At 64.3% G+C, this 57,671-nt stretch carries 48 protein-coding genes (2 of these 48 cut by a window edge); 11 read left to right on the top strand and 37 right to left on the bottom strand.

Annotation, left to right across the window (positions count from 1 at the left end):
* Positions 1–488, top strand: the end of a protein-coding gene (locus FJW07_RS16095) for an efflux RND transporter periplasmic adaptor subunit (protein WP_181182647.1). Its footprint begins 646 nt before the window's first position; 488 of the gene's 1,134 nt are visible here — the last part of the coding sequence; its start codon lies off the left edge, out of view; its stop codon occupies positions 486–488.
* A gap of 314 nt (positions 489–802) precedes the next feature.
* Positions 803–3,955, top strand: coding sequence for an efflux RND transporter permease subunit (locus FJW07_RS16090; RefSeq protein ID WP_140857488.1), 3,153 nt, complete (start codon positions 803–805; stop codon positions 3,953–3,955).
* A 161-nt stretch (positions 3,956–4,116) separates the two neighbouring features.
* Here FJW07_RS16090 and FJW07_RS16085 read toward each other — a convergent pair whose 3' ends face one another.
* The 16 genes from FJW07_RS16085 to FJW07_RS16010 form a co-directional block, all read right to left on the bottom strand.
* Positions 4,117–5,826, bottom strand: a complete 1,710-nt coding sequence (locus tag FJW07_RS16085; protein WP_140857487.1) for an APC family permease — start codon at positions 5,824–5,826, stop codon at positions 4,117–4,119.
* 266 nt (positions 5,827–6,092) lie between these two features.
* The gene (locus FJW07_RS16080; RefSeq protein WP_140857485.1) at positions 6,093–8,462 is read right to left on the bottom strand and encodes an aminomethyltransferase family protein; all 2,370 of its coding nucleotides are present in this window, start codon (positions 8,460–8,462) and stop codon (positions 6,093–6,095) included.
* A gap of 111 nt (positions 8,463–8,573) precedes the next feature.
* Positions 8,574–9,200, bottom strand: a complete 627-nt coding sequence (locus FJW07_RS16075; RefSeq protein WP_140857483.1) for a sarcosine oxidase subunit gamma family protein — start codon at positions 9,198–9,200, stop codon at positions 8,574–8,576.
* Positions 9,193–12,174, bottom strand: coding sequence for a sarcosine oxidase subunit alpha (locus tag FJW07_RS16070; RefSeq protein ID WP_140857481.1), 2,982 nt, complete (start codon positions 12,172–12,174; stop codon positions 9,193–9,195). The genes FJW07_RS16075 and FJW07_RS16070 overlap by 8 nt, the downstream gene beginning before the upstream one ends.
* A complete protein-coding gene (locus FJW07_RS16065; RefSeq protein WP_140705099.1) occupies positions 12,174–12,449 on the bottom strand; it encodes a sarcosine oxidase subunit delta in 276 nt (91 codons plus the stop codon). Before FJW07_RS16065 ends, FJW07_RS16070 begins: the two co-directional genes overlap by 1 nt.
* A gap of 72 nt (positions 12,450–12,521) precedes the next feature.
* Positions 12,522–13,775 carry a sarcosine oxidase subunit beta family protein gene (locus FJW07_RS16060; protein ID WP_140857479.1) on the bottom strand — a complete coding sequence of 418 codons (1,254 nt, stop codon included), beginning with the start codon at positions 13,773–13,775 and terminating at the stop codon, positions 12,522–12,524.
* 35 nt (positions 13,776–13,810) lie between these two features.
* Positions 13,811–15,118, bottom strand: coding sequence for a type III glutamate--ammonia ligase (gene glnT / locus FJW07_RS16055; protein ID WP_140857477.1), 1,308 nt, complete (start codon positions 15,116–15,118; stop codon positions 13,811–13,813).
* 37 nt (positions 15,119–15,155) lie between these two features.
* On the bottom strand, positions 15,156–16,484 hold the full coding sequence (locus FJW07_RS16050; protein ID WP_140857475.1) for an FMN-binding glutamate synthase family protein: 1,329 nt from the start codon (positions 16,482–16,484) through the stop codon (positions 15,156–15,158).
* A 6-nt stretch (positions 16,485–16,490) separates the two neighbouring features.
* Positions 16,491–17,222, bottom strand: coding sequence for a GXGXG domain-containing protein (locus FJW07_RS16045; RefSeq protein ID WP_140857473.1), 732 nt, complete (start codon positions 17,220–17,222; stop codon positions 16,491–16,493).
* A gap of 4 nt (positions 17,223–17,226) precedes the next feature.
* A complete protein-coding gene (locus FJW07_RS16040) occupies positions 17,227–18,123 on the bottom strand; it encodes a glutamine amidotransferase family protein (RefSeq protein ID WP_140645125.1) in 897 nt (298 codons plus the stop codon).
* Positions 18,124–18,209: 86 nt separating this feature from the next.
* The gene (locus FJW07_RS16035) at positions 18,210–18,539 is read right to left on the bottom strand and encodes a hypothetical protein (RefSeq protein ID WP_140857471.1); all 330 of its coding nucleotides are present in this window, start codon (positions 18,537–18,539) and stop codon (positions 18,210–18,212) included.
* Positions 18,536–19,225: a hypothetical protein gene (locus FJW07_RS16030; RefSeq protein ID WP_181182642.1), complete on the bottom strand. Its 690-nt coding sequence runs from the start codon at positions 19,223–19,225 to the stop codon at positions 18,536–18,538. Before FJW07_RS16030 ends, FJW07_RS16035 begins: the two co-directional genes overlap by 4 nt.
* A 46-nt stretch (positions 19,226–19,271) precedes the next feature.
* A complete protein-coding gene (locus FJW07_RS16025) occupies positions 19,272–20,678 on the bottom strand; it encodes an APC family permease (RefSeq protein ID WP_140657749.1) in 1,407 nt (468 codons plus the stop codon).
* A 12-nt stretch (positions 20,679–20,690) separates the two neighbouring features.
* Positions 20,691–20,852, bottom strand: coding sequence for a hypothetical protein (locus FJW07_RS16020; RefSeq protein WP_140657747.1), 162 nt, complete (start codon positions 20,850–20,852; stop codon positions 20,691–20,693).
* A gap of 67 nt (positions 20,853–20,919) precedes the next feature.
* Positions 20,920–21,297, bottom strand: a complete 378-nt coding sequence (locus FJW07_RS16015) for a hypothetical protein (protein ID WP_140645121.1) — start codon at positions 21,295–21,297, stop codon at positions 20,920–20,922.
* Between the two features lie 11 nt (positions 21,298–21,308).
* Positions 21,309–21,596, bottom strand: coding sequence for a hypothetical protein (locus FJW07_RS16010; protein WP_095768768.1), 288 nt, complete (start codon positions 21,594–21,596; stop codon positions 21,309–21,311).
* A 283-nt stretch (positions 21,597–21,879) separates the two neighbouring features.
* Between FJW07_RS16010 and FJW07_RS16005 the strand changes: the two genes are divergently transcribed.
* From FJW07_RS16005 to FJW07_RS15990, 4 genes are read left to right on the top strand one after another with little or no spacing between them, the layout of a single operon-like run.
* A complete protein-coding gene (locus FJW07_RS16005; RefSeq protein WP_140857469.1) occupies positions 21,880–23,013 on the top strand; it encodes an aminomethyltransferase family protein in 1,134 nt (377 codons plus the stop codon).
* Positions 23,014–23,055: 42 nt separating this feature from the next.
* Complete coding sequence (locus FJW07_RS16000; RefSeq protein ID WP_140645119.1) at positions 23,056–23,652, top strand: dimethylamine monooxygenase subunit DmmA family protein; 597 nt, start codon at positions 23,056–23,058, stop codon at positions 23,650–23,652.
* The gene (locus tag FJW07_RS15995; RefSeq protein ID WP_140785346.1) at positions 23,649–24,614 is read left to right on the top strand and encodes a PDR/VanB family oxidoreductase; all 966 of its coding nucleotides are present in this window, start codon (positions 23,649–23,651) and stop codon (positions 24,612–24,614) included. The genes FJW07_RS16000 and FJW07_RS15995 overlap by 4 nt, the downstream gene beginning before the upstream one ends.
* 9 nt (positions 24,615–24,623) lie before the next feature.
* Positions 24,624–25,664 carry a DUF3445 domain-containing protein gene (locus FJW07_RS15990; RefSeq protein ID WP_140857467.1) on the top strand — a complete coding sequence of 347 codons (1,041 nt, stop codon included), beginning with the start codon at positions 24,624–24,626 and terminating at the stop codon, positions 25,662–25,664.
* Between the two features lie 249 nt (positions 25,665–25,913).
* Here FJW07_RS15990 and FJW07_RS15985 read toward each other — a convergent pair whose 3' ends face one another.
* Positions 25,914–26,636 (bottom strand): XRE family transcriptional regulator, encoded by a 723-nt coding sequence (locus FJW07_RS15985; RefSeq protein ID WP_140657734.1) that lies wholly within the window; start codon positions 26,634–26,636, stop codon positions 25,914–25,916.
* 261 nt (positions 26,637–26,897) lie between these two features.
* Here FJW07_RS15985 and FJW07_RS15980 point away from each other — a divergent pair, with 261 nt between their 5' ends.
* A complete protein-coding gene (locus tag FJW07_RS15980; RefSeq protein WP_140857465.1) occupies positions 26,898–28,256 on the top strand; it encodes an NAD(P)/FAD-dependent oxidoreductase in 1,359 nt (452 codons plus the stop codon).
* A 75-nt stretch (positions 28,257–28,331) separates the two neighbouring features.
* On the opposite strand, the gene FJW07_RS15975 is transcribed toward FJW07_RS15980, so the two are convergent.
* The 3 genes from FJW07_RS15975 to FJW07_RS15965 all read right to left on the bottom strand — a co-directional run bounded on the left by FJW07_RS15975 (position 28,332) and on the right by FJW07_RS15965 (position 31,738).
* Positions 28,332–29,096 (bottom strand): SDR family oxidoreductase, encoded by a 765-nt coding sequence (locus FJW07_RS15975; protein WP_140857464.1) that lies wholly within the window; start codon positions 29,094–29,096, stop codon positions 28,332–28,334.
* A gap of 90 nt (positions 29,097–29,186) precedes the next feature.
* Positions 29,187–30,077 carry a DUF427 domain-containing protein gene (locus FJW07_RS15970; RefSeq protein WP_140857462.1) on the bottom strand — a complete coding sequence of 297 codons (891 nt, stop codon included), beginning with the start codon at positions 30,075–30,077 and terminating at the stop codon, positions 29,187–29,189.
* A gap of 2 nt (positions 30,078–30,079) precedes the next feature.
* Positions 30,080–31,738: an ABC transporter substrate-binding protein gene (locus tag FJW07_RS15965; protein WP_140857460.1), complete on the bottom strand. Its 1,659-nt coding sequence runs from the start codon at positions 31,736–31,738 to the stop codon at positions 30,080–30,082.
* Between the two features lie 128 nt (positions 31,739–31,866).
* Between FJW07_RS15965 and FJW07_RS15960 the strand changes: the two genes are divergently transcribed.
* A complete protein-coding gene (locus tag FJW07_RS15960) occupies positions 31,867–32,775 on the top strand; it encodes a LysR family transcriptional regulator (protein ID WP_140857458.1) in 909 nt (302 codons plus the stop codon).
* A gap of 6 nt (positions 32,776–32,781) precedes the next feature.
* Here the strand turns inward: FJW07_RS15960 and FJW07_RS15955 are convergent, their stop codons facing one another.
* The 9 genes from FJW07_RS15955 to FJW07_RS15915 form a co-directional block, all read right to left on the bottom strand.
* Positions 32,782–34,815 (bottom strand): ABC transporter ATP-binding protein, encoded by a 2,034-nt coding sequence (locus FJW07_RS15955; RefSeq protein WP_140857456.1) that lies wholly within the window; start codon positions 34,813–34,815, stop codon positions 32,782–32,784.
* Positions 34,808–35,689 carry an ABC transporter permease gene (locus FJW07_RS15950; protein ID WP_140785339.1) on the bottom strand — a complete coding sequence of 294 codons (882 nt, stop codon included), beginning with the start codon at positions 35,687–35,689 and terminating at the stop codon, positions 34,808–34,810. The genes FJW07_RS15955 and FJW07_RS15950 overlap by 8 nt, the downstream gene beginning before the upstream one ends.
* A complete protein-coding gene (locus FJW07_RS15945) occupies positions 35,686–36,639 on the bottom strand; it encodes an ABC transporter permease (RefSeq protein ID WP_140657718.1) in 954 nt (317 codons plus the stop codon). Before FJW07_RS15945 ends, FJW07_RS15950 begins: the two co-directional genes overlap by 4 nt.
* Before the next feature lie 12 nt (positions 36,640–36,651).
* Positions 36,652–39,006, bottom strand: coding sequence for a molybdopterin guanine dinucleotide-containing S/N-oxide reductase (locus FJW07_RS15940; protein ID WP_140857454.1), 2,355 nt, complete (start codon positions 39,004–39,006; stop codon positions 36,652–36,654).
* Between the two features lie 119 nt (positions 39,007–39,125).
* Positions 39,126–40,787 carry an ABC transporter substrate-binding protein gene (locus FJW07_RS15935; protein WP_140645107.1) on the bottom strand — a complete coding sequence of 554 codons (1,662 nt, stop codon included), beginning with the start codon at positions 40,785–40,787 and terminating at the stop codon, positions 39,126–39,128.
* Positions 40,788–41,024: 237 nt separating this feature from the next.
* Positions 41,025–42,209 (bottom strand): mandelate racemase/muconate lactonizing enzyme family protein, encoded by a 1,185-nt coding sequence (locus FJW07_RS15930; protein WP_140857452.1) that lies wholly within the window; start codon positions 42,207–42,209, stop codon positions 41,025–41,027.
* Between the two features lies 1 nt (position 42,210).
* Positions 42,211–43,314 carry a mandelate racemase/muconate lactonizing enzyme family protein gene (locus tag FJW07_RS15925; protein ID WP_140705143.1) on the bottom strand — a complete coding sequence of 368 codons (1,104 nt, stop codon included), beginning with the start codon at positions 43,312–43,314 and terminating at the stop codon, positions 42,211–42,213.
* A gap of 26 nt (positions 43,315–43,340) precedes the next feature.
* Positions 43,341–44,030, bottom strand: a complete 690-nt coding sequence (locus FJW07_RS15920) for a GntR family transcriptional regulator (protein WP_140857450.1) — start codon at positions 44,028–44,030, stop codon at positions 43,341–43,343.
* Positions 44,031–44,127: 97 nt separating this feature from the next.
* Positions 44,128–44,919, bottom strand: coding sequence for a 2OG-Fe(II) oxygenase (locus tag FJW07_RS15915; protein ID WP_246680771.1), 792 nt, complete (start codon positions 44,917–44,919; stop codon positions 44,128–44,130).
* Positions 44,920–45,044: 125 nt separating this feature from the next.
* Between FJW07_RS15915 and FJW07_RS15910 the strand changes: the two genes are divergently transcribed.
* Positions 45,045–45,911, top strand: coding sequence for a LysR substrate-binding domain-containing protein (locus tag FJW07_RS15910; protein ID WP_246680775.1), 867 nt, complete (start codon positions 45,045–45,047; stop codon positions 45,909–45,911).
* Between the two features lie 116 nt (positions 45,912–46,027).
* On the opposite strand, the gene FJW07_RS15905 is transcribed toward FJW07_RS15910, so the two are convergent.
* From FJW07_RS15905 to FJW07_RS15895, 3 genes are read right to left on the bottom strand one after another with little or no spacing between them, the layout of a single operon-like run.
* The gene (locus FJW07_RS15905; RefSeq protein WP_140857446.1) at positions 46,028–47,176 is read right to left on the bottom strand and encodes an efflux RND transporter periplasmic adaptor subunit; all 1,149 of its coding nucleotides are present in this window, start codon (positions 47,174–47,176) and stop codon (positions 46,028–46,030) included.
* A gap of 35 nt (positions 47,177–47,211) precedes the next feature.
* Entirely contained in the window at positions 47,212–50,409 is a 3,198-nt protein-coding gene (locus FJW07_RS15900; protein WP_140857444.1) for a multidrug efflux RND transporter permease subunit, read from the bottom strand.
* Entirely contained in the window at positions 50,403–50,642 is a 240-nt protein-coding gene (locus tag FJW07_RS15895) for a hypothetical protein (protein WP_140705518.1), read from the bottom strand. The genes FJW07_RS15900 and FJW07_RS15895 overlap by 7 nt, the downstream gene beginning before the upstream one ends.
* A 251-nt stretch (positions 50,643–50,893) precedes the next feature.
* Here FJW07_RS15895 and FJW07_RS15890 point away from each other — a divergent pair, with 251 nt between their 5' ends.
* Positions 50,894–51,475: a TetR/AcrR family transcriptional regulator gene (locus FJW07_RS15890; RefSeq protein ID WP_140544202.1), complete on the top strand. Its 582-nt coding sequence runs from the start codon at positions 50,894–50,896 to the stop codon at positions 51,473–51,475.
* Between the two features lie 59 nt (positions 51,476–51,534).
* Entirely contained in the window at positions 51,535–52,323 is a 789-nt protein-coding gene (locus FJW07_RS15885) for a methyltransferase domain-containing protein (protein ID WP_181182641.1), read from the top strand.
* A gap of 456 nt (positions 52,324–52,779) precedes the next feature.
* Here the strand turns inward: FJW07_RS15885 and FJW07_RS15880 are convergent, their stop codons facing one another.
* From FJW07_RS15880 to FJW07_RS15860, 5 genes are all read right to left on the bottom strand, one after another.
* Entirely contained in the window at positions 52,780–53,802 is a 1,023-nt protein-coding gene (locus tag FJW07_RS15880) for a LacI family DNA-binding transcriptional regulator (protein WP_140657697.1), read from the bottom strand.
* Positions 53,803–53,891: 89 nt separating this feature from the next.
* Positions 53,892–54,686 carry an ATP-binding cassette domain-containing protein gene (locus FJW07_RS15875; RefSeq protein ID WP_140645098.1) on the bottom strand — a complete coding sequence of 265 codons (795 nt, stop codon included), beginning with the start codon at positions 54,684–54,686 and terminating at the stop codon, positions 53,892–53,894.
* A gap of 3 nt (positions 54,687–54,689) precedes the next feature.
* The gene (locus FJW07_RS15870) at positions 54,690–55,676 is read right to left on the bottom strand and encodes an ABC transporter permease (RefSeq protein WP_140705151.1); all 987 of its coding nucleotides are present in this window, start codon (positions 55,674–55,676) and stop codon (positions 54,690–54,692) included.
* Between the two features lie 95 nt (positions 55,677–55,771).
* Positions 55,772–56,704 (bottom strand): substrate-binding domain-containing protein, encoded by a 933-nt coding sequence (locus FJW07_RS15865; RefSeq protein WP_140657693.1) that lies wholly within the window; start codon positions 56,702–56,704, stop codon positions 55,772–55,774.
* Positions 56,705–56,976: 272 nt separating this feature from the next.
* A protein-coding gene (locus tag FJW07_RS15860) for a fumarylacetoacetate hydrolase family protein (protein WP_140857442.1) crosses the window boundary here: on the bottom strand, positions 56,977–57,671 show its 3' portion. 463 nt of this gene lie beyond the right edge of the window; the window shows 695 of its 1,158 coding nt (coding positions 464–1,158); the start codon falls outside the window, past its right edge; it ends in the stop codon at positions 56,977–56,979.

The following is a 57,671-nucleotide window of genomic DNA, read 5'->3' as shown; positions in this document are numbered from 1 at the left end:
TGGATATCGCAGGCTTCAAGCCCGGCAAGGAGGTCAAGGCGAACTTCTGGTCGGACGAAGGGCTCACCCTTGACGGCAAGGTCCGCGAGGTCGCCGGCAGCGCCGATCCGCAGTCGCGCACCTTCGCCGTCCGGGTTTCGCTCCCCAACGATCCGCGCGTGCTGCTCGGCATGACCGCCAATGTCCAGGCGACCGTCGGCAGCAAGGCGCAACTGGTATCGATCCCGCTGACCGCGATGACCGAGAAGGACGGCAAGCAGATCGTCTGGACGGTCGATCGCGCCTCCGACACGGTGCATCCCCGTCCGATCAAGGTCGCCAACTTCACCGCCGACGGCGTCGCCGTGGCCGACGGCCTGAAACAGGGCGACGTGGTGGTCGCGGCCGGCACCCAGTTCATGACCGAAAACCTGAAGGTCAAGCTTTCCGGCGACGCCCAGCAATCCGCCTCGGCGGATGACGTCGCGACCACCAGCAGCCTGCACTGATGCTTGTCGCCCAAAAGTGCGAAGCGGTTTTGGGACAACGACAAGCATCGAACTAAGACCTGAAGTCAGGCGCAACAGACGCCTTTCCCGCTCTCGCTGCGTCAAGCCGCGGGCCGGGGAGGGCATGGGTTCCGGGCGGCGAACGCCCGATCGTGAGATGCCGGCATGTTGGCTCCCCCGCAGCAGTGCCGAGTCCAGCGCGATTTGCGAGTCTCTCTCCGCTTGAGGGGTCCCGCCGCCCGGAAACCCACCGAACTTAGAAGCGGCATGCCAAGCGAGCGTGCCTTGCCGATCAATTGGACTGGACGTGTGCCATGACCACCACCGACAGCAGCACTGAAAAGCGGCCCTTCAACCTTTCGCGCTGGGCGATCGGACATCCGAGCATCGCGCGCTTCCTGTTCGGCCTGATCATCCTTGCCGGCGCCCTCGGCCTGATGCGCATGGGCCAGAAGGAAGATCCGGATTTCACCTTCCGCGTCATGGTGGTGCAGGCGGTGTGGCCCGGAGCCTCGATCCAGGACATGGAGGACCAGGTCGTCAACAAGATCGAGCGCAAGCTGCAGGAAACGCCGCATCTCGATTTCGTCCGCTCCTACACCCGCGCCGGCAGCGCCATCATCACCTTGCAGGTCAAGGGCGACACCAATGCCGAGGAGGTGAAGGACGCCTTCTACCAGGTGCGCAAGAAGGTCGGCGACATCGCCAATGAATTGCCGCAGGGCCTGCTCGGCCCCTATTTCAACGACGAGTTCGGCGACACTTTCATCACACTGCATTCGATCAGCGGCGACGGCTTCACCTATCCGGAGTTGAAGAAATTCGCCATCCAGGCGCGCGACATGCTGTTGACGACGCCTGGCGTCGAAAAGGCCGTCATCATCGGCGACCAGCCGGAGAAGATCTATATCGACGTCTCGTCCAAGGCGCTGGCCGAGCGCGGCCTGACCATTGTCGACCTGCAGAACGCCGTGAAGGGGCAGAATGCCGTCGATCCGGCGGGCTCCGTCGACACCGGCCTGCGCTCGGTGCGCATCTCGGTCGAGGGCGACGTCACCAAGGCCGCCGACATCCGCGAGCTGAGGCTGCGCTCCGGCAGTCAGGTGACGCGCCTCGGCGACATCGCCACGGTCTCTTCCGGCCTTCAGGATCCTTACGACAACAAATACCTCTTCAACGGCCATGAGAGCGTCCAGCTCGGCGTCGTCATGGCCAAGGGTTTTAACGTCAGGGACGTCGGCAAGGATGTCGAGGCGACCTATCAGCGCTTCGAGGCGGGGCTGCCTTACGGCGTGTCGGTCGACCAGATCTCCGACCAGCCCCAGGTCGTCAAGGACGCGGTGAGCGAGTTCATGGAGGCGCTCGGCGAGGCGCTGCTCATCGTCCTTGCAGTCTCGCTGCTGTCGATCGGTTGGCGCTCGGGCCTGGTGATAGCCATCGCCATCCCGCTGGTCTTGGCCGCCACCTTCGCCATCATGTACGAGATCGGCATCGACCTGCAGCGCATCTCGCTCGGCGCCCTCATCATCGCGCTCGGCCTGTTGGTCGACGACGCCATGATCGTCGTCGAGATGATGGAGCGAAAGCTCGAGGAAGGGCTGGTAAAGATCGAGGCGGCAAGCTTCGCCTACACCTCGACCGCTTTCCCGATGCTGACCGGCACGCTGATCACCACGGCTGGCTTCATCCCGGTCGGCTTTGCCGCCTCGACCGCCGGCGAATATGTGCGCACGCTGTTCTATGTCGTCGGCATCGCGCTCGTCGTGTCGTGGTTCGTCGCGGTCTATTTCACGCCGTGGCTGGGCTACATGATCCTCAAGCAGCGCAAGCATGCCGGCACCCATCATGATGTCTTCGATACCGGCTTCTACCGCCGCCTGCGCGCGACCGTCGCCTGGGCGGTGCGCCACCGCATCATCGTTCTGGTGATGACGCTGGTCACCTTCGCCACAAGCCTCTGGGCCTTCCAATTCATCCCGCAGAACTTCTTCCCGCAATCCTCGCGCCCGGAAATCCTGGTCGACCTGTGGCTGCCGGAAGGCACCTCGATCAAGGAAGTCGAAAAACAGGCCAAGTCGTTTGAAGGCAAGATGGCGGACGATCCGGACAAGCGCTTCATCGCCACCTATATCGGCGAAGGGGCGCCCCGCTTCTTCCTGCCGCTCGACCAGCAGCTTCGCAATCCGAACTTCGCCCAGCTGCTGGTGATGGCCAAGGACGAGCCGGCGCGCGAGCGGCTGATCGTCAAGATGCGCAAGATCCTGGCGCAGGATTTCCCCTCGATCCGCGGCAAGGTCGACCGTCTTTTCCTCGGTCCGCCGACGGGCTGGCCGGTGCAGATGCGCGTCATGGGTCCGGACCGCAAGGAAGTGCGCCGCATCGCCGATGAGGTGAAGGCGAAGTTCCAGGCCAATCCGCTGCTCGGCGCCATCCATGACGACTGGCTGGAACCGGTGCCGGCGATGAAGCTGGTGATCGACCAGGATCGCGCTCGCGCCCTTGGCGTCACCTCGCAGCGCATCCGCCAGATGCTGCAGGCCACCATGTCCGGCGCGCCGCTCGACGACTTCCGCGACGGCGAAGAGACGGTCTCGATCGTCGCCCGCGAGCCGGACGCGACCCGCAAGCTGCTGTCCTCGGTCGACTCCGTCTACATCCCGACCGACTTCGGCGGCTCGGTGCCATTGTCGCAAGTGGCCAAGGTCGTGCCCGTCATGGAGCAAGGCATCGAATGGCGGCGCGACCGCCTGCCGACGATCAGCGTGCGCGCCACGCTGCCGGACGGCGTGCAGTCGAACGACGTCGTCACCAAGATGTACAACGACATGAAGGACCTGCGCGCCGGCCTGGCGCCCGGCTACAAGGTCGAAATCCAGGGCGGCGCCGAGGATTCGGCCGAGAGCCAGGCCTCGATCGCCGCCAAGGCGCCGATCATGCTCGCCATCATCGTCGTTCTCCTGATGGTCCAGCTGCAGCATTTCGGCAAATCGATGCTGGTGCTGGCCACTGGCCCGCTGGGCATCATCGGCGCCGCCGCTGCGCTGCTGATCAGCGGCGCGCCGTTCGGCTTCGTCGCCATCCTCGGCGTCATCGCGCTGCTCGGCATCATCATGCGCAACTCGATCATCCTGGTCGACCAGATCGACCAGGATATCGCGGCCGGCATGGAGCGATCGGAAGCGATCGTGGGTGCTGCCGTGCGCCGCTTCCGGCCGATCATGCTGACGGCGCTGACCGCCGTGCTGGCGCTGATCCCGATCTCGCGCGCCGTCTTCTGGGGGCCGCTCGCCTACGCCATGATGGGCGGCATCCTGGTCGCCACCGTGCTCACCATCCTGGTGCTGCCTGCCGGCTACGCCCTGTTCTTCGGCCGCGCGCCCAAGAAGGCCAAGACCGACGAGCAGGCATCCGAGCCGGAGAAGATCGAAGGCATTGAAAGACCGCAACTGGCTCTGGCCGCGGAATAAGGTGGCAACCTGGAATCATCCGCCATCGTCATCGGACGGTGGCGGATGATCTGCATGTACGGGCAACCACGTCTCGACGGCGCCATGCGCCGGTCAGTCTTCGCTTACTGGCGCCAAGAAACGGGCGCGCCGAAGCGCGCCCGTTTCTTTAAATTACCATGTCAGATGACGAACACCCAGTTGGCGATCAGCATCACCGCCACGCCGGCGATCAGCGTCAGGTAAGGCAGCATGCCCGCTTTCTTGACCGAGAGGTCGGCGCCCGCCATGCCGAGGTCGGCCAGCATGTGATCGGGGAACTTGCCCTTGTCCTGGATGTAGTGACGGAAGCAGAACACCGGGATGATCAGCGCCGCCGTGATCAGGCCGGCCCACAGCGCCATCGGGTTCCACACCTTGGCGCCGGCGCCCATGAAGATCGCGTTGACGTAGGCGAAGATCGCGCCGATGCCGAGCAGCCAGGTCGGCGCCTTCCACGCCCGATTGATATGGCCGTTGTCGATGCGGTGGATCCAGCCGGCATTGAGGTTGAGGAAGTTGAAGATGATGTAGCCGCAATTCGACACGGCAAGAATGAAGAAGAAGCTCGTCGCGTCGGCCGAGGCGATGGCCAGCACGATCAGGTTGAAGCAGAGGTCGGTCCACATGGCCCGCGTCGGCGCGCCATGCTCGTTGACATGGCTGAGATAGCGCGGCAGCCAGCCGTCGACCGAGCCCTGGTAGAGCGTGCGCGAAGAGCCGGCCATCGCCGTCATGATGCACAGCACCAGCGCCAGGATCATCAGCATCACCAGCAGGCTGTGGATCAGCTTGCCGCCGCCGACCATGCCGGCCAGCGCGTCGGCGACGCCCGAGCCGTCGACGATCGGCGTCGCCAGCATGCCGTTCAAGCCCAGCACGCCCTGGAAGGTAAAGGGTACCAGGATGAACAAGAGCATGCAGAGCAGGCCGGAGTAGAAGATCGCCTTGAAGGTATCGGTGCCGGGGTTCTTGAATTCCGACGTGTAGCAGACCGCGGTCTCGAAGCCGTAGGTCGACCATGCGGCGATGAACATGCCGCCGAGGGCAAGCGTCCAGCCGGCAATGTTCCACGAGCCGGGATCTGGCGCATAAGCGGCGGCCAGCGGCACCAGCGGCGAGAAATTCGCCCAGTCGATCTGGCCGGTGAAGATTGGCACGACGCCGACGATCAGCATCGGGATGATGACGAGCAGGCCGATATATTTCTGCACACTGGCCGTGCCGAGGATGCCGCGATGCTGGATCGAGAAGATGATCAGCATCAGTACCGCGCCGATGAAGAAGGTGGCGTTGAAGGTGAACGACACCGGGCCGAGCGTGTGGCCCCACAGCGACCATGTGCGGATCGCCGGCGTCGCGGCGGCCGTGACCGCGGCGATCGCGTCGGCGGACGCCGTTCCGGCATGCGCGGCGATATAGGCGGTCACTTCCGGCGAGGTGTCGGTGAAGATCGGCACCGGCGCCAGCGCGTTGAGGATATAGGCGGCCGCGATCGAACAGCCGAGCGACAGCACCGGCGTCCAGGCGAACCAGTTGCACCACACCGACAGTGGCGCGATGAATTTCGAGTAGCGCAACCAGGCGGTAGCGCCGTAGATCGAGGCTCCGCCCGACTTGTTCGGAAACAGGCCGGCGATCTCGGCATAGGTGAAGGATTGCAGGAAACCCATGATCATGGACACTGTCCAGATCAGGAAGGCGAGCTTTCCGGTCGTCCCGGCAATGCCGCCGATCGAGAACAGGACCAGCGCTGGAACGCCGCTTGCCACCCAGAAGGCGCCACGCCAGTCGATATGCCTGAGCAGCTTGCTTTCGGCAGGCTGCTCGAGGGCCGTGCTTATCGTGCTCATATCTTGTGTCTTCCCCTTTTTGTTGTTCCCCGCCAGCGACGCTTCGGCTCTCGCGAAGCTTGCTCCCCGGCAAATCAGCGTCGACCCGTCGTGTTTCCACTCAGTCGTATTTTTTTCTTAAGAGTGAAGATTGATCCGGCGCGCTTTCGCGTCAAGCGTTTTGTGAATGTCATGCACATCACGCTTGCGAAACATTGACCCGACCGCCGCCGGTGGCGGCCGGCGAGGGTCGGATCCGCCTCGGGAGGCTTTCAGAAACCCAGCTTTTAGGAACGCGGTTTGGTCTTCTGCGGATCGTAATGGGCGAAGGCGACGACACGCGCCGGCAGCCGCTTGGCATGGCCGTCGAGCTTGCCGATCTCGACCTCCGTGCCGATCTCCGCGTGAGTGACGTCGAGCCGCGCCAGCGCGATGGTCTTGCCGAGAACCGGCGAACGCATGCCGGAGGTGACGACGCCGATCTGGGCGCGGCCGACATGGACGCAGTCGCCATGGCCGACCGCGACATTGGCGTCGATGTCGAGCCCGACGAGCTTGTGCTGCGGGTGCTCCTTGCGCCGGATCAGCGCGTCGCGGCCGATGAAGTCGTCGGCCTTGGTCTTGAGCGGCACGGTGAAGCCGATGCCTGCCTCGAACGGATCGGTCTGGTCGGAAAATTCGTAATCGGCGAAGATCAGCCCGGCCTCGATGCGCACCATGTCGAGCGCCTGCAGGCCCATCGGCTTCAGCCCGTGCGGCTGCCCGGCTTCCCAGACGGCGTCGAAGACCTTTTCGGCGTCGCGCGGATGGCACCAGATCTCGTAGCCGAGCTCGCCCGTATAGCCGGTGCGCGAGACCACGACCGGAATGCCGTTGCCGCCGCCGATGCGCGCGACCGCGAAGCGGAACCATTCGAGCTCGCCGATCGAGGGCTGAACCGGCGAGGTCCAGACGACTTCCTTCAATATGTCGCGGCTCTTCGGTCCCTGCACGGCGATGTTGTGCATCTGGTCGGTGGAGGAGCGCACCAGCACGTTGAGGTCGAGTTTTTTTGCCGTCTCGCGCAGCCATTCGCCGGAAAGATCGTCGCCGCCGACCCAGCGGAAATTGTCCTTGCCGAGCCTGAGCAGCGTGCCGTCGTCGATCATGCCGCCATGCTCGTAGCACATCGCCGTATAGACGACCTGGCCGACGCCGAGCTTCTTGACGTCGCGCGTCAGCGTGTATTGCAGCAGCGCTTCGGCATCCGGCCCGGTGACCTCGAACTTGCGCAGCGGCGACAGGTCCATGATCACGGCCGCCTGCCGGCAGGCCCAGTATTCGGCGATCGGACCTTCCTTGGCGAAGGAATTGGCAAGCCAATAGCCCCGGTATTCGACAAAGTCGCGCGTGTGTTTGGCAAAGCTCGAATGAAAGGCTGTCTCGCGGGTCATTTTCGGTTCCGAGTCGGGCTTCATGCGTCTGGCGATCGCTCGCGAGAATTTGTGCTGGCCGGAATAGCTGCGCACATGGATGTCGGTCAGGTCCCAGCCATTGGCGGGCGTGGTGTCGTCCGGGCAGGCCGAGGACACGCAGACGATGTCGGTGAGCGCCCTGAGCAGCACGTAGTCGCCCGGCCGCGACCACGGCTCGTCCGACACCATCACGCCATGCGCGTCGATCGCCGTGTTGAAGAAGAAGTTGATCGCCATCCAGCCCGCGCGGGGCGTCACGCCTTTGTCCGACAGCGCCTTGTTGAAATTCTCAGAGCAGTTGGTGTGGCCGGGATAGCCGATATCGTCGTAATATTTGGCGGCGCAGGCGAGCGCGAAAGCGTCGTGCCGCCCGCATGTGTCCTGCACCACCTCGACCAGCGGCTCCATGTCCTGGTCGTAATATTTCGAATGCAGGCCGGGCATCGGATAGGCCGAGCCCATCAGCGTGCGGGTCGTCGTCACGTCGAGCGGCAGGTCGCGGTCCTTGTCCAGCTTGCGCGCCGAAAAACACTGGAAGTCGGTGCATTGCCGGCCATCGACATCGATGATCTGCAGATAGTCGCCGGCCTTGACGAAATAGGATTCGGCGGTCGCCGAATGCACTCTGAGATCGAGCACCGGATCGGCGAGCGGATCGGGAAGCTGCGACCTTGTCTTCAGCCGGATCGTGGCGCGGCGCACCAGGACGGTGAGCGGCGTCGCCGTGTTGTGGCCGTCGACCAGCATCGGCCCGCCAGGCGCCGCGATCAGCAGCGCGCCGTCGCGCTGGACGGAAAAGCTCTGCTCAGTGCCGGCTGGCGTGGTGCCTCCGAACACGCGCACGGCCTTTGGCTGGTCGAGCTCTACCTTGCGACGCTCGAGGCTGAGGCGCAGCGCCGAAAGGCTGTCGTCACCCTCGGCGAGCAGCGCCTTGATGCCGGCTGCATTGCTGTTCGACCGTTCTCCGAAAATGCCGGGATCGGTCGTGCCGGATGTATCCCAGGCCAGAAGCTCGCAGGGCTGCCCACCCTCGACATTGGTCACGCTGACGCTGTCGCCGGCCTCGACGTCGATCAGCACCGCGCCGTTGCCCTGCACGGTATAGCGTTCCATCCCCGGCGGCAGCGCGATCTGGCCGGGCCTCAGGATCAGGCTTGGACGGGGCGGTCCGGACAGGACGGCGGGGTAGGGCGACTGGCTCATCTCAAACCCTCCTCCGAGCGAGAAACAAGTTTGCCTGTGTGTAAAATTATTTTCGCTGAGAGAATAGCAGGGCGATGGCGTTTGGCAAGGCGAGAAGGGAAAGGCGCGTCGCTATGCCAACTCTTCGGAATGGCTGATCGTGACGCCATACTCGGCAGCCGAGTCCAGAATCGTGTGCCACAGGCTCTCCGCGAAGGTCGCGAACACCAGGAGATTGAACACGGCGCGTCCGTCCGCCAGGTCGTCACCGCGCCACAGCGTGACGCTGGTATGATCCATCGATGTGGCAGCCGCCGCGCCGACGCCGAACACATCCGGATGCAGATCGATCGACGACTGCTTCGCAAGCATCGCGCGCGCCTTCTCGCCAGAGACGCTGATCAGCGCCCGCGCATGCGACTGGTCGGACAGCGAGGCCGAGCCGGCAAAGACAGGCGCAAGCCCATCCATCGTGTACTTGCCGCCTTTGGACAGCACGAGGAACTGGCCGGGTCCCGACCAGATCAGTGTCGCGTCGGCCGCGTCGACCGCCCTGGGCGTTTCCGGCGCGGCAACGCCGAAGCGCGTTTTTGCGGCCTTCGCCATCTCGGCGGCCTTGCCGCGCCGCGCCATGACCTGCACGAGGTCGAAATTGCGGATCTCGGTCAGCGAAACGCCGGCTTCGCCTTGCGCGCTGTAAGCGCCGGCGACCAGCGCGCGGTCGAGCGGGCTGCGGACATCCCAGGAAAAATCAGCCACGCTGGCGCCCTCCATCCGGATCGTAGAAGACGGAATTGCAGAGCTCGACATCATAGTCCTCGCCGCGCAGCGGATCATGCGCCCGCACGATCTCGCCGATGCGCTCGCGGCCGCGCTCGACAAGGCCGAGCCCGATCCACTGGTCGAGCACCGGCGAGAAGCAGACCGAGGTGACATAGCCCTGGTCGTTGTCGGGGCCGGGGGTCTCGCCCTTCGGAATGATATGCGCGCCGGAGCGCAGACGGCGCGCCTTGTCGGTCGGCTTGATGCCGACGACCACCTGCCGGCTGGGCGCGACCAGCGCCTCGCGACCGGCCATGACGCGGCCGATGAAATCCTTCTTGGTCGACATCATCTTGCCCAGGCCGAGATCGCCCGCCGCGGTGGTGCCGTTGAGTTCCGGTCCGGCGACATGGCCCTTTTCGATGCGCATCACGCCGAGCGCCTCGGTGCCGTAGGGCGTCACACCGAATGGCTTGCCGGCAATCATCAGGTTGCGCGCCATCGCCTCGCCGTAGCGCGCCGGCACCGAAATCTCGAACGCCATCTCGCCGGAGAAGGAGATGCGGAACAGCCTCGCCTTCAAGCCGCCGCGCAACGCAACTTCCCGCGCGCCCATGAACGGAAAACCTTCATTCGACAGGTCTTCGGCCGGATCGACGATCTCCTTCAAGAGATCGCGAGTCTTCGGCCCGGCGATCGAGAACTGCGCCCACTGGTCCGAAACGGAGGTCAGCTGCACGTCGAGCTCGGGGAACAGCACCTGGCGACAGAATTCCAGGTGCTGCATCACCAGCCCGGCCTTCGCCGTGGTGGTGGTGAGGAAATAATGGTCCTCGGCCAAACGCGAGGTCGTGCCGTCGTCGTAGACGATGCCGTCTTCGCGCAGCATCAGCCCGTAACGCGCCTTGCCGACGGCGAGGCTGGAGAAGGCGTTGATGTAGACGCGGTCGAGGAAGGTGCCGGCGTCTGGCCCATGCACGTCGATCTTGCCGAGCGTCGAGACATCGCAGAAGCCGACGCCGTTGCGCACGGCCTTCACCTCGCGGGTGACCGATTCCAGCCAGTCCTTCTCGCCCGCGCGGGGGTACCACTGCGCGCGCTTCCAAAGGCCGGTGTCGACAAACACTGCGCCCTGTTCGGCCGCCCAGTGATGCGAGGGCGTCAGCCGGGTCGCATGGAAATTCTCGTCGCGGTGGTGGCCGGCAAAGGCGCCGATGGCGACCGGCACGTAAGGCGGCCGGTAGATCGTCGTGCCGGTCTCGGGAATGGATTTGCCGCTGACCGCGGCCATGATGGCGAGGCCGGCGACATTCGACGTCTTGCCCTGGTCGGTCGCCATGCCGAGCGTCGTGTAGCGCTTCAGGTGCTCGACCGATTGAAAACCTTCGCGCTGCGCCAGCTCGACATCGGAAGCGGTAACGTCGTGCTGCTGGTCGACGAAGGCCTTGCCCTTGCCGGCGACATGCCAGAGCGGGGTGATCGAAAAGGCTTCGTCGTCGGCGACCGGCATCGATCCGATATTGCCGCTGCGTCCGGCATCGCGTGCCGCGGCAGCGCCGGCTTCAAACCCTTCGCGCAGGCAGGCGCCAAGTCCGAAAGCGCCGTTGGCCGCGCCCGCTGCGACCATGCCGGGCGGCGCGCCGTCTGGCACGAAGGCGGCTATGTCGTCGCGCCATTTCGGCCGGCCGCGATGATAGGAGGTGAGCCCGACCGCCGGATTCCAGCCGCCGGAGACGGCGAGCCCGTCGGCCTCGACCTCGGCGCGCGCGCCGCCGGTCAGCGACACGGAGATCTTGCGCACGCCGCCCTTGCCGCCATCGACGCTGCTGACGGCGCCGTGCAGCACGGGGAAGCCGCCCTTGCTGGCCAGCGAGCGATGCGCCGGCGAAACATCCGGCCGCGCATCGATCACCGCCGCCACCTGCAGTCCGGCGGCGACCGCCGTTTCGGCCGTGCGCCAGCCATCCTCGTTGTTGGTGAACAGCGCGATCCGCCTGGACGGCGTGGCGGCGTAGCGGTTGATGTAGCTGCGCATGGCCGACGCCATCATCACGCCGGGCGTGTCGTTGCCGGCAAAGACGATCGGACGTTCGATCGTGCCGGCCGCGACCACGCAGCGCTTGGCCAGGATGCGCCACAGCCGCTGGCGCACCTGATGCTCCGGCGGCACCGGCAGATGGTCGTTGACGCGCTCGATCGCGCCATAGGTGCCGCCATCATAGACGCCGAACAAAGTCGTGCGCGTCATGATGCGCACGTCTGGCATGGCCTCCAGTTCGGCGAGCGTGCGCGCGATCCATTCCGCGGCTGGCAGTGCGTCGATCGTGCCGCCATCGGCGAGCAGCCGGCCGCCGAGGACGAAATCTTCCTCGCACAGGATGACGCGCGCGCCGCAGCGCGCGGCGGCAAGGGCAGCCGCCAGGCCCGCCGGGCCGGAACCGGCGATCACCACGTCGCAATGCGCCCAGGCCTTGTCATAGTGGTCGGGGTCGGAAACCTGCGCTGCGCGGCCGAGACCGGCGGCGCGCCGGATCGCAGGCTCGTAGATCGCCTCCCAGAACTTCGCCGGCCACATGAAGGTCTTGTAGTAGAAGCCGGCGACGAAGATCGGCGCGAACAACTGGTTGACCGACATTACGTCGAAATTGAGCGACGGCCAGCGGTTCTGGCTGGCTGCCTCGAGGCCCTCATAGAGTTCAGCCGTCGTCGCCTTGGTGTTCGCCTCGCGCCTCGCGCCGCTGCGCAATTCGACCAGCGCGTTCGGCTCTTCCGAGCCTGCCGTCAGGATGCCGCGTGGGCGGTGATACTTGAACGAGCGGCCGACGAGCTTGACGCCGTTGGCGACCAGCGCGGACGCCAGCGTGTCACCCTTGAAGCCCGAGAATGTCTTGCCGTCGAAGCGAAAGCTGAGCGGTGCCGAGCGGTCGATCAGACCGCCATTGTTCAGCCGGTTTGCCTGATCGCCGCGCATCACGCACCAACCTTGGAGGCGCCGGCGCCCGCCGCCGGCTCAACGGCCGAAATCTCATGCGTCAGCGTGTTGCGGGTGACCTTCAGCCAGGCCCGGCAGCCGCCGCCATGGTACCAGTGCTCGCTCATCACGCCGGCGATGTTGTCGCGCAGGTAGACGTAATCGTAGACGGCGTCCTCGCCGGCATCGGCCGCGGGACGTTGCGGCTTGGCGTCGCCGAGATAGGTGAACTCGCCGAGTTCGCGTTCGCCGCAGAAGGGACAGGTAATGCGCATGGTTTTCGGCTGTCCTCAGAGCATGATGCCAAAAAGTGTGGAGCGTTTTTTGGATAACATCCTGCTCTATCTCTAATGCAGGTTCGGTTGGGCGCCCTGGCCCTTCTCGTCGATCATGGCGCCGCGCTGGAACCGGTCGAGGCGAAACAGCGCGGCTTCCTTGTGCGATTGATCGCGGGCGATGAGATGGGCGAAGACGAAGCCCGAGCCCGGTGTCGCCTTGAAGCCGCCATAACACCAGCCGGCGTTGATATAGAGGCCGTCCACCGGGCTCTTGTCGATGATCGGCGTGCCGTCCATCGACATGTCCATGATGCCGCCCCATTGGCGCAGCAGCCGCACGCGGCCGATCATCGGGATCAGCGCCATCCCACCTTCGCAGACATCTTCCATGACCGGCAGGTTGCCGCGCTGGGCATAGGAGTTGTAGCCGTCGATGTCGCCGCCGAAGACCAGCCCGCCCTTGTCCGACTGGCTGACATAGAAGTGTCCGGCGCCGAAGGTCATCACGCCGGGGATGAGCGGCTTGATCGCTTCGGAGACGAAAGCCTGCAACACATGGCTTTCGATCGGCAGACGCAGGCCAGCCATGGCCGCGACGCGCGAGGAAGAACCCGCCACCGCCATGCCGACCTTGCCGGCGCCGATCTTGCCGCGCGAGGTCTCGACGCCGGTGACCTTGCCGTTGGCGTCGCGCGTGAAGCCGGTAACCTCGCAATTCTGGATGATGTCGACGCCGAGTTCGCTCGCCGCATGCGCGTAGCCCCACACGACCGCATCGTGTCGAGCCGTGCCGCCGCGCCGTTGCAGCAATCCCCCCTGCACGGGGAAGCGCGCATTGTCGAAATTCAGGAACGGCAGCATCTTGCGCAGCGCCGCCTGATCGAGCAGCTCCGCATCGATGCCGTTGATGCGCATGGTGTTGCCGCGCCGGGCGAAAGCGTCGCGCTGCGCGTCGGAGTGATAGAGGTTGAGCACGCCGCGCTGGCTGACCATGGCGTTGTAGTTGAGGTCCTGCTCCATCCTCTCCCACAGCTTCATGGAAAGCTCGTAGAAACCGGTGTTGCCGGGAAGGCCGTAATTGGAGCGAATGATGGTGGTGTTGCGGCCGGCATTACCGGAGCCGATCCAGCCCTTTTCCAGCACCGCGACATTGCGGATGCCAAACTCGCTGGCGAGGAACCAGGCGGTGGCCAGCCCATGGCCACCGCCGCCGATGATCACCACGTCATAGCGGTCCTTGGGCGCTGCGTCGCGCCAGGTCGGCTGCCAGTTCTTGTGGCCGGAAAGGGCGGCGCGGGCGAGCGAGAAGATCGAATATTTCATCAGTTCATTCCGAGGTCGCTCGCACCGCCGAGATATCAGATATCCAGCGTGTGGTCGCGCTCCCACTGCGTGAAGTGCGAAGCATAGGAATTCCATTCCTGCTGCTTCAGCTTTAGATATGCCGACGAGAATTCCTCACCCAGCGCCGCCTTGAGCGATTTGTCCTTGTCGAATTCGCGCAGCGCATCTAGCAGGTTGAGCGGCAGTTTCGGCGCGTCCGTAACGGTATGGCCGAGCTGATACATGTCGATGTCGTAGCGCTTGCCGGGGTCGGCCTTCGAGCGGATGCCATCGAGGCCGGCAGCGATGATGACGGCCTGCAGCAAATACGGATTGGCGGCGCCGTCCGGCAGGCGCAATTCGAAACGGCCAGGCCCGGGCACGCGCACCATGTGCGTGCGGTTGTTGCCGGTCCAGGTCACCGTGTTCGGCGCCCAGGTCGCGCCCGAAATGGTGCGCGGCGCGTTGATGCGCTTGTAGGAATTGACCGTCGGGTTGGTGATCGCGGCAAGCGCGGAGGCATGCTTCATGATGCCGCCGAGGAAGTTCCTGCCCTTGGCGGACAGGCCGAGCTCTTCCGAATTGTCGGCAAAGACATTGGTCTTGCCGGTCTCGTCCCACACCGAGATGTGCGCATGGCAGCCATTGCCGGTCAGGCCCTGGAAGGGCTTGGGCATGAACGTCGCGCGCAAGCCGTGCTTTTCGGCGATCGACTTGACCATGAACTTGAAGAAGGAGTGCTTGTCGGCGGTCGCCAGCGCGTGATCGAACGTCCAGTTCATCTCGAACTGGCCGTTGGCGTCCTCATGGTCGTTCTGGTACGGGCCCCAGCCCAGCGCCAGCATATGGTCGCAGATCTCGGCGATGACGTCGTAGCGCCGCATCACCGCCTGCTGGTCGTAGCAGGGTTTCGAGGCTGTATCGTATTCGTCGGAGATCGCCTTGCCGTCGGGCGAGATCAGGAAGAACTCGGCCTCGACGCCGGTCTTGACATGCATGCCGTCGCGGGCGGCTTCGTCGATCAGCCGCTTCAGCGTGTTGCGCGGCGCCTGGCTCACCTCTTTGTCGTCCATGATGCAGTTGGCGGCTACCCAGGCGACGTCCTTCTTCCACGGTAGTTGGATGACCGAAGCCGGATCCGGCACCGCCAGCATGTCCGGATGCGCTGGCGTCAGGTCGAGCCATGTGGCGAAGCCGGCAAATCCTGCACCGTCCTTCTGCATGTCGGCGATCGCCTGCGCCGGCACCAGCTTGGCACGCTGCCCGCTGAACAGGTCGGTGTAGGAGATCATGAAATATTTGACGCCGTTCTCCTTGGCGAATGCGGCGAGATCGTTCCCCATTATGTAGTTCCTCGCTTATGTGTCTTGGAAGTTTGTCCTAGAAGCCGCTCTTCCCCGGTATCCAGTTGGTGCCGGCTAAAGGCACGCCGGCCATGGCGGCGGCTTCGATCGAGAGCGCGACGAGATCCTCGGGCTCGAGATTGTGCAGGCTATTCTTGCCGCAGGCGCGGGCAATCGTCTGCGCTTCGAGCGTCATCACCTTGAGGTAGTTCGCGAGCCGCCGTCCGGCCGCGATCGGGTCGACCCGCTTCATCAATTCGGGGTCCTGCGTGGTGATGCCGGCCGGGTCGCGGCCCTCGTGCCAGTCGTCATAGGCGCCGGCCGTGGTGCCGAGCGCACTGTACTCCGCCTCCCAGCGGGGATCATTGTCGCCAAGCGCGACCAGCGCCGCCGTTCCGATCGACACAGCGTCGACGCCGAGCGCCAGCGCCTTGGCGACATCGGCGCCATTGCGGATGCCGCCCGAGACAATCAGCTGCACCTTGCGGTGCATGCCGAGGTCCTGCAGCGCCTGTACCGCCGGCCGGATGCAGGCAAGCGTCGGCTGGCCGACATTCTCGATGAACACTTCCTGGGTGGCAGCCGTGCCGCCCTGCATGCCATCGACCACCACGACATCGGCGCCGGCCTTCACCGCGAGCGCGGTGTCATAGTAGGGACGGGCGCCGCCGACCTTGACGTAGATCGGCTTTTCCCAGTCGGTGATCTCGCGCAGCTCGAGGATCTTGATCTCGAGATCGTCCGGCCCGGTCCAGTCGGGATGGCGTGAGGCCGAGCGCTGGTCGATGCCCTTGGGCAGCGTGCGCATCTCGGCGACGCGGTCGGAGATCTTCTGGCCGAGCAGCATGCCGCCGCCGCCGGGCTTGGCGCCCTGGCCGACGACCACTTCGATGGCGTCCGCGCGGCGCAAGTCGCGCGGATTCATGCCGTAGCGCGAGGGCAGATACTGATAGACCAGCGTCTTCGAATGCCCGCGTTCTTCCTCGGTCATGCCGCCGTCGCCGGTCGTGGTCGAGGTGCCGGACAGCGTGGCGCCACGCCCGAGCGCCTCCTTGGCCGGGCCGGAGAGCGACCCGAAACTCATGCCGGCGATGGTGATCGGGATCTTCAGCTCGATCGGCTTCCTGGCATGGCGCGAGCCGAGCACCACCGAGGTGTCGCAGCGCTCGCGATAGCCTTCGAGCGGGTAGCGCGAGATCGACGCGCCGAGGAACAAGAGGTCGTCGAAATGCGGCAGCTTGCGTTTGGCGCCGGCGCCGCGGATGTCATAAATGCCGGTTGCTGCCGCGCGGCGGATTTCGGAAAGCGTGTAGTCGTCGAAGGTCGCGGATTTGCGCGGCGTCGTCGGCGGGTTGCGGTAGGTCATCTTGCCTCAATACGCGTCGGCGTTGTCGATATTGAAATTGTAGAGTTTGCGGGCCGAGCCGTAGCGCTTGAACTCCGACGCCTTGACGCCAGTGACGCCGGCCTTGTCGAGCAGGCCCTGCAGCAATTCGATGTGCTTGGGCCGCATCTCCTTGGCGATGCAGTCGGCGCCGAGGCTTTCGACCTTGCCGCGCACGAAGAGCCGCGCCTCGTAGATGGAATCGCCCAGCGCATCGCCGGCGTCGCCCAGCACCACGAGATTGCCGGACTGCGCCATGAAGGCCGACATGTGGCCGATATTGCCGTGCACGACAATGTCGATGCCCTTCATCGAAATGCCGCAGCGCGACGAGGCGTTGCCTTCGATGACGAGAAGACCGCCGCGGCCGGTGGCGCCGGCATACTGGCTGGCGTCGCCCTTGATGACGATCGAGCCCGACATCATGTTCTCGCCGACGCCGGGACCGGCAGAGCCGTGCACGGTGATCGCGGCGCCGTCATTCATGCCGGCGCAGTAATAGCCGACGCTGCCGCGCACATCGATGCTGACCGGCTGGTCGACACCGACCGCCACAGAGTGGCTGCCTTTCGGGTTGAGCACTTCCCAGGCGGTCTCGTTCGAGCCGGGCGTGAGCTTGTGCAGCGCCTGGTTCAGTTCGCGCAGCGACTGTTGCGAGAGGTCGAAGACCCTCGCATGGCTCTGATCCCGCTCGGCTTTCGACATTATGGTTGCCGGCATCGGCTCAGTGCTCCCAGAAATAAACGGTTGCGGGCTCGGGCTCCCAGACCCGCGCATTGTCGATGCCGGGCAGCTTGGTCAGCGCGCGATATTCGGAGCCGAAGGCGACATACTGGTCGGTCTCGGCCATGACGGCGGGCTTGCAGGCGATCGGATCGCGCACCACGCCGAAGCCGTTCTTGGTGCCGACGACGAAGGTGAAGAAGCCGTCGAGGTCGGAGAGCGTGCCTTCCAGCGCCTCGCCGAGATTCTTGCCGTGCGCCATGCGGTTGGACAGATAGGCGGCCGCCACTTCGGTGTCGTTCTCCGTCTCGAACGTCATGCCGTCGCGGATCAGCTCTCGGCGCACATTGTTGTGGTTGGAGAGCGAGCCATTGTGCACCAGGCACTGGTCGGCGCCGGTCGAGAACGGATGCGCCCCCATCGTCGTCACCGCCGATTCCGTCGCCATGCGGGTGTGGCCGATGCCGTGGGTGCCGGTCATGGAGCGCACGTCGAAGCGATCGACGACGGCTTCCGGCAGGCCGACTTCCTTGTAAATCTCGACTGCTTCGCCGGCGCCCATGATGCGGATGTCGGGTCGGAGCGTCTGCAGCGCCTCACGCGCGGCGTCGACCTTGTCAGGCGCGGTACGGATGACGGCGTGGGTGGATTTCGTGGCAAGGCTGACGGGAGCGCCGATCGCCTTGGCGAGCTCGACATCGAGGCCGCGGAAATCGCGCTCCGGCTTGGCCGACTGGATGGTGATCTTGGCTTCATTCTTGGAAGGGGCGCCATAGATGGCGATGCCGGCACTGTCCGGGCCGCGGTCGCTGAGCGACACCAGCATCTCCGACAGCATCGCGCCGAGCTTCGGCTCCAGCGCCTTGTCCTTCAAGAAAAGTCCGACGATTCCGCACATGCCAGCCTCCGGCGTTTTTTGGCTCTCAGATGATGTACCCAATGAGTTGGCCAAATTCAATTGGTATGAAAGAAATTTTCCTGTCGTTATATATTCGACGGCACATCACCTTTGGCACTATCGCCGTCCGGACGCGCCTTGTGAACCCAGATCGCGTGGCGGATGCGCGCGATCCTGTAGGCGTCGAGGATCGAGAGGGCATAGATCAGGAAACCGCCGGCATGGCGGCCGATGAAGCCGGCTTCGGCCGGCGCCAGCTTGGTCGTTATCCAACCAAGGATCACCATGAAGAACAGGAACTGCAGGCCGCGCGCCGGCATGCCGAGCATGACATGGCCGCTTGCCGGCAAAACGATCGCCGCGCCGAGCACGAGATACGGATTGGCCGGGGCGGAGGAAGCGGTCTCGTCGGTCATGCTGCCTGCCTTTCGCGCCGGTTGATGGCTTCGCGCAGGCCCGAGGCCACCGCGAGCAGGCGTTCGATTAGGGCGGGATCGATCCCGGCGCCGCCGAACGCCGCCTGGCGGAACACGCCGTAACGTGCGCGTTCGGCCTCCGCCAGCAGCCAGACGATGCGCACGCCGTTCGGCGTGACCAGCAATTCCTTGGCGCGACTTTCGGCAAAAATGCCGGTATGCGCGGCGATCAGGTCCTGCGGGAAAGCGACGCCCTTGCGGTCCGTCCTGAGCACTGCGTCGGCGGGAAAGCCGAGCACCTTCGGCAGCGTGTGCGCAAGATGATCGAAATTGGAAAACGTCGTCGCCGAATTCGGCCGCATCATCATGTCGAACGTACCCGGCACCGCGACCGGCTCGGTGATCGAAACGCTGAGCCAGCGTGTCGGCAGCTTTCGTGTCGCCAGCGTGTCGACGATGGTGCGCAGCTGGACGCGCTGGCCGTTCCAGGAACCGGCCCAGGTGACGACGCCGGCCGTGCCGTCGGAAATGTCGGCGGCGTCCGCAATGACGCTGCGAACGCTGGCCGTATCGGCGGCCAAGTCAGCCTTCGCCCTGTCGCGGCCGGCACGCGCCAGCCAGGCGATATGGACGACGACGCCCAGTGCGATCGCCCCGGTAAGCAATACTGACGCCAGCTCGGACATCGCGACACGCCACGGCCCGCCATCGAAAGGCGGGCCTTCACTCCACTCAATAACCCTGCGGCTTCGGCCACGGCATGGAGAACTGGTCGCCGCGCCGCACGAACTTGTAGCGGTAGAAGTGGAACCACAGCGAAATCAGGAAATAGAACACCGTCATCGCGATCAGCTGCGAGCCGAAGCCGAGGAAGATGGCGAAGAACGTCACCATGCACAGGCAGAACAGCACGATCGCGGGCAGCGGGTGGAAGGGGTGTGTGTAGCCGCGGCGGATCGAACCCAGTGGCCACTTCTTGCGGAACATCATGATGTTGATGCTCATGAAGGTGTATTGCAGCACGCCCGACAGGATCGAGAAGGTGATCGCCTGGTTGAGGTCGGCGATGAAGGCGAAGGCCAGCGCGATCGGCAGCAGGAACAGGATCGAGCGGTAGGGCGTGCGATACTTCGGATGCACCGCCGAGAACCAGCTCGGCAGATAGCGGTCGCGGCCGAGCGAGAACCAGGCGCGCGCCGCGTCGTTGATGCAGCCATTGGCCGAGGCAAGCGCGGCAAGCAGCGTCGCGATGAAGAGCAGGTTTTCGAGCAGCGGGCTGCCGGTCAGCTTGCCGGCGTCCCACAGCGGATAATAGGTGATGCCGAGATATTCCCAGGGCATCAGCGAGGCGCAGACATACCAGGTCATCGCGGCGGCGATCAGCAGCGTGATCATGCCGGCCATGGTGCCGTAGGGCAGGGAGCGCGCCGGCGAGCGCACTTCCTCGGCCGCCTGGGTCGTTCCCTCGATGCCGAGATAGTACCAGATGCCGAACTGGAAGGCGGCGATCACGCCGATCCAGCCATAGGGCAACGCATTGGCGGGGGTGACCAGCTCGTTGAGCTTCAGCACCGCGCCTTGCGTCCACGGGCTGACCGAGAAGAACAGGATGACGATCGAGACATAGGCGATCGCGGTGATGACGAAATTGACATTCAGCGTCATCAGCACGCCGCGATAGTTGAGCCAGGCGAGCACGACAATGGTGGCGGCGATGAAGGAATTGTGCGTCAGTCCTTCGACGCCGGCCTTGGCGACGATGGTGTCGCCGAGCAGGATCGCGTCCGACACTTCGAGCATGGTGTAGGCGAACACCAGGAACAGCGCGACGTTGAAGGCCATCAGTGGCCCGACGATATGCTTGGCCTGCGCATATTGGCCGCCGGCGGCGGCGACCGTCGACGTCACCTCCGAGTCGATCATCGCGACCGAGGTGTAGAGCAGTCCGACGACCCAGCAGACGATCAGCGCGGCGAGCGCGCCACCCTTGTCGGCGGAGAAATTCCAGCCGGTGAACTCGCCGACCAGCACGATGCCGACGCCCAGCGCCCACACATGCGCCGGGCCGAGCACCCGAAGCAGCGAGACCCTGTCGCCGTGGATTGTCGTCGTTTGTCCCGTTTCAACCGCAGCCGTCATATCAGTCCCCACTCAGATCCGGTGTTTTTCGGAAACGGCTTCAAGCTCACCTTCACGGGAAGACGTCAGAGTCTCCTCGGAATAGGTCGTATCGACCTTGAACCAGTCGTAGAGCATCCACAGCGCAAGCACGGCCGAGATGGCCCAGCAAACGTAAGACAGTCCCATCCACATGATGTTTTCCCCGGACTCTTTGTCGTCGAAGTCTCTTTGTCGTCGAAAGTCTCTTTGTCGTCGAAGTTTACTTGTCGTCGAACTTCTCGTTGATGACCTCGCGATATTCCTTATCGGAGGCGCGGAACAGGAAAACGAAATAGGCGATCAGCACGATCGCCATGATGATCAGCGTCGGCCAGTCGATGATGTAGTGGAAGCGGTTCTGGATGATGTCGTGCGCCGTCTCCGGCGTGTAGCCCAGCTTCTCCCAGATCGAGGCCATGGTCGCGTTCTGGCCGAGCGCGTCCCAGGTCTTGGCGTCAAGCGCGTCGATCGACTTCGCCGCCCCGGCAAACCCGAGTTTCAGCGGCAGCCAGAGCGCCACGAAGATTGCGACCACCACGACCGCGATGTCGAAGACCTGTCCGGCCTTGCTTTGCTCCGGCGGGGTATAGCGGGCCATGGTTTCTCCCTTCAGGATTGACGGTTGCGGGCGGCGTCGGCGTTCTTGATGTCGAGCCCGTAGATGAAGTCCTTGTCTTCCTTGTAGTGGTTGAGCATGGCGAGGATCGCGGCGGTGTTGAAAATCAGCACCGCGGCGGCTGCAACCGCCACCACGAGCTTGATGCCGCTGTGCGGAATGTATGGCCATGTCATCAGGAGGACGAAGAGGATCGTTGCCCACAGGCACACGATCAGGAGCACGGACCCACGCACGTCGGAACGGTACAGCGCTTCGATGCGCTGCTGCATGTCGGACATCGGTTTCCCCTTCTGGCGACGTCCGGCCACGCAACCGACCGGGCGTCCACTCTTTCAACAGAGTGAAATTTTTTTCATAAATTCCGCTCGATTCCCGAAATTGTCAAGCCGGATTTACGCATCGTAAACCGTTTGTTCAGGTCAAGAAATTTGCCTGACAATGAAATTATTTGCTTCAAGGGGATTGCAGGGCTTCGCCGTTTGCGGTCAATATTCGACCAAGCTCCGCCACCAAGCAGGAGCAGGGAACGGCAACGACTTAAATCGCACGGAGGACGATCGGATGACGGCATCCTGGAGATTCTCGACCCTGGCGGATCGCCATCGCGCGCTCGGCTCGAAACTCGAGGACTGGAGCGGCATGGGCACCGCCTGGACTTACGACAAGGATGCCGACGCGGAATATGTCGCGATCCGCACCAAGGCCGGGCTCATGGACGTCTCCGGCCTTAAGAAGGTCCACATCACCGGGCCGCACGCTTCGCATCTCATCGACCTCGCCACGACGCGCGACGTCGAAAAGATCTATCCCGGCAAGTCGGCCTATGCCTGCATGCTGAACGAAGCCGGAAAATTCACGGACGACTGCATCCTCTATCGCATCAGCCCGAACTCCTGGATGGTCGTGCACGGCTCCGGCACCGGCCACGAGGAACTGCAGCGGGCGGCGATGGGCCGCGATGTTTCGCTGCGCTTCGACGACAATCTGCATGACCTGTCGCTGCAGGGACCGACCGCCGTCGACTACCTTGCCAAGCACGTGCCCGGCATCCGCGATCTCAACTACTTCCATCATATGCACACGCAGCTCTTCGGTTTCCCGGTGATGATCTCGCGCACCGGCTACACCGGCGAGCGCGGCTACGAGATCTTCTGCCGCGGCCAGGATGCCGGCACGATCTGGGACAGGATCCTCGAGGAGGGCAAGAGCGCCGGCATCATTCCGTGCCGCTTCACCACGCTCGACATGCTGCGCGTCGAGAGCTACCTGCTCTTCTACCCCTACGATAATTCCCAAAGGTATCCGTTCGAGAACGAAGGCCCCGGCGACACGCTGTGGGAACTCGGCCTCGACTTCACCGTCAGCCCCGGCAAGACCGGCTTCCGCGGTGCCGAGGAACACTATCGGCTGAAGGGCAAGGAGCGCTTCAAGATCTATGGTGTCCTGCTTGACGGCAAGGAGCCGGCCGACGAAGGCGCGCCTGTCTACCGCGACGGCAAAAAGGTCGGCGTGGTCACTTGCGCCATGTATTCGCCGCTGGTCGAGAAATCGATGGGCATCGCGCGCCTCGATGTCGACTGCGCCGTCAAGGACACCAAGCTCGAGATCCGCAACAAGAGCGGCTCCATCAAGGCGACGGCGCAGCCCTTGCCGTTCGACGATCCGAAAAAGACCAAGCGGACCGCCAAGGGCTGAGGCATCATCAAGGGGGAGGGATTTCGGGGCACGAAGGAAAGAATGGCAGCCAAGACGATCATCAGCCGGCCCATTTACGGAACGCTCTCTCCGCAGCCCGGCAAGCATCATCTTTTCATCGCCGACGCAGAAGGCGCGCTCGCGATAACGAACATGGCCGGCAAGGCTCCGCCCGGCTTCTTCGACGGAGCCGAGATCGTCTTTATTCCCGACTCCGAGGGCAAGCACATCTCAGCGCTTGAGGCGCTGAGGCCGGCCCAGCTCCATCTGCCGCCGTCCTTCGCCAGCCTCCTGCCGCGGCTCAGGCAGACGCTGACCAACGCCCATATGGGGTTGCGCCTCTATCTTGCCGGCACCGAGGGCCTGATCGGCCAGGCCATGCAGGCCGCCCTCGAAGCCGGCATCGACCACACCTCGATTGAGACCGAGCATCGCGGCTCGCTGGCGCGGCGCATGCAGTGCGTGCACTGCAAGGGCATCACCGAGAATGTGACCACGCAGCCGGCCACTTGTTCGCATTGCGGCCTGCTGCTTCTGGTGCGCGATCACTATTCGCGGCGCCTCGCCGCCTTCCAGGGCGTGTGCATCAACGCCGAGGATCGCTCCGAGATTCCTCCGATGGAGGAGGCCTTCCCATGAGCACCGGCACCACCAAGCTCGACGTCGTCGTCAGCGACGTCGTTCCCGTCAACGATCTCGTCACCCGCTTCCATTTCCGCCGCCGCGACGGCGAGCTGCTGCCGACCTTTTCCGGCGGCGCCCATGTCGTGGTCGAGATGCGCGACGGCGACCGCACCAGGCTCAATCCCTATTCGCTGATGGGCTCGCCGCTCGACACGCGCGAATACACCATTTCCATCCGGCGCGACGATGTCGGCCGCGGCGGCTCGCTGTTCATGCATAGGTCCGTCAAGCCTGGCCTGGAGATGGTGATAAGCTATCCCGTGAACCTGTTCTCGCTCGATCTGAGAGCAAAAAAACACCTGATGCTGGCTGGCGGCATCGGCATCACGCCCTTCATGGCGCAGACCGCGCAACTGGCAGGGGACGGCGGCAATTTCGAATTGCACTACACCTGCCGCACCGCTTCGCTCGGCACCTATGCCGATGTGCTCCGAGAGCGCTACGGCAACCGGGTCAGGCTCTATCACGACGACCGCGAGGAGCGCATCGACCTCGAGCGGCTCTTGTCCTCGCAGCCGCTCGGCACGCATCTCTATGTCTGCGGCCCAGCCGGCATGATCAACTGGGTGCGCGATCGCGCGGCAAGCCTCGGCTGGCCGCCGGAGACCGTGCATTTCGAGCATTTCGCGGCCCCGCAGCCCGGTGCGCCGTTCGACGTGACCTTGGCCGTCAGCGGCAAGACGATCCGTGTCGGCGAGCAGCAGAGCCTGCTCGAAGCCATAGAGGCAGCCGGCGTCGATCCGCCTTATCTGTGCCGCGGCGGCGTCTGCGGCCAATGCGAGACCAATGTGATCTCGTCCGACGGCAAGTTCATCCACAACGATCACTGGCTGAGCGAGGAAGATCACCGTTCAGGCTGCAAGATCATGCCTTGCGTCTCGCGCTTCGAGGGCAAGTCGCTGGTCCTGGAAAGATAGGAGGCGTCAATGGGCATCACCTTTCGCAAGGAAACTTTTCGCGACGACTTCACCTTCAAGAACAGCCCGGAGCACATCAGGCGCTTTCCGTTCCCGTTCAACGAAGATGCCTACATGTATGCGGTCAACATCGAGCCGCATGTCGTCGGGCCGAAGGGCAGCGTGCTCGAAAACCTGATCGACGTCGACGAGCACTATGTCGCCGAGATGCAGGACCGCGCGCTGGTGCTGGCCGAGGATCCGCTGCGCTGCCAGTCGCTGCCGCACATGACGCTGGCCGGCTGGGACCTGCTCGAGCTTCTGATGGAGCAGCAGGCGCTGGGATATCCCGAGCATTTCACACTGGAGCGAAACGGCGACCGCTGGCGCTGGATCAACCGTCCCCTCGGCATCGACGACACCTTCACCTTCGGCGACACCTCGACGCTGCCCTACGGGCCGATGGAGTATATCACCCGCCAGAGCCAGGGCGATTTCTGCATCCTCGACCAGCGCGACGGCAATCTGTGGATGGATGCCGGCATGGTCACCACCCAGGCCGACTGGTCGCTCGACTTCGACATCGGCATGAATTTCTTCGAATGGCACGCGCCCGTGCCGTTGGCGCATGAGAAGGGCATCTTCACCCGCGCGCTGAAATTCCTCACCAACATCCAGCAGGGCAAGCCGGCCAGGCGCCTCAACTGGACGATGACCATCAATCCGCGCCTCGACACCAGCCCTGAGAATTATCACAAATGGGGTCCGGACCGCGCCACCGTCACGCCCGAAAATGTCGGCGACAAGGTGCATCTGCGCGTCGAATTGCAGAGCTTCTGGCGTCTGCCGCGCTCCAACGGCATCGTCTTCCCGATCCGCTGCTACCTGATCAAGATGGACGAGCTGGTGACGCAGCCGAAATGGGCGCGCCGCCTGCACCGCGTCATCCGCGACCTGCCGGAAGAGCTCGCCACCTACAAGGGCCTGACGCGGTACAGGTCGACGCTGGTCGAGTGGCTGTCTAAACTGGATGACGGCAGCCCGACCAGTCCGGGATTTGGACCGGACTGAACCGCTGATCTCCGCCTTGGGCGCCCCGGCGCCGACGTTGGAGATTGGCCGAAACCCCCATGACGTCATCATACTCGGGCTTGACCCGAGTATCCATGCCGTGACCTCGGGTGTAGGGTGCAAGGGCGCGGAATTCCGTAACCGTTGCAACGCTTTAGCGTCGCGGCATGGATTCTAGGGTCTGCGCGCGTCGCTTCGCTCCTTGCTTCGCCCTAGAATGACGAACGCGGTAAGGGCGAGATCAGCCAATCACCCGGCCCTGTTCTGCGGATAGCAGATGATCGACAGATACCGCATCGGAAGCTGCGTCAGCTCTTCCGGTCCGTGCGGCGCGTCGGCGTCGAAGAACAGGCTGTCGCCCGGCTTCATCGGATAGAGATTGTTGCCGTGCCGGTAAACGACTTCGCCCTCGAGCATGTAGAGGAACTCCATGCCGGCATGCTGGAAGGTCGGGAACACGTCCGAATTCTCGGTGAGCGTGATGAGATAGGGCTCGACGACGACGCCGCTGGTGTTGGCGCCGATGTGGCCGAGCAGATTATACTGGTGGCCGGCGCGCGTGCCGCGCCGCTCGACGTCGACGCCTTCGCCGGCCTTGACGAAGACGGCGCTGTGCTCTTCCTCGAAACGGCGGAAGAAGGCGGTCACCGGAACGCCCAGTGCCCGCGACAGCGCCTGCAATGTCGTCAGCGATGGCGAGGTGATGCCGTTCTCGATCTTCGACAGCATGCCGAGCGAAATGTCTGTTGCCGTGGCGAGATCGGCGACGGTGATGCCGAGCTTCTTGCGGAACGCGCGAACCTCATGGCCGATCGCCACTTCCAGCACTTTTTCGCGCGTGTCGCGGATGGCGTGCGGATTCTGCGTCAGCGGCGTGCGGATCGTGCGCCCGTCCGCCGAAACGCGCTTCGACGGCGCCTTGCCCTTCGCTGCCGCATCGGTGGACCTGGTGCCGGAATTCTTGTTCGCCATGTCGCCCCCGACTCTCGCGGATTTATTTCACTCAAGGTGAACATATGCGGTGGCGATACAAGAGCGCAACCGCGACTGCAAGCCGACGAGTGTCGCAGGGGACCGATGGCTGGAACGCGAACGCCACGGCTTTTGCGCACAAAAACCGTTTCACGCAAACGTCGTTGCCGCAGATGTTTGTTGACAGCACCGAAGACCCAATTACTGTCACTGTGAGTGAAATTTGTTTCGCTGGGGAAATCAAAAAAGAGGAGGCCCGCAATGAAATCTTGTGTTGCCGTCATCGGCGCCGGACCGTCCGGTCTGGCGCAACTAAGGGCCTTCAAGTCGGCTGCCGACAAGGGTGCCGAGATCCCGGAAATCGTCTGTTTCGAAAAGCAGAGCGACTGGGGCGGCCTGTGGAACTACACCTGGCGCACCGGCCTCGACGAGCATGGCGATCCGGTGCATGGCTCGATGTATCGCTATCTGTGGTCGAACGGCCCGAAGGAATGCCTCGAATTCGCCGACTACACGTTCGAGGAGCACTTCGGCCGGCCGATCGCCTCCTATCCGCCGCGCGCCGTACTGTGGGATTACATCAAGGGCCGCGTCGAGAAATCGGGCCTGCGCGACTGGGTGCGCTTCAACAGCCCGGTGCGCATGGTGACCTATTCGGACGACACCAAGAAATTCACCGTCACCGCGCATGACCGCAGCAACGATGTGACCTACTCTGAAGAGTTCGACAACGTCGTCGTCGCCTCAGGCCATTTCTCGGTACCCAACGTGCCGTTCTTCGAAGGCTTCCTGACCTTCAACGGCCGCATCCTGCACAGCCATGATTTCCGCGACGCCATGGAGTTCAGGGGCAAGGACATCCTCATCATCGGGCGTTCCTACTCGGCCGAGGATATCGGTTCGCAATGCTACAAATACGGCGCCAAATCGATCACCTCCAGCTACCGCTCAAAGCCGATGGGCTTCAAATGGCCGGAGAACTGGAAGGAAGTGCCGCTGCTGCAGAAGGTCGTCGGCAAGACGGCGCACTTCAAGGACGGCACCACCAAGGACGTGGACGCCATCATCCTTTGCACCGGCTACCTGCATTCCTTCCCGTTCCTGACCGACGACCTCAAGCTCAAGACCGCCAACCGCATGTGGCCGCTCGATCTCTATGAGGGCGTCGTCTGGGAGAAGAACCCGAAGCTTTTCTACATCGGCATGCAGGACCAGTTCTACACCTTCAACATGTTCGACGCGCAGGCCTGGTACGCACGCGACGTCATCATGGGCCGCATCAAGCTGCCGTCGGCCCAGGCGATGGCCGAGCACGGCGCCAAGTGGCGCGCGCGCGAAGAGACGCTCGAGGATGCCGAGCAGATGATCTGGTTCCAAGGCGACTACACCAAGGAACTGATGGACCAGACCGACTATCCGGGCTTCGACGTCGAGGCGGTCAACCGCACCTTCATGGAGTGGGAGCACCACAAGATGGAAAACATCATGACCTTCCGCGACAACGCCTACCGCTCGCTGATGACCGGCACCATGGCGCCGGTCCACCATACGCCCTGGCTGCAGGCGCTGGACGATTCCATGGAGAGCTATCTCGAGGTGAAAGGGGTCGCGGCCGAGTAGGACGGCGCGCTCACGCCAACGCTCCCGATGTGAAATCAAAATGTGTGGGGTGTCTCTCGGGACACCCCACACGATCTACCAGCAGACGTAGCCGCCATCGACGATCAGGTCGAGGCCGGTCACGAAGCTGGACGCGCGGCTGGCCAGGAACACGGTCGGTCCGACCATTTCCTCCGGCGCCGCCATGCGACCCATGGGCGTGTCGCGTTTGAAAACCTTCACTTCTTCCGCCACCTCGGGCCGTTTGTTCATCGGCGTCAACGTGTAGCCGGGGCTGATGACATTGACGCGCAGGCCGCGATCGGCCCACTCCATGGCGAGGCTCTTCGACATGTGGATGACGGCGGCCTTGGAGGAGTTGTAATGCGCCTGCGTCAGTCCCCGGTTGACGATGGTGCCCGACATCGAGGCGATGTTGATGATGGAGCCTCTTTGCCGCGTCAGCATCTTGCGCGCTTCAGCTTGGCAGGACAAGAACACGCCCGCCACGTTGACATCGTGAATCTTGCGCCACGTCTCCAGCGACAATGTCTCGGCAGGGTCGGAGCCGGCGATGCCGGCATTGTTGACGGCGACAGTGAGCGCGCCAAGCTCTGCCTCGACGCGGTCGATCGCCGAGGCGAGGTCGCTCTCGGAGGTAACCGTGCCGGTCAGCACCAACGCTTTGCGGCCAAGGGCCGTGATCCGGTGAGCAGTCTCCTCAAGCCCGCCCTTGGACGCATGGCCGAAACAGGCGACGTCGGCGCCTGCTTCCGCCAGCCCGATCGCGATGGCCTGGCCGATGCCGCTGCCGGCCCCGGTGACCAGCGCCACGTCGCCATTCAGCTTGAAAAGATCCATTGTTAGCCCTCCCTGACTGCCGGGAAGGTATGCGCTGAACTGTGTCTCGATCAAGCGGCCTGAGATGGCTGCGCCGGCGCGCCTCGAAGCTCAGAAATAGCCGTCCGATGCCGCCGTCGCTTCCTTCGGGATTTCCACCCCGTCGACCAGGATCTTGTCGACCAGTTCGTGGTGGAAGCAGACCAGCCCCTTGATCCGCTCGGCCTCGTGCACCGGCTCTGGATAGTACCAGACCAGATTCTCGTGTCGCTTCTTCGGCGTCGTCACATGGTAATAGTTGGAGATGCCCTTGTAGGGGCAGCGCGAGATGTAGCGGCTGGGCGAAAACATATCGAGCCGCGTGTCCGAGATCGGCAGATAATGCCGCACCGGATGGCCGGTCTCGAACAGGAACACGCCGCGCCGCGAATCGGCCACCTGCTCGCCGTCGAGGATCACCTGCACGCGCCGCGATGAAGGCAGGCAGTCGACGCGGCGGAACGGATCGCGGGCGTGCACGAAGATCTCTTCGTCCTCTTCATACCAGTGGGTCATCTTCGGCCAGTAGAAAGAGATGTAGTCGGCGATCGGCGGACAGCCCTTGACGGGGTCGAGGTAGCGCCAGGCGCCGTCCTCGACCAGCGTGATGCCGGTGTTCAGCGAATAATGCGTGGCGACACCCTTGAACGGGTCTTCGGTCGTCGTCCGGCTCGGCAGCAGGAACTCTTCCCGCATGTCGCTCATCGGGAAGTAGTATACGGGCAGATGGTCGCTCTCCTGGAACACCAGCGCCTTGGTGGTATCGGCGACGATCATCGGCCCGATCTGCACCCTGATCCGTTTGGGCGAGGGCATGGTGAAGGCGACATAGCCCGGTTCGAACTCGTACTGCACGATGTTGTCGAGCACCGGGAAATGCGGCCCGCGGCCGCGCAGATGGGGCTTGCGAATGGTCGTCGTCCTCTTCTCGTCGTTTGCCGCCGGGTTCTTTCGCGCAGCCATGGTCATGACGCCACCGATACGCGATCGAGCAGCAGGCCGGCGGCGATCGGCGGCAGGCCGCTGACATTCTTGCGCACCGGCACCAGAAGGTCCGGGAAATAGCTGAAGATCACAGGTGTCTCGTCCAGCAGCAGCTTCTGGATGTCGGAAGCGGCCTTGCGCTGGGAGTCGAGGTCGAGCGCCTTCAAATAGCTGGCGACCATGCCGTCATAGGTCGCGTTCTTGAAATGCGCCGCGTTCCACGGACCGTCGCTGACCAACGGGCTCTTCAGGAAGACGTTCGGCACGCTGCGGTGCGCGTAGTCGGTGATGCCGAGCGGGCTGTCCAGCCAGTCCGACTGGCCGAACACCGCCTTGCCGTAATATTTGTCCTGATCCTCGATGTTGAGCGAGATGCGGGCGCCGATCTCCTTGGCGAAGTTCTGGAACAGTTGCGCGTAGCCGGGAATGTCGGAATAGCGCAGCGTCGTCAGCGTCATGTCGAAGCCGTTGGCGAGCCCCGCCGCTTCCATCAGTTGCTTGGCCTTGGCGATGTCCTGCGTACGCTGCGGCACCGACTTGTCGGTGACCGGGAAGGCCGGCGCGAACGGGCTGTCATTGCCGGTCGCGGCCATGCCGCGGCAGAGTCCGTCGACCAGTTGGGAGCGGTCGATGCACAAGGCCAGCGCCTGGCGCACGCGCTTGTCGGTGAAGGGCGCCATGTCGCAGCGCATATGGAGCTGGCGATGCGCGGTCGAGGCGACGCGCAGCACGGTGATGTCGGGATTGCCCAGCACCACCTGGCTGACGTCGAGCGGGATCGCGTCGAGAACGTCGACCTCGCCCGCCTGCAGCGCCAGGATGCGCGGCTGCACGTCGGCATAGAACTTGAACTCGAGCCGGTCGGGCAGCGCTTTCTCGCCCCAATAGTCGGGATTGCGCACGAAGCTGGCGCCGACCTTCGGCGTGTAGCTTTCGAGCCGGAACGGACCGGTGCCTTCGAAGGTCTTCTCGTAGTCGCCCTTGTAGCTCGCCGGCAGGATGACGGCGTTGTAATTGTCGATCGACACCGAATAGGGGAAGCTGCCGTTCGGCGCGTCGAGATGGAATTCGACCGTGTGGTCGTCGACCTTGCGCGTGCCGCCCTTCGACAGCAGGCCCTTGAACACCGACAGAGCGTTGGACGTGCCGTTCGGGTCGGCAAGGCGATCGAAGGTCGCCACGACGTCGTCGGCTTTAAAATCCTCGCCATTGTGGAATTTCACGCCCTTGCGCAACTTGAAGGTCCACACGCTGCCATCGGCGTTGGGCGACCAGCTTTCGGCCAGCACCGGCTTCAGCGTCAGGTCCGGCTGCGTCACGCACAGGAACTCGGCCGTCTGGAAAACCAGCTGATAGCTGCCGCTGTCATAGAAGGTGACGGGATCGATGGCGCCGCCCGGCACCGCGACGCCGGCGCGCACTGTGCCGCCTGGCTTGCCTTCGGCGCGCGCTTGCGGAGCGCCGAGGCCGATCGCCGAAGCGATGCCGCCGAGGAAAGGCAGCGACAGGCCGAGCACGCTGCCATGGCGCAGGAATTCGCGCCGGCCGATCCTGCCGGCGAGCAATTCGTCGATAGCGGAATTTTCGATTGCGCCGAGGGTTTTGCGAGCGGCGTCGATCGTCCTGAAATGCTTCGGCATGGCGGCATTCCTTGTTTGTCGCGGGAGCTTTGGCATTTAGGCCACTGTTGACCGCGACCGGAAAGCGATATTTTTTGATTGGAGTCATCGGAATTTTCGATGGCGATCCACTGGAGAGGTGAGGAACCATGGACACCGAGAATCTGCGCAGTTTCCTGGAGGTCGCGGCGCATGGCAGCTTCACCGTCGCCGCTCATCGGCTGAACCTCGCCCAGTCCACCGTCAGCGCGCGCATTCGCGGCCTCGAGGAACAGTTGGGCCGCAAGCTGTTCGTTCGCGATAGTGACGGCGTCACGCTGTCGCCGGCCGGCCGGCAGTTCCTGCCGCATGCCTCGACGATCACCCGCACCTGGGAGCAATCGCGCCAGGACATCGCCGTTCCCGATGGTTACGAAACGCTGCTGAGACTGACCGCGCCCGCCTACCTCTGGGACAGCATCACTTCGCCTTGGATCGAATGGATGCGGGCGAAGCGGCCGAATGTGGCGCTCAGGCTGGAAGGCAGTTTCCCGGATCTGGCGGTCGACCAGATCGCCGAGGGCTTGCTCGACATCTGCATCCTCTATCTGCCGAAGCCGCATCCCGGCATCGTCTATGAGACATTTGCTGTCGATCAGGTGGTGCTCGTCCAGCACGCCGAGCAGCCAGGATCGTGGACCGACAACTACATCCTGATGGACTGGGGGCTGGAGTTCCGTATCGAGCACGACCGTGCCTTTGCCGGCATGGTGAAGCCGGCGATCTCGGCCGGGCTGGTGTTCATCGGCCTGCAGCACGTCCTGTCGCAGAAGGCGGCCGCTTACTTGCCGCTCAGCGCGGTCAGCTCGCATATCGAGCGCGGCGAGTTGAAGCGCGTGGAGGGCACGCCGGTGTTCCAGCGCCCGATCTATCTTGCCTATCCCGCCAATCCGGCATCGTCCGATGCTCTCGACATTGCGCTGAAAGGCCTCCGCATGCTGGTAAGGGACTGGTCGAACGCAAGCGGCTTTGCCGAGGGCGACCGCGCCCTCAGCATGGCGGATGTGCCGGTGCCCTGATTGCCGTCAGGCCGTCTCCACGGTCTTTGACCTCTGCAGCCGTGCCAATTCCGCGAAGGGGATATGGCAGCGGATCGTGTGGCCTGGCTGGGCCTCGGTGAGGTCAGGCTCCTGCGTCTCGCAGATGGCGCCGATCTTGCGTGGGCAGCGCGTATGGAAGACGCAGCCCGTCGGCGGGTTGGCCGCGCTTGGGATCTCGCCGTCGAGACGGATGCGCGAGCTCTCGGTGCGGTCGAGTTTTGGAACCGCCGACAGCAGCGCTTCGGTGTAGGGATGGTGCGGGCCGGAAAACACCGCCTCCGACGGCCCGAACTCCATGATGCGGCCAAGATAGAGCACGGCGATCTTGTCGGAAAGATAGCGCACCACGCCAAGGTCGTGCGAGATGAAGATATAGCTGACATCCTGCCTCGACTGCAGGTCGGCCAGAAGGTTGAGGATCGCCGCCTGCACCGATACGTCGAGCGCCGAGGTCGGCTCGTCGCACACGACGATGCGCGGATCGCCGGCGAAGGCGCGCGCGATCGCCACGCGCTGCTTCAGCCCGCCCGACAGCTGGCGCGGCTTGACCGCGAGATGCCGGTCGGTGAGCCGCACCGAGCGGACGAGCTCTTCCAGGCGTGTATCCAGCGTCTTGCCGCTGAGCCCGCCCAGCCGCTTCAGGGCTCGGCTCAATATATGCCGGATCGAATGCGAGCGGTTGAGCGCCGAGTCCGGATTCTGGAAGACGATCTGCACTGCCTTGACCTGGTCTTCCGAGCGGCTGGCGAGCCGCGGCGCCAACTGCTTGCCCTCGAGCTCGATCGAGCCGCCGTCGTCTGGTGCGACGAGGCCGAGCAGGAGCCTGGCGAAGGTGGTCTTGCCGCTGCCGGATTCGCCGACCAGGCCAAGAGTCTCGCCGGGCCTCAGGCTGACCGAGACGTCCTTCACCGCCCGCAGCGGGCGGCCGTGGCTGGCATAGGTCTTGTTCAGCCCCTCGACCTGCAGCACCGGCGGCGCCTGCTTCGGCGGGACGGCAGCGATCTCGGCGGGCGTGGCGCGCGGCAGCGACTGCGCCTGGTCGTGATAGTGGCAGCGCGACAGGCGGCCATCGCCGAGCTCGTAGAGTGGCGGCGGCTCGGCGCGGCAGCGTTCGGTGGCCAAGGCGCAGCGGTCGGCGAAGGCGCAGCCGGTGATGGTGGCGCCGATGCCGGGCAGGAAGCCCGGAATGGTGTCGAGCCGGCCCTGGTCCTTGCGCTGGCCGCCGCGCGGCAGGCAGCGCAGCAGCGCCACCGTGTAAGGATGGCGCGGATCGTTGAAGACGTCCTTGGTCGAGCCTTCCTCGACCAGCATGCCGGCATAGAGCACGCCGACGCGGTCGCACATGTTGGAGACGACGGCGAGGTTGTGGCTGATGAACAGGATCGAGGCCGACAGCTCGCGCCGCAACTGCCCGATCAGGTCGAGCACTTCCGCTTCGACCGTGGCGTCGAGGCCCGTCGTCGGCTCGTCGAGGATCAGCATCGAGGGGTCGTTGGCCAAGGCCATGGCGATCGCCACGCGCTGCTGCATGCCGCCGGAAAGCTGATGCGGATAGCGCTGCATGACGCTGGCCGGATCGGAGATGCGCACCCGGTTCAGCATGGCGAGCGCCTTGTCTTGCGCCGCCTGTCCGGTGACGCCGGTAAGCTCGAAAATCTCGGTCAGCTGGCGGCCGATGCGCAGCGACGGGTTCAGCGCCTTGCCGGGATCCTGGTAGACCATCGACACGCTGTCGGCGCGGGCGCGCCTGAGCGCTTCCGCGTCGAGCTTCATCACATCCTTGCCGTCGAGCGCGATCGAGCCGCCGGTGATGGAGCCGTTGCGCGGCAGATAGCGCACCACCGAAAGTGCCACGGTGGATTTGCCGCAGCCGGATTCACCGACCAGCCCGTAGGCTTCGCCGGCCCCGATGGTCAGGTTGACGTTGCGCAGCACCGCCCGGTTGCGGCGGCCGACGCGATAGGCGACCGAGAGGTCCTTCAGCTCGAGCGCGTTGGCGGCTTGGCTAGGCTCAGTCATTGAACGCTCCATGCACGCCGTCGGCCACCAGGTTGACGCCGATCACCAGCGAGGCGATGGCCAGGGCATCGAACAGCACCGTCCACCAGAAGCCGCCGCCGATCATGCCGTAATTGGAGGAAATCGACAGGCCCCAGTCGGGCGAAGGCGGCTGGATGCCGAAGCCCATGAAGGAGAGCGTGGCCACCGCGAAGATGGCGTAGCCCAGCCGCACCGTCGTCTCGACCAGGATCGGCGGGATGACGTTGGGCAGGATCTCGACGAACATGGTGTGCAGCGCGCCCTCGTGGCGCAGCTTTGCCGCGGCCACATAGTCTAGCTCGCGTTCGGCCAGCACCGCCGAGCGCACGGTGCGGGCGATGATCGGCGCGAAGCTCAGGCCGATGACGACGATGACGGTGATCTTCGAGGTGCCGAGCGCGACGATGGCGAGCAGCGCGATGATCACCACCGGGATCGCCATGAAGGCTTCGAGCACGCGGCTGACGATGTCGTCGACGATGCCGCGGAAATAGCCGATGACGAGGCCGAGCGCGGTGCCGGCGATGGTCGCAAGGATGGTGGCCAGCGGCGCTACCGTCAGGATGTCGCGCGAGCCGACGATGACGCGCGAGAACACGTCGCGGCCGAGCTGGTCGGTGCCGAACCAGTGATCGGCCGCCGGCGGCGTCAGCGCGTTGATGATGTCGCTTGCCAGCGGGTCGTAGGGGACGAAGTGCTGGCCGAACAGCGCGCAGACAACCCAGAACAAAAGGATGAAAAGCCCGGTCAGGAAGGTGCCGGACCTGGAGAGCGAATGCAGCACTTCGCCCCAAGGGCTGCGCTGTGCGGTATCGGGCGCCGGCAGGCTGGCTTGGGTGTCTGTCGCGCTCATTGCTCTGCTCCCAGCCGGATGCGCGGATTGAGCACGGAATAGAGGAAGTCGGCGATCAAGGTCGCCACCGCATAGACGATGCCGATGGTGAGGATGCCGGCTTCGAGCATCGGGAAGTCCTTGCCGCGCGCGGCGGTGAAGATCAGCGAGCCGATGCCTTGGTAGCGGAACAGCGTCTCGATCACGACCAGGCCGCCGATGAGATAGCCGGTCTGGGTGGCGATCACCGTGATGGTCGGCAACAGCGCGTTGCGCAGCACATGGCGCCAGATCACCGTTCGCCAGGGCAGGCCCTTGAGCACCGCAGTGCGCGTATAGTCGGAATCGAGCGCCTCGATCATGCCGGAGCGCGCCATGCGCGCGATATAGCCGAACAGCACCAGGAACAGCGGCAGCGAGGGCAGGATGAGATAATAGAGCTGGGTGAAGAAGCCGGCGCCTTTCGGCCAGGCGGCGGCGATCGGCAGCCAGCGCAGCCACACTCCGAAGATCAGGATCAGGATGATGCCGGTGACGAACTCGGGCAGCACCGTGACCGACAGGCCGCCGAGGCTGATGATGCGGTCGAGCGGCCGGTTGAAATTGAGCGCGGCGATCACCCCGCCGAGGATGCCGATCGGCACCACCAGCACGAAGGCGACCAGCGCCAGCTTCATCGAATTGCCCAAGGCATCGATGACGAACGGCGCCACCGGCGCGCGGAAGACATAGGAGGTGCCCATGTCGCCGTGCAGAAAATTCCAGATCCAGCTGCCATATTGGATGAGCAGCGGCCGGTCGACGCCGAGCGAATGGTTCAGCGCATCCACCGCGCGCTGGTCGGCGAACGGCCCCAGAATGGCCCGCCCGACATTGCCAGGCAGCACCTGGCCGCCAAGGAACACCATGACGCTGAGCAGGAACAGCGTGACGAGCGACAGTGCCAGGCGCCGGACGAGGAAAGCTAGAATGGCAGCGTCTCCTTACGAAAGACCTTTGCGCCCAGCCGAGCCGGATGCATCGGACAAGCTCATAGTGGCAGGCGGATCGAAGGCTGTCACGGGCGGAACGGCTCCCGTAAACCGCGACACCTGAACCAGCGTCGAATTGCAGGTCGGCGATTGCGCAAGCCGCGACGTGCCGCGATCGGGCGTCAGCACATTCGGATTGCCGTGCTTTTCGAGGCCCTCCGGCTCGCCCGGCCGGGCCGGATCGAACCAGGCGCCGGTCGGCAGCTGCACGACGCCGGGGATCAGGCTGTCGGTGAGCACGGCGCCGGCGAGGCACGATCCGCGATCATTGGAAACTTTGACCACCGCGCCGTCCACGATGCCGCGTGCCGTCGCGTCCTCGCGATTGATCAGCAGCGGCGCGCGGCCCGCGACCTTGTTCGCTCGGCTGACTGACCCATGGTCGTACTGGCTGTGCAGCTTGTCGGCCGGCTGCGGCGACAAGAGATGCAGCGGAAAATTCTCCGCCAGGCCGGTATTGCCCAGCCACTCCCGCGGCTCGCGCCATACGGCGTGGCCGGGGCAGTCGTCATAGCCGAACGACTCGACCGTCGCCGAGAAAAGCTCGATGCGTCCGGACGGCGTCGCCAAGGGATGCCGCTCCGGATCGGCCCGGAAGGCGCCAAGGAAGGTCTGCGATGTCACCGAGCGCACAAGCTCGGCATGGCCGTCCTGCCAGAACCGGTCGAAGGGCGGCATCTTCACACCGGCCGCGCCGGCATTCTCCACCGCCTGGCCGTAGAGATGCCGGATCCATTCGTCGGCGCCGCGCCCTTCGGTGAAGGCATCGCTCGTGCCGAGCCGCACTGCCAAATCGGCGAAGATGGCAAAATCGTCGCGCGCCTCTTCGAACGGCTCGATCGCCTGCTTCATGGCGACGATGAGGTTTTCACGGTTCGAGAAGGCGAGGTCGTTGCGCTCCAGCGCTGTCGTCACCGGCAGCACGATGTCGGCATGACGCGCCGTCGCCGTCCAGAATTGCTCGTTGACGATCACCGTCTCGGGCCGCCGCCAGGCCTCGACCAGACGATTGAGATCCTGGTGGTGGTGGAACGGATTGCCGCCGGCCCAGTAGACGAGCCTGATGTCGGGATAGGTCAGCGCAGCGCCGTTGAAGTCGAACGATCCGCCTGGATTGAGCAGCATGTCGGCCATGCGCGCGACAGGGATGAAATGCGCTACGGCATTCTTGCCCTGCGGCACCGAAGGCCAGCGGAATCCCATCTCCGGCCTGCCGGCGCCATTGGTCGACGAATAGCCGAAGCCGATGCCGCCGCCTGGCAGCCCGATCTGGCCGAGCAACGCGGCGAGCGTGATCGCCGCCCAATAGGGCTGCTCGCCATGATCGGCGCGCTGCAGCGACCAGCTGACCATCAGCATGGTGCGCTTGGCGGCCATCTCCCCGGCGAGTGCTTCGATCGTCGCCGCGTCGACGCCACTGAGTTTCGCCGCCCAGGCCGGATCCTTCGGCTGGCCGTCGCTTTCGCCCATGAGATAGGCGCGCACGATGTCGAAGCCGGTGCAATAGCGTGCGAGGAACGCTTCGTCGTGCAGACCCTTGCCGATCAGCGCATGGCAAAGCGCCAGCATCACGGCGGTGTCGCTGTTCGGCCGCAGCGGCAGCCATTCGGTGTCGATGCCGCGCGGCGCGTCGTCGCGCACCGGCGAGACATTGATCAACCGTGCGCCATTGGCGACGGCGTTGCGCAAGGCCGCCGACGCCTCGTGCCGCGCCGAGCCGCCGCCCTGCACCTGCGTGTTGCGCCATGGCAGCCCGCCGAAGGCGACGATCAGCTTGGCATGTTCTTCGATTCCGTCCCAGGTGGTGTGGTTGCCGGTCAGCGCGTCGGTGCTGCCCAGCACATGCGGCAGGATCATCTCGGCCGCGCCATAGGAATAACTCAGCACCGAGCCGGTATAGCCGCCGATCGTGTTGAGGAAGCGGTGGACCTGGCCCTGCGCATGGTGGAAGCGCCCGGCGCTCGCCCATCCATACGAGCCCGCATAGATCGCGCTGTTGCCATGCGTCGAGCGAACGCGCTCCAGCTCAGCCGCCACGATGTCCAGCGCGATTTCCCAGGACACTTCCACGAAGGGCTCGTCGCTTCGCCGGCTTGCCGGGCTGGACCTGTCTCCCTCCAGCCAGCCGCGCCTGATGGCCGGGCGGGCGACGCGCAGCTCGCCTTGCACCGTGCCGAGCATCGATCGGCCAATCGGCGACGGGTCGGGATCGCCGCTCCACGGCTCGACGCCGACGAGCCGGCCGTTCTCGGCGCGGATCTCGTACGTCCCCCAATGCATGGTGGTGAGCAGGGTTGCGGTTCCCATGGGACGCATCATCCAGCCACGACGGTCGGGGCAGGGTGCCTTGTCGCCCTGCTCCGACCGGCCGCGAACCGCCAGCCCCCTTCGAGACTGGCGGTGCGGGATCTATGCTTGCCTCATGCTCAGCCTTTCGACGCCTTCTCGAGGAACAACTGCGACATGGCGGTGGGCTGCACGCCCGCCACGCCTTTCGCCGTCGCCGTCAGGTAGTCGTAGAAATAGCCGAAGATGACCGGCGTTTCCTCGAGCAGCAGCTTCTGGATCTTGCCGGCCGTGGCCTTCTGCGCCTCGAGGTCGAGGGCCGCGATATAGCTCGCCGCCATCTGGTCGTAGTCCTTGTTCTTGAAGTGGGCGGCATTCCAGGTGCCGTCGCTCTTCAAGGGTGCCGCCAGATAGACGTTGGGCACGCCGCGGTGGCCGTAATCGGTGATGCCCATCGCCGAATCCAGCCAGTTCGACTTGCCGAACACGGCATCGCCATAATAGGCGCTCTGGTCCAAGATGTTGAGCTCGAGCTCGATGCCGATTTCCTTGACCCAGTTCTGGATGAGCTGGGCGTATTCCGGGATTTCCAGATAGCGCTCGGTGGTGAGCGTCATCTTGAAGCCCTGGCCGGCGCCCGCCGCTTCCATCAGTTGCTTGGCCTGGGCGATGTCCTGCTTGCGTTGCGGCACGCTGGTGTCCGTCGAAGGGTAGACAGGGGCGAATGGGCTATCGTTGCCGAGTGCCGAACGCCCTTTCATCAGGCCGGCGGCGAGCTTTTCACGGTCGAGGCAGAGCGCGATGGCGCGGCGCACGCGAGCGTCCTTGGTCGGGCCCTCGTCGCAATGCATATGCAGCTGCTGATGCGCGGACGACTTCAGGCTGATGACGTCGACATTCGGATCGTTCAGCACCGCGACGCCCGCCAGCACCGGCATCTGGTTGATAATGTCGATCTGGCCGCCCTGCAGCGCCAGGATCTGCGGCTGGATGTCGGTGAAGAAGGTGAATTCGGTGCGGTCCGGCAGAGCCTTTTCGCCCCAGTAGTCGTCGTTGCGCACGAAGGAGGCGCCGACCTTGGGCGTGTATTTTTCGAGCTTGAACGGCCCGGTGCCGTCGAAGCTCTGCTCGTAGCCGCCCTTGTAGCTCGCCGGGATGATGACGGCGTTGTAGTTGTCGGACGACAGCATGTAGGGGAAGTTGCCGTTCGGCGCATCGAGGTGGAATTCGACGGTGTAGTCATCGACCTTCTTCGAGGCGCCCTTCTGCAGGATGCCTGTGAATACCGACAGCGCGTTGGACGAGTTTGCCGGATCGGCGAGCCGGTCGATGCTGGCCACCACGTCGTCGGCCTTCATCTCGCCGCCCGAGTGGAATTTCACGCCCTTGCGCAGCTTGAAGGTCCACACCGTGCCGTCGGTGTTCGGCGACCAGCTTTCCGCCAGTGCCGGCTTCAGAACGAGGTCCGGACCGTCGACGCAGAGGAATTCCGCGACCTGTTGCATGACGAGCAGGCCACCGGCGTCGGCGATGGTGACCGGGTCGATCGCCGCTGCCGGCACGCTGCTGCCGACGCGGATAGTGGCGCCGGGCGCGCCGGCGCGAGCGAGCGAGGGTGCTGCGCCGAAGCCGGCGGCCATGCCGATGCGGCCGAGCAGCGGCAGCGACAGGCCGAGCAGGCTGCCGTGGCGCACGAATTCGCGGCGGCTGATGCGGCCGTCGATCAGGCCGTCGATGAGGTGGTTTTCGAGTGGCGTCCGGCCGCGCCGGATCAGATCGAGAATGCGATAGTTCTTGCTCATGGGTCTAAGCCCTTTCCCCAGTTGTTATGGTTGGCGGGTGCATTCCAGTAGACGAGTTCCGTGGAGTTCTCCGGTCCAGGCACTCGGTATCGGTCGATATACAGTAGCATGCGGTTCCGACCGGTCCATCCGCTCCTTGGGACGGAAAAGTCAGATTTTCTTGATGGATTGTCTGTCGGCCAGGCGGCCCGTGGCCGCCCTTTTTTCGATAAGTCCTGTTTACTTTTCGACATCCTCCTAATTCAGCGGCAATCTGCGGTAGGTCCCGGGCTTTTCCGGGTCGTGATATTTGTTGCAGGGGCCGTTTTCGACGAAGTCGCGATGGCAGGCGGCAAGCCGTTCCCGCGACAGCGTGACCCCGAGGCCGTGGCCTTCAGGCACCCGTACGACGTTGTTTTTCGGCGCGAACGGGCCTTCCTCGATGATGTCCATCGGCTGCATGCGAAACAGCGACTGGTTGGGCTCCCTGATCCAGCCGAGCGCGGCGCACAGATGCAGGTAGCAGGCGCTGCCGATGCCGGTGTCGCCGCTGTAGCACCAGTAATCGATGCCGGCGTGCTCGCAGGCACCGACGAAGCGCAGCATCCGGTTTATGCCGCCATGCGCCGTCGGGTTGCCGACGAAGGCGTCCGGAACCTTCAGCTCAATGGCGCGGGCAATGTCGATGTTATGGGTCGAGAACGGGATCGAGGTGTGGCGGCGAAGCTCGCGCATCTCCTCGTTGGTCGCCACCGGATCCTCCCAGTTGCGCACGCCGAGCTCTTCCAGCGGCCGCGTTAACTGCCTGGCGGTCGCCAGCGAATAGGCCTGGTTGGAATCGATGCGGATCATCGCATCGTCGCCAAGCTTCTTGCGGATGAGCTCGACCATCTTCAGCGAAACTTTCGGATCGTGCGTCGAGAACTTGCCCTCGAAGAAGGTCGTGCCGTGGCGCTCGTTGAGTTCGACGCAGTAGTCGGCGACTTCTTCCGGCGTCTTCTCGCCTTTCACCTTGGCTCCATCGCCGCGCAGCGAAAAATAGTCGGTGAAGGGAATGTCCTTGCGCATCGCACCGCCGAGCAACTGATAGAGCGGCTGCTTCCAGGCCTTGCCGCGCAGGTCCCACAGCGCCATCTCGATGGCGCCGAAGGCCATGATGCGGATGCGGTCGTTGGTCGATTGCACGCCGCTCCAGAAGGGCAGGCAGACTTCCTCCGCTCCGGCGATGTCGAAGGCGTCGCGCCCGGCAAGCCTCGGCGCCAGCACGTCATTGATGACGGCGGCCGCGCCTGGCGTCGGCGCCTCGCCGATGCCGACAAGTCCGTCCTCGGTCTCGACCTCGACGATGGTCGGCGAGAAACCGTCGAGCTCGCCGAAGACCCAGATATAAGGGGCCTCCAGCCTGTAATTGATCGGTGTTGCCTTGACGCGCCTGATCTTCATTTCAGCCGATCTCGAAGAAGGGTTCGCCGAGCAGGCCCGGGTCGACGTCGATGCCGAGGCCGGCGCCGTCGGGAATGCCCATATGGCTGCCGGTCACCGGCGGAGCATTCCTGGCGGTGCGCACCGTCACCCATTCGTGGAAAGCGATCGCATGCAGCCGGCGCTCTTGCGGCGTCGACAGCGACAGATGCGCCATGGCCGCGGTGTCGATCTCGGCGCCGCCCGTATCCTCGACCGTGATCATGAAGCCGAGATCGACGGCAACGTCGCGGATCAGCCTTGTCTGCGTCACCCCGCCCAAGCGCGAAATCTTCAGCGTCAAACCGTCGGCGGCACCCCTGCGGTGGATCTCCAGCATTTCGCCCAGCGAAGTGACGGATTCGTCCAGCACCATCGGCTTGTCGAGCATGCGGCGCACCGACATGTTCTCCTCGATGGTCGTGCAGGGCTGCTCGAACGTGTAGTCGATGCCTCGCGTGGCGTCGGCGAACTGCCGCGCCTGGTAAGGCGTCCAGCCGGCATTGGCGTCGCAGAAGATCACCGTGCCCTTCGTCACGGCGGCGGCCACCGCCGTGACCCGCTCGATGTCGTCATGCACATTGCCGCCGACCTTGACCTGCAGGCGCCGGCACCCTTCGGCGATGATCCGCTTGGCCAGCGCCGACATCTGGTCGAGCGTGCCGTGGGTGACGACCCGGTAGGTCTCCGCCATGTCGCTCTCGCGCCCGCCGAGCATCGTCACCAGAGGCACGTCGGCCGCGCGGGCGGCGAGATCCCAGCACGCCATGTCGAGCGCCGACTTGATGTAGGGATGGCCCTTGAACACCGTGTCCATCAGCCGGCCGATGCCGGCCAGCCCGCGCGGATCCTGGCCGATGAGATGCGGCGCGATCTCCGGCACGCCCGCGCGTGTTCCCGCCGGAAACGCGGCCGAATAGAAATTGCCGAGCGGCGCCATCTCGCCCCATCCGGTCACGCCGCTGTCGGACGTGATGGCGACGATCACCGCGTCGAAGCAGTCGGCAACGCGCCCCTTGGACATGCGGTAAGGTCCGTCCACGAAGGGCTGGACGACATGATAGGCCTTGATGCTCTTGATCTTCATGTTCGTGTCCGTTGTCCGTACGTCTGTCAGTTCTTCGATGCGCGCTTTTCGAGGCCGCGCGCATAGGCAAGAAGCTCTTCGAAATCGAGGCCGATATGCTCGCGCGCATGGCGCTGGGCGGCGCGCATGTCCGAGCCCTTCATCAGCGCCACATAGGTTTCGTGCACATCCTCGGCCGGCACTGGCTCGTTGCGGGCGCGCTGGTGCAGGGCGAAATACATCTGCAGCCGGCTGGTCAGGCGCTGCCAGGTCTCCAGCAGCACCGAATTGTCGGCCCATTCGTAGATCAGCCCGTGCAGCTGCAGCGCCATCTCGATCTGGCGCGTGGTGTCCTTCGCCCGCGTCGCCTGCTTCACCGCTTCATGGCGGCGGTCGAGCTCGTCGAAGAAGCGCTGGTCGCGCTGCGGCCAGGTCTTCTCGATGGCGAACTCGTCCAGCACCTGGTTCAGGGAATAGGCGTCGACGATATCCTTGGCGGTGACCTCGATGACGAAGGTTCCGGCATAGGGGATGCTGGTCAGGATGCCTTCCTGCACCAACTCGCGCATCGCCTCGCGCAATGGCGCGCGGCTCACCCGCATCTGTTCGGAAATCCTGAGCTCGTTGAGCTTTTGCCCCGGTTCCAGCTGTCCGGTCAGGATGGCGCGCCTCAGCAGGGCGACGATCTCCGCCCTGCGCGTCGTATCCGCGATCGGACTGAAATCCGGCTTTGCCATGTGTCGACTCCCGAGAGGAACTTCTGCAAGACAAGCAGATTGTCGACAATCTAACAAGAGCCGATTTCCGTGAATTCCGGATTTTTGAACCGGCAGCTCAAGCCGCTCGCCCGTAGAAGCCGATCCGCTCCTCATCGGTGAACATGACGCCAGGACGTTCGTAATAGGAAAACACCGCGATCATGCGCTCGCGATTGCCTTCGACGGTGGTCACGCGGTGCGCGGTGTTCTTGCCGCGGAAGACGTTGAGCGTGCCGGCATTGATGCGCAGGATCTTGGCTTCGGGATCGCGTCCCTCGAGCAGCTTGGCCACGCCGTCATAGTTCGGGTTGTCGTCCGAGCGCAGGTCGGTGCGGTATTCGAAGTCGCCGCCGACCTCCGGGGCTTGCAGCAACAACGTCGTGGTGAATTCCGAGCGGTCGAAATGCCAGTTGAGCGCTTCGCCGGCGCGGTAGCCCATGACGTTGGCACGGGCCAGCGGATCCTGCATGACATGCAATTGCGGCTTGTCCATCGTCGCCGCCAGGAACCGCGCCAGCGGCGGGTATTCGTAGATTGAAAGCACGGTGCTGCCCGGGATCTGGTCGGCGCAGACCGTATGGCTGATCGTCTCGACCTTGCGCAGCGCCGGATGGTCCGGCGAAAGCTCCGGGATCGACGGCTTGAAGTAGATGTTGTGCATGCGCCTGTGGACATGCGAGCGCGTGTCCATCACCGGCCGGATCTCGGCGACCGCCGTTTCGGCAATGCCCGGGCGCAGGAACCCTTCCAGGTTGAACATGCCGTTTGCCGCCAGCGCGGCCTTGGACTCGTCCACCAGCCGCTGCCATTCGGCACTGCCTTCGCGGTCGAGCGGGTAGCGGTCTAGGTCGAGAATGTTTTCGATCATAGCGTCCTCCGAAATCTGAGGTCACTACACCGCAAGGAAATCTTTGCAGCAACGCGGAAAATTGTTAGGCTCTCTCAAGAAAAACTTTCGAGGAAAATGTGGAAAAGCTTCCGCCATTGAATGCGATGAGGACTTTCGAGGTCGCCGCGCGCGCCGGCAGCTTCACGCTCGCCGCAAGCGAGCTCGGCGTGTCGTCGGCCGCGGTCAGCCAGCAGATCCGCAACCTGGAAGGCTGGTTCGGCAAGCAGCTCTTCATGCGCAACGGCAATCGCATCGCGCTGACCGATGCCGGCCACGCCATATATCCGCAGACGGCGCACGCGCTGGGCGAGATCGCGGCGGTCGGCCGGCGCATGCTGGAAGGCGGCTTGCGCATGCGCCTCGTGGTGAGCGTGCCGTTCTCGCTGGCCGAGCTGTGGCTGGCGCCGAGGCTTGGCGTGCTACTCGACGGTTTTCCGCGGATGGCGATCGATGTCCGGGTCGAGGACGATCCAGTCGACGTGGTGCGCCAGAACATCGACCTGCGCATCTCTTATGGCGACTACCACTATCCGGCGTTGAAGATGGTGCGGCTCGTTCATGACGAGGTGCTGCCGGTCGCCGCGCCCGATTTCTGGCAGCGTCACGGCAATGGCGCCGCCAGCTTGGCGGACGTGCATGAGAGCCACTTCATCCACACCAATTGGGGGCCGAACTATGCCTCGCACCCGAGCTGGGCGGACTGGTTCGCCGCCGCCGGCGGCAGCCGCGCGCCGGACCCTTCGCATGGCCGCCGCGTCGGCCTGTCCAGCCTGGCGATCGGCGCGGCGCGGCTGGGGCTGGGGGTAGCTTTGGGACAGAAGGCAATGGCGACCGCGGATCTCGAAGCCGGCCGATTGATCGCGCTGTCGTCCGTCTCGGTTCGTCTCGGCCAGCCCTATTGCGCCTTCATGCTGCCGGCGAAGGCGGAACGCGCGGATGTTGCGGGATTGGTCGCGCTGCTTGGCAAGTAATTCCACTAAGCCGCGCACGGAGCCAGCGTCGGGAGCCGCCTGAACCCTCATAGCAAAAACGGCGCCCTCGACGTGGGTGTCGAGGGCGCCGTCGGACCGGAAACTGATGGGGGTTATCAGCTGGCCGGTTTCGGTTGCGGCAAGGGAGAGACCGGCATTCCGGGTCCGATTTTCTGCAGATTGCCCGTGATCACCTGATCGGACTCGGAGATTCCGGAGGTCACGGAAATCAGGTCGCCATCGGTGGGCCCAAGCGACACCAGCTTCTGGTCGACGGTGTTGCCCTTGCCGATGACATAGAGGTACTTGCCGAGTTGGCTGGAACCCAGCGCCACCTGCGGCACCATCAGCGTGTTGGGCTGTTCCTTCACATGCAGGCGCACCCGCACATACTGTCCCGGCAGCAGCGTGAACTTGGCGTTGCCGATCGTGGCGCGCGCCGTGATCGTGCCGGTCGAGTGGTCGATCGTGTTGTCGATGAAGGTGAGCTCACCCTTCTGGCTGGGCTGGGTCTCGCCAGGCAGGAGCACGTCGACGGCGATCGGACCATTGGCCTTCGCCTGCTCGATCTGGACGAGGTCGGTCTCGCTCGGATTGAAGGTCACATAGATCGGATCGAGCTGCACCATCGTGTTGAGCACCGTTCCGGCGACGCTGACCAGCGTGCCGACCGAGGCCTGATTGCGGCCGATACGACCCGGGAACGGCGCCTTGATCTCGGCATAGCCGAGATTGAGCTCGGCCGTCCGCACCGCCGCCTGGTCGACGGCAAGGGCGGCTTGCGCCGTGCGCAGATTGCTGGTGCGCTGGTCGAAACTGTCCTTGTCGAGGTAACCGGCCTTGGCAAGATCGGTGCCGCGGCCGAGATTGGATTTTGCATAGTCGAGCGTCGCGGTATCGCGCTGCACCTGGGCCTTCGCCTGGTCCAGCGCGGCCTGATAGTCATCGGGCGCGATTCGGTAGAGCATATCGCCCTGCTTGACGTCGCTGCCGTCGGCCGCGGTCTGCTCCTGCAGATAGCCCGGCACGCGCGCCTGCAGCGTGATGCTGCGGATCGACTCGACCCGCGCGGCGTAGTCGAGATAGATCGGCAGCGTCCTTTTCACGACATTCACCACCGGCACCGGCATGACGAAGGCTGCCGGCGCGGGCGCGGCGCCCGCCGTGCCTCCGCTGAGATTGCCCATGTCGAGCAGGTGGACACTTGCCACCGAGATCGCGCCCAGCGCGACGGCCGTCCCCAAAGCGATTTTCCATCTACGCATTTTGATCTCCAATCCTTATTCAGCCGCTTGGCGAGCTATTCAGCCGCCTGGGCCAGCGGCTGAAGCGCCGGCTCGGCGGTCGGTTCAATTTCTTCTGGCCGAGGGTCGTCGTGGTGGCCCTTGGCCGGTTCCTTTTCGCCGCGTTCGCGCAGCTGCTCGATCACCGCGTAGAAGACCGGCACGAAGACCAGCGACAGGATCGTCGCCGCCACCATGCCGCCGAAGACGGTGGTGCCGATCGACTGACGGCTGGCCGCACCGGCGCCGGTCGCGAACATCAGCGGCAGCACGCCGAGGATGAAGGCGAAGGCCGTCATCAGGATCGGCCGCAGGCGAAGCCTCGCGGCTTCCATCGCCGCTTCGACGATGGTGAGCCCTTCCTCGCGCCGGCGTCTGGCGAACTCGACGATCAGGATCGCGTTCTTGGCCGCCAGGCCGATCAGCATGACGAAGCCGATCTGCGAGTAGATGTCGATCTGCATGCCGCGCAGCAGGAGCACCACGAAGGCGCCGAACAAAGCGAGCGGCACGGCGAGCAGCACCATGAAGGGCATCGCCCAGCTTTCATACTGCGCCGCCAGGATCAGGAAGACGAAGACGATCGCCAGCCCGAACACGACCGAAGCGATCGATCCGGCCTTGAGCTCTTGATAGGTGATGCCGGTCCACTCGTAGCCGAAGTCGCGCGGCAGCACGTTCGCCGCCGCCCGTTCCATGGCCGCCACCGCCTGCCCGGACGAGAAGCCGGGGGCAGCGCCGCCATTGATCAGGGCCGAGGCATTGTTGTTGTAGTGCGGCACGGTCTCCGGACCGACGATCGGCACCAGCCTGCCCAGCGTGCTCAGCGGCACCATGCCGCCCGACGCATTGCGCACATAGAGCCGCGAGATGTCGGTGGCGTCGGCGCGCGCGTCCTTGTCGGCCTGGATGGTCACGCGGAAGGTGCGGCCGAACAGGTTGAAGTCGTTGACGTAGAGCGAGCCGAGATAGATCTGCAGCGTATTGAACACATCCGGCAGGTTGAGGCCGAGAAGCTTCGCCTTGCTGCGGTCGAGGTCGTAGTTGAACTGCGGCGTCGAGGTCGAGAAGGACGAGAACAGCTGTTGCGGGTTGAGCTCCGGCTGCTTGCGCGCTTCTGCGATCAGCGCCTGCGTGACATCGTTCAGCGCCGCACTGCCGCGTCCGGAGAGATCCTCCACCTGGAACTCGAAGCCGCCGGTGGTGCCTATGCCGGGGATCGAGGGTGGGTCGAAGGACAGCGCGAACGCATCCGGCATCTGCAGGAGCTTGCCGCGCACCTGCTCGACCAGTTTCGACGCGCTCTGGTCTGGGCCGCGTTGGTCCCATGGCTTGAGGATCGCGAACTCCACGGCCGAGTTCGATTGGGCGGCGCTGGTCAGGAAGTTCAGGCCGCTGATCGAGCCCACGATGTCGACGCCGGGCGTGTTCTGCAGGATGTCGCGCGCCTTCTGCGCCACCGCATCCGTGCGTTCGAGCGAAGCGCCGTCCGGCAGCTGGATGACGACGAAGAAATAGCCCTGGTCTTCGACCGGCAGGAAGGTCGAGGGCAGTTTCTGCCAGACGAAATAGGTGGCGACCAGACCCGCCGCGAACAGGCCGAGCATCGCCCAGCGCAGCTTGATCAGGATGCGCACGCCATGCGCATAGGCATGCGACAACCAGTCGAAGCCGGCGTTGAACCAGCGGAACAGCACGAACTGCGTCTCGCCGCGATGGCGCAGGAAGGCGGCGCTCAGCGCAGGCGACAGCGTCAGCGAGTTGAAGGCGGAAATGCCGACAGAGATCGCGACTGTCAACGCGAACTGATTGTAGAGCCGGCCGGAGACGCCAGGGATGAAGGCGACGGGAACGAACACCGCCATCAGCACCGCCGTGGTGGCGATGATCGGCCCGGTCACCTCGGCCATCGCCGCGCGTGTCGCGGCAAGCGGCTTGAGCCCGGCCTCCAGCTGTCGCTCGACATTCTCGACCACGACGATAGCGTCGTCGACCACAAGACCGATCGCCAGCACCATGCCGAGCAGCGAGAGCATGTTGAGCGAGAAGCCCAGCATATACATGATCGCCAATGTCGCGATCAGCGAGACGGGAATGGCGATGGTCGGGATGATCGTGGTGCGCCAGCTCTGCAGGAAGACGAATACCACCGCCACGACCAGCACCAGCGCTTCGCCGAGCGTGATCAGCACGTCATGCATCGAGGCCGACACGAAGCGCGTCGTGTCGTAATGCATGGCGTAGCTGACACCCTTCGGGAAGCGCTGCGACAGCTCCTGCATCTTGTCCTTGACCCGCTGCTGCAGGTCGAGGGCGTTGGAGCCGGGCATCTGGTAGACGGCCAAAACCACCGTTGGGTCCTTGCCGAAGAAGGCGGATGACGAATATTGCAGCGCGCCGAGCTCGATGCGGGCAACGTCCCGCAGTCTGACCAGCGAGCCATTCTCGGAGTTGGCGCGCACGACGATGTCGCCGAATTCCTTCGGGTCGCTGAGGCGGCCCACCGCGTTGACCTGCATTTCGAAGGCGGTGCCGGCGGGCGCCGGCGACTGGCCGATCTTGCCGGCCGCCACCTGCACGTTCTGCTCGGCGATCGCGTTCTGCACGTCGACGGCGGTGATGCCGAGATTGGCAAGCTTGTCCGGGTCGAGCCAGACGCGCATCGAATAGCGGCGCTCGCCGAAGATCTGGACGTCGCCGACGCCGGGCAGGCGCTTCAGCGGATCGACCACCTGCAGATAGGCGAGGTTGCTCAGCGCCACCGGATCGACCGAGCCGTCCGGCGAGGTGAGGTCGACGATCAGCACGAAATTGGGGTTTTGCTTCTTGATCGTCACGCCGCCCTGGTTGACGATGGCCGGCAGGGAGGATGCCGCTTGCGAGACGCGATTCTGCACGTCGACGGCCGCCGTGCTCAGCGGATAGCCGACGTCGAAGGTGATGGTGATGGTCGAGGAGCCATCATTCGAGCTCGTCGACGACATGTAGGTCATGCCCTGCACGCCGTTGATCTGCTGCTCGAGCGGCGTGGTGACCGTATCGGCCACGACCTGCGCGCTGGCGCCCGGATAATGGGCGCTGACCACGACTTGCGGGGGCGTGATGTCGGGGAACTGCGAGACCGGCAACAGGAAATAGGCGATCGCACCGGCGAGCACCATGATGATGGCGATCGCCGAGGCGAAGATCGGGCGGTGGATGAAGAAGTTCACCATGATGCGGACGCCTCGCCGAACGGTTTTGCGAAATGGCGCAGGCGCCGGGCCCGGCCGGAGCCGGAATCCGCCAGGAAGGATGGCGGGTCATCGTCGCCCGGCGCCTGTTCCGCCGCGCGCGAGCGCAGCATCCGTTCGAAGGCTTTTGGGTCGATCCCGTCCGCCTTCATCACCAGCCGGATCATCGGATCCCGGATGGCTTCGTCGATCGTCAGGTCTTTGCGCTTTTGCATAGGAGCGGCTCCTTGCTCGGCCCGCATCGATTGATCACGGACCGCTTTTTTCTCGTTCTTCACCGGCCGAAGCCGCATGACAGGCAGGTTTTGCGTCCTATCTCACTCTGGCAGGGCTATCGGAGGCCTTGTCGTTTGACGGCGAGCGATATAGGTGTTACCAGTAAGTAACATGCTGGAAGTTACAGACCGGTAACACCCTAGTCAAGAGGTGGCGACGGTTTTTTTGGAAACGACGAAAGGAGATCATGATGACTGACGGCGTCGCGGAGCGTTCCCGCCCCCGGGATCGAATCCTGGAGACGGCGCAGGACATGTTCCACAAGCACGGCATCAAGGGTGTTGGCGTCGACGCCATCACCGAGGCTGCCGGCACGAACAAGATGACGCTTTACCGTCACTTCGAATCCAAGGACGAATTGATCGTCGAATGCCTGCGCGCCACGGCGGCGAAGGCGTCAAGGATCTGGGACGAGTTCGAGGCCAAGCATCCCGGCGACAAGCTCGCCCAGTTGCATGCCTGGGTCCAAAAGGCTTCCGAACTGCTCAGCGCCGACAGCCGCGGCTGCGACATGGCCAATGCCGCCGTCGAGCTCACCGAGACCGATCACCCGGCCAGGCGCGTCATCAAGGAACTGAAGGAGGCCCAGCGCGAGAAGCTGGTTGCGCTTTGCCGCGATGCCGGCATCGGCCAAGCCGAGCTGCTCGCCGACACACTCTCGCTGCTGCTCGAAGGCGCGCGCGTCTCGATGCAGAGCGTCGGCGCCGAAGGCCCGAGCGCGCAGTTCGTGCGCATGGCCGAAAGCCTGATCGCCTCGTTCCGGGCGCGCTGATGTCTTCGCCTCATCCTGACTCTGTGATCCTGTCTCAGAATCAGGCGCCCAGCCATGCAATGGGTCAGGCAAGTTTTCCGGAGATGTATGAGCGCTGGCTCGTGGGTCCTCTCTTTCGCCCTTGGGCCGAAGTGACCTTCGAAGAGGTAAGGCTGTCCCCAGGCCATCGTGTCTTGGACATCGCTTGTGGCACAGGGATAGTTGCGCGCGTTGCCAAGGAACGGCTTGGTGCCGCCGGATATGTTGTCGGCATCGACATCAGCCCGGATATGCTCGCCGTCGCGCGCACCGTGGCGCCGGACATCGACTGGCGCGCCGGCAATGCCAGTGCGCTGCCGCTCCGTGACGGAGAGCAGTTCGACGTGGTCGTCTGTCAGCAGGGGCTGCAGTTCGTTCCCGACAAGCCCGCTGCGGCGGCGGAGATGCGGCGAGCGCTGGCGCAGGGCGGCATGTTGGCGGTTGCCACTTGGCGGTCCGATGAGGAAATCCCCTTCTTTCGAGAACTCCGCCGCGTCGCCGAGCGACTCCTCGGCCCAATCGCAGACCTGCGCCACAGCTTTGGGAACTCGGCGCCGCTCGAGGCGCTGCTCCGGGACGTCGGCTTCCACGACGTTCGATCAAGGACAATATCGCGTATCATACGCTTTGAGGACGGCGCGCCCCTCCTGCGATTGAATACGATGGCGCTGGTCGGCATGAGTGCTGCCTGCAAGGCAATGACCGATCAGGAACGCAAGCGCGTTGTGGAGGACATCGTAAGCGGGAGCGCTGCCGTGCTGCAGTCCCACTCCGATGGATCGGGAGTCGCTTTCGAACTCAGCGCCAACCTGGCGACAGCCAAAGCCTAGAGCAATTCAAGGAAAAGTGTGAGCGGTTGGGCTCGGCGCCTTCGCCGTAACGTCAGATGGAGGCTCGCTCCACGGGGTTGGCGCCGCCCTTGCATCATCGCCGTGCGGGCAAAGAAAAAGCCCGCTGCCGGGAGGAGGTGGCAGCGGGCTTGATTTCGAATACGGCACGGGAGGAGGTGTACCGTACTCAGCGTCGGCATCACATCTGGGAGGAGGAGACGGCCGACACCCAGGTAAATACGGGTTGCCTAACGATTCGGCAATTGCGAAACCTGCATAGCTGGTGTGCAGAATTGCGGGATCAATCGTCAGACAAATGCTAAAGCGCGTCGCGCTGAAGCGGATTCAGGCGACGCGCTTTTAAGCCTGTGTTTTCATGCATGTCGTTATCGCAAAACCGCTGCACACTTTTGCGCGACATGCATTAAGGCCGCCTTCGTGCGCCCACCCGCTGGTTTATTGCACCGGCACGTTTTCCTTGAAGATCAGCCGCGGCTCGATGAACTTTTTCGTCAGATACGGCGCCGACGACGCGATGGATCCGAGCAGGCGGATCACCGACTGCTCGGCGATCAGCCGCGCATTCTGGTCGATCACGACGTCGGCGAGATCGTCGACGAGATAGCGACGCGTTTCCTTGGTCAGGTCGTGGCAGATGAAGACCGGCTTCTTGCGCGGCTTGACCTCGAGCAAGGCCTTGGCCACGCCGGACCGTCCGGCGCCGACGCAATAGATGCCGAGCAGGTCCGGTTCGTTGTGCAGCGCCTTGATGGTCGCGCGGTAGCTGGCGTCCGGGTCGTCATTGCTTTCGGCGGCGCTTGAGACCGTGAGGTTGGGAAACTCCTCGCTCAGCACCGAACGAAAACCCATCTCGCGCTCCTCGTGGCCACGATAGGAGCGCGAGCCGACCACCATCGCCAGATGTCCTGTACGGCCGCCGAGGAAGCGGCCCATCAGCAGCGCCGCGGTGCGGCCCGCCACCCGGTTGTCGATGCCGACATAGGCCGAGCGGGGTGCCGCCGGGACATCCGAGATCAGCGTGACCAGCCTGATCCCGGCATCGACCAGCTCGCGCAGGATGTTGCGCGTGCGCGGGTGGTCGACGGCGATGACGCCGACACCGTTGGCTTTGAGCGACAGATTCTCCACCGCGCTTTGCAGCGCGCCCGGCGAAATGCCGGCAAGGTTGTGGATGCGGCAGGAGGCGACCAGCGGCAGGCGTGCCGCATAATCCTCGATGTGATGCGCAAGATCGGCCATGAAGCCGTTGGACCCGATCGGCAGGAAGAATTCCAGGTGCGCCGGCTTCGACGGCAGCACGACCTGATCGAGCGTCGGCAGATAGCCGAGCTGCTTGGCCGCCTCCATCACCCGCTGCCGGTTGGCAGCACTTGCCCCTGGCCGGTTGTTGAGCACCCTGTCGACGGTCGCGGTCGACAGGCCGCAGCTTCTGGCGATGTCGGCTACCGTGGCTTTCATGAGTCCAGTCATAGGATGGGAAGCGAGCCCCTGTCAGGACAATTCAACGTCAGGCCAAACCGACGCCGGGCCAAATCGACGCCAGACCGTCAGCCATGCCGCTGCGGACCGTCGGAAATCGCGTCCCGGATCTCCTTGTCCGACATGCCGGTGATGACGCGCTCGACCTCGGCGACCGTAGTCTTTTTCGGATCGATGTCGTCGGCCACCACCTTGCCCCGGCGCATCACCACGATGCGGTCGACCACCTGGAAGACGTGATGGATGTTGTGCGCGATGAAGATGCAGGAGTGCCCGGAATCACGGGCGCTGCGCACGAAGCTCAGCACCCCTTGCGTCTCGGCGACGCCGAGATTGTTGGTCGGTTCATCGAGGATGATGAGATCGCTGTCGAAATGCATGGCGCGCGCGATCGCCACGGCCTGCCGCTCGCCGCCCGACAGCGAGCCGATCGGTGTCGTCGGCGGGATATTCTTGGTGATACCGACCTGCCTGAGCAGGTCGCGCGCCACCGCGTTCATTGCGTCCTGGTCCATGCGGTTCAAGAAGCGCGGCGCCCTGATCGGCTCGCGCCCGAGGAACAGGTTGCGCGCGATCGACAACTGCGTGACGAGGGCCGAGTCCTGGTAGATCGTCTCGATGCCGTGGGCGATGGCGTCGCTGGTGCTGCGCAGCGTGACCTTCTTGCCGCGGATGAAGATGTCGCCGCTGGTCAGCGGCACGGCGCCCGACAGCACCTTGATCAGCGTCGACTTGCCCGCGCCGTTGTCGCCGAGCAGGCCGACGATCTCCTTTTCGTTGACGTGGAAATTGGCGTCCACCAGCGCCTGCACGCGCCCGTAGGACTTGCGGATGTTTTCCATGCGGATCAGCGGTTCGGCCATGGTTCAGGTCCCTGCCTGGTGCCGGCGTTCGAGCCAGGAGTGCAGCGCCATCATGCCGAGGATGATCGCGCCGATGAAGATGTTGTAGGCGAGCCCCGGCACGCCGATCAGCACGATGCCGTTGCGCATGACGCGCAGGATCAAGATGCCGAGCACCGTGCCGATGATGGTGCCGCGCCCGCCGGTCAGCGCCGTGCCGCCGATCACCACCATGGCGATGACCTCGAGCTCGTAGCCGGTGCCGCTGTTGGGGTTGGCCGCGGACGTGCGCAGCGACGAGATGACGCCGGCGAGCGACGCCATCACCGCCGACAGGATGAACAGGCCGACCTTGACGCGGTTGACGTTGACGCCGCGCGCGCGCGCCGCGTTCGGATTGCCGCCGGCGGCCTGGATCCAGTTGCCGGTGCGGCTCTGCGTCAGCACATAGCCGAGCACGATCGCGGCGCCGATGAACCAGAACAGCGAGGCATAGATTCGGAACGGGCCGACATAGAAGTCGCCGACCAGGATATTGGCAAGCCAACTGCCTTCCGCGCTCCAGGTGCGCTGCGGGAAGCCGTCGGTGATGAACAATGCCGTGCCGCGCACGACCAGCAGCATGCCGAGCGTCACCAGAAAGGACGGGATCTTGAGCTGCGTGACGAACCAGCCATTCACCAGCCCGACCAGGGCAGCGACGATCAGCGCGATCAGCAGGCCCATCTCCAGCGAAGTGACGCCGCTGTTGAAGAGCGTCCACATCAGCACCGGCGAGAAGCCAAACAGCGAACCGACCGAGAGGTCGAATTCTCCGGATGTCATCAGCAAGGTCATTGCCAGCGCGATCAGGCCGAGCTCGACTGTGAAGGCCAGGATGTTCGAAATGTTCTGCGGCGACAGGAAGTCGGGATTGATGCCCCAGAAGACGACGAGCTCGACGACGAGCAGCACCAGCGGACCGAATTCCGGCCGCGCGACAAGGCGTTGGACGAAGGAATGGTTTTCCATTGAACCCGCGACGTAAGCGCGGCCGTCCGATGGGGACGGCGCGGGGAGAAGGAAAAACGGTCGCGACAGGGTGTCGCGACCGTTTCGCTTGAGGATTATTTGCCGGACAGGATCTTGTCGTAGACGCCGGCGGTGTCCTTCTCGTAAAGCGCGCCGGTGATGACGTTGAAGCCCGGGGGGATGCCGCTGGCGGCCATGTTGGCCATCGACAGCGCAATATAGCTGGTCGCCTGCGGGTCCTGCCACTGCCCGGCATTGACGTAGCCGTTCAGCACTTCCTGTGTGGTGTCGAGCGAGTTGCCCCAGCCGACGACTGGGATTTCGCCCGGCTTGACGCCGACCTGATCGAACACGCGCTTGATCGAGCCGGTGACGAGATCGCCGAGGCCGATGATCGCCTTCACCTTGCCCTTGTGCGCGGTGAGGTAGTCGACCATGCGGTTGATCGCTTCGGCCTGGTCGAGCGTCGCCTCGGTCACCTCATAGGTGATGCCGGCCGGCTCGAACACGCTCTTGATGCCTTCTTCTTCCTGCACGCCATAGGTGGCGCCGGGGATCTCGACCGGCATCCAGACGAAGTCGCCCTTCTTCACCAGGCCCTTGTCGACCAGATACTGCGCCCAGTGCTTGCCGAAGGTGACGTTGTCGCCGCCCACATAGGCGTTGAAGTTGGCTTTCGGATCGGGCGTGTTGAAGTTGATGATCGGGATGTTGGCCGCGCGGGCTTCCTTGACGATCTCGACCAGGCTGCCCGGATCGGGGCTGGTGGTGGCGATGCCGTCGGCCTTGGCCGCGATCGCGGCGCGCACGGCTTCCTGCTGGGACGCGACGTCGCCATTGTGGAACGAGGTGTTGACCGTGTTGCCCGTGTCCTTGGCCCATTGCTTGGCTCCGGCCAGGAAATAGGTCCAGACCGGATCGGCCGGGCCGCCATGCGAAATCCAGTAGAACGTCTTGGCCTCGGCCATCGCCGGAATGGCGAGTGCCGCGATCAAGCCAAGCACGAGTAGTCTTAGCCGCGAAAGCATTCGATTTCCTCCCATGTTGAAACTCTCCTCCTGGATCAGCGCGATGCGACCTTGGAACCCGCATCTCCTGCCAGCGCCGACCGGAACGTCCAGAGCATTCTCTTTTTCGGGCGGTGGCAAGCCTCCATCGTCAGTGGATGTTGGCACAGGCGCGCACGCCATCACCAATCCCATCAGATTGCATCAGCAACGGTGATATTCGTTGGGCAAGCGGCACTATCGACCATCCGCTGCATGGTGGCCTCCAAGCAAACCGCCCTTCTGGTGCGTCTTCAGAGAAGGCCCGCCTTGGCCAGGTCGCGCATGAGGTGGCTGGCGCCGTAGGTCCAGTGCGGACAGTCCGGCGACAGGCGCACGCGGTTGGTGAGCGCGCCGAGCTTTTCCGACGAGATGGTGACGATGTCGCCGACCTTGTGGGTAAAGCCCTTGCCCTTCTCGCCGCGATCCTTCGACGGCACGAACATGGTGCCGAGATAAAGCGCCAATCCGTCCGGATACTGGTGATGCGGCCCCATCGCGGCCTTGACCAGCTCTTCCGGCGAGCGGCTGATTTCCGCCATCGAGCTCGCGCCCTGCAGCGCGAAGCCGTCCTCGCCCTCGACGCTGAGCCGCACCGTGGCGCGCTTCACATCGGCGATGGAAAACGTCTCGTCGAACAGCCGGATGAAGGGGCCGAGCGAAGCGGAAGCGTTGTTGTCCTTGGCCTTGCCGAGCAACAGCGCCGAGCGCCCCTCGACGTCGCGCAGATTGACGTCGTTGCCGAGCGTGGCGCCGACGATGCGCCCCGAACTGTCGGCGATCATGGCGATCTCCGGTTCCGGATTGTTCCAGGTGGAGACCGGATGCAGGCCGACATCGGCGCCGAAGCCGACCGAAGCCATCGGCTGGCATTTGGTGAAGATCTCGGCGTCCGGGCCGATGCCCACTTCCAGATATTGCGACCAGGCGCCGCGCGAAATCAGCTTGG

This window comes from Mesorhizobium sp. B3-1-9 (assembly GCF_006439595.1).
Taxonomy (GTDB): Bacteria; Pseudomonadota; Alphaproteobacteria; order Rhizobiales; family Rhizobiaceae; genus Mesorhizobium.
Note: the sequence above shows the minus strand (reverse complement) of the source record. Positions and strands in the feature narration are given on the sequence as shown.

What these genes read in the sequence shown, in the direction of transcription:
- glnT (WP_140857477.1), bottom strand. Translation starts at nt 15,118, where the DNA reads ATGGGGAACGATCTCGCCGCATTCGCCAAGGAGAACGGCGTCAAATAT.
- FJW07_RS15995 (WP_140785346.1), top strand. Translation starts at nt 23,649, where the DNA reads ATGAGCACCGGCACCACCAAGCTCGACGTCGTCGTCAGCGACGTCGTT.
- FJW07_RS15905 (WP_140857446.1), bottom strand. Translation starts at nt 47,176, where the DNA reads ATGCGTAGATGGAAAATCGCTTTGGGGACGGCCGTCGCGCTGGGCGCG.
- FJW07_RS16090 (WP_140857488.1), top strand. Translation starts at nt 803, where the DNA reads ATGACCACCACCGACAGCAGCACTGAAAAGCGGCCCTTCAACCTTTCG.
- FJW07_RS16030 (WP_181182642.1), bottom strand. Translation starts at nt 19,225, where the DNA reads ATGTCCGAGCTGGCGTCAGTATTGCTTACCGGGGCGATCGCACTGGGC.
- FJW07_RS15890 (WP_140544202.1), top strand. Translation starts at nt 50,894, where the DNA reads ATGACTGACGGCGTCGCGGAGCGTTCCCGCCCCCGGGATCGAATCCTG.
- FJW07_RS16015 (WP_140645121.1), bottom strand. Translation starts at nt 21,297, where the DNA reads ATGGCCCGCTATACCCCGCCGGAGCAAAGCAAGGCCGGACAGGTCTTC.
- FJW07_RS15955 (WP_140857456.1), bottom strand. Translation starts at nt 34,815, where the DNA reads ATGACTGAGCCTAGCCAAGCCGCCAACGCGCTCGAGCTGAAGGACCTC.
- FJW07_RS15965 (WP_140857460.1), bottom strand. Translation starts at nt 31,738, where the DNA reads ATGCCGAAGCATTTCAGGACGATCGACGCCGCTCGCAAAACCCTCGGC.
- FJW07_RS15980 (WP_140857465.1), top strand. Translation starts at nt 26,898, where the DNA reads ATGAAATCTTGTGTTGCCGTCATCGGCGCCGGACCGTCCGGTCTGGCG.
- FJW07_RS15970 (WP_140857462.1), bottom strand. Translation starts at nt 30,077, where the DNA reads ATGGCTGCGCGAAAGAACCCGGCGGCAAACGACGAGAAGAGGACGACG.
- FJW07_RS16035 (WP_140857471.1), bottom strand. Translation starts at nt 18,539, where the DNA reads ATGACCGACGAGACCGCTTCCTCCGCCCCGGCCAATCCGTATCTCGTG.
- FJW07_RS15875 (WP_140645098.1), bottom strand. Translation starts at nt 54,686, where the DNA reads ATGGCCGAACCGCTGATCCGCATGGAAAACATCCGCAAGTCCTACGGG.
- FJW07_RS16040 (WP_140645125.1), bottom strand. Translation starts at nt 18,123, where the DNA reads ATGTGCGGAATCGTCGGACTTTTCTTGAAGGACAAGGCGCTGGAGCCG.
- FJW07_RS16010 (WP_095768768.1), bottom strand. Translation starts at nt 21,596, where the DNA reads ATGTCCGACATGCAGCAGCGCATCGAAGCGCTGTACCGTTCCGACGTG.
- FJW07_RS15895 (WP_140705518.1), bottom strand. Translation starts at nt 50,642, where the DNA reads ATGCAAAAGCGCAAAGACCTGACGATCGACGAAGCCATCCGGGATCCG.
- FJW07_RS16085 (WP_140857487.1), bottom strand. Translation starts at nt 5,826, where the DNA reads ATGAGCACGATAAGCACGGCCCTCGAGCAGCCTGCCGAAAGCAAGCTG.
- FJW07_RS16045 (WP_140857473.1), bottom strand. Translation starts at nt 17,222, where the DNA reads ATGCCGGCAACCATAATGTCGAAAGCCGAGCGGGATCAGAGCCATGCG.
- FJW07_RS16005 (WP_140857469.1), top strand. Translation starts at nt 21,880, where the DNA reads ATGACGGCATCCTGGAGATTCTCGACCCTGGCGGATCGCCATCGCGCG.
- FJW07_RS16060 (WP_140857479.1), bottom strand. Translation starts at nt 13,775, where the DNA reads ATGAAATATTCGATCTTCTCGCTCGCCCGCGCCGCCCTTTCCGGCCAC.
- FJW07_RS15985 (WP_140657734.1), bottom strand. Translation starts at nt 26,636, where the DNA reads ATGGCGAACAAGAATTCCGGCACCAGGTCCACCGATGCGGCAGCGAAG.
- FJW07_RS16070 (WP_140857481.1), bottom strand. Translation starts at nt 12,174, where the DNA reads ATGCGCGGCGATCAGGCAAACCGGCTGAACAATGGCGGTCTGATCGAC.
- FJW07_RS15940 (WP_140857454.1), bottom strand. Translation starts at nt 39,006, where the DNA reads ATGGGAACCGCAACCCTGCTCACCACCATGCATTGGGGGACGTACGAG.
- FJW07_RS15990 (WP_140857467.1), top strand. Translation starts at nt 24,624, where the DNA reads ATGGGCATCACCTTTCGCAAGGAAACTTTTCGCGACGACTTCACCTTC.
- FJW07_RS16080 (WP_140857485.1), bottom strand. Translation starts at nt 8,462, where the DNA reads ATGAGCCAGTCGCCCTACCCCGCCGTCCTGTCCGGACCGCCCCGTCCA.
- FJW07_RS15865 (WP_140657693.1), bottom strand. Translation starts at nt 56,704, where the DNA reads ATGCTTTCGCGGCTAAGACTACTCGTGCTTGGCTTGATCGCGGCACTC.
- FJW07_RS15900 (WP_140857444.1), bottom strand. Translation starts at nt 50,409, where the DNA reads ATGGTGAACTTCTTCATCCACCGCCCGATCTTCGCCTCGGCGATCGCC.
- FJW07_RS15920 (WP_140857450.1), bottom strand. Translation starts at nt 44,030, where the DNA reads ATGGCAAAGCCGGATTTCAGTCCGATCGCGGATACGACGCGCAGGGCG.
- FJW07_RS15950 (WP_140785339.1), bottom strand. Translation starts at nt 35,689, where the DNA reads ATGAGCGCGACAGACACCCAAGCCAGCCTGCCGGCGCCCGATACCGCA.
- FJW07_RS15960 (WP_140857458.1), top strand. Translation starts at nt 31,867, where the DNA reads ATGGACACCGAGAATCTGCGCAGTTTCCTGGAGGTCGCGGCGCATGGC.
- FJW07_RS16000 (WP_140645119.1), top strand. Translation starts at nt 23,056, where the DNA reads ATGGCAGCCAAGACGATCATCAGCCGGCCCATTTACGGAACGCTCTCT.
- FJW07_RS15880 (WP_140657697.1), bottom strand. Translation starts at nt 53,802, where the DNA reads ATGAAAGCCACGGTAGCCGACATCGCCAGAAGCTGCGGCCTGTCGACC.
- FJW07_RS15885 (WP_181182641.1), top strand. Translation starts at nt 51,535, where the DNA reads ATGGGTCAGGCAAGTTTTCCGGAGATGTATGAGCGCTGGCTCGTGGGT.
- FJW07_RS15910 (WP_246680775.1), top strand. Translation starts at nt 45,045, where the DNA reads ATGAGGACTTTCGAGGTCGCCGCGCGCGCCGGCAGCTTCACGCTCGCC.
- FJW07_RS15975 (WP_140857464.1), bottom strand. Translation starts at nt 29,096, where the DNA reads ATGGATCTTTTCAAGCTGAATGGCGACGTGGCGCTGGTCACCGGGGCC.
- FJW07_RS15925 (WP_140705143.1), bottom strand. Translation starts at nt 43,314, where the DNA reads ATGAAGATCAAGAGCATCAAGGCCTATCATGTCGTCCAGCCCTTCGTG.
- FJW07_RS16020 (WP_140657747.1), bottom strand. Translation starts at nt 20,852, where the DNA reads ATGTGGATGGGACTGTCTTACGTTTGCTGGGCCATCTCGGCCGTGCTT.
- FJW07_RS16050 (WP_140857475.1), bottom strand. Translation starts at nt 16,484, where the DNA reads ATGACCTACCGCAACCCGCCGACGACGCCGCGCAAATCCGCGACCTTC.
- FJW07_RS16025 (WP_140657749.1), bottom strand. Translation starts at nt 20,678, where the DNA reads ATGACGGCTGCGGTTGAAACGGGACAAACGACGACAATCCACGGCGAC.
- FJW07_RS16065 (WP_140705099.1), bottom strand. Translation starts at nt 12,449, where the DNA reads ATGCGCATTACCTGTCCCTTCTGCGGCGAACGCGAACTCGGCGAGTTC.
- FJW07_RS15870 (WP_140705151.1), bottom strand. Translation starts at nt 55,676, where the DNA reads ATGGAAAACCATTCCTTCGTCCAACGCCTTGTCGCGCGGCCGGAATTC.
- FJW07_RS15935 (WP_140645107.1), bottom strand. Translation starts at nt 40,787, where the DNA reads ATGAGCAAGAACTATCGCATTCTCGATCTGATCCGGCGCGGCCGGACG.
- FJW07_RS15930 (WP_140857452.1), bottom strand. Translation starts at nt 42,209, where the DNA reads ATGAAGATCAGGCGCGTCAAGGCAACACCGATCAATTACAGGCTGGAG.
- FJW07_RS15915 (WP_246680771.1), bottom strand. Translation starts at nt 44,919, where the DNA reads ATGATCGAAAACATTCTCGACCTAGACCGCTACCCGCTCGACCGCGAA.